At 64.3% G+C, this 57671-nt stretch carries 50 protein-coding genes, 1 tRNA gene and 1 pseudogene (2 of these 52 cut by a window edge); 24 read left to right on the top strand and 28 right to left on the bottom strand.

The features are described 5' to 3' along the window. Positions 1-351, top strand: the end of a protein-coding gene (locus ACQR10_RS28680) for an NAD/NADP-dependent octopine/nopaline dehydrogenase family protein (protein ID WP_316218449.1). 744 nt of this gene lie to the left of the window's left edge; the window shows 351 of its 1095 coding nt (coding positions 745-1095); its start codon lies beyond the left edge, outside the window; the stop codon is at positions 349-351. Beyond that, on the top strand, positions 348-1334 hold the full coding sequence (locus tag ACQR10_RS28675) for a 3-hydroxybutyryl-CoA dehydrogenase (protein WP_316218448.1): 987 nt from the start codon (positions 348-350) through the stop codon (positions 1332-1334). The genes ACQR10_RS28680 and ACQR10_RS28675 overlap by 4 nt, the downstream gene beginning before the upstream one ends. An 854-nt stretch (positions 1335-2188) precedes the next feature. Here the strand turns inward: ACQR10_RS28675 and ACQR10_RS28670 are convergent. From ACQR10_RS28670 to ACQR10_RS28645, 6 genes are all read right to left on the bottom strand, one after another. Next, positions 2189-3235, bottom strand: a complete 1047-nt coding sequence (locus tag ACQR10_RS28670; RefSeq protein WP_316218447.1) for a peptidase M29 — start codon at positions 3233-3235, stop codon at positions 2189-2191. A 32-nt stretch (positions 3236-3267) separates the two neighbouring features. Further along, a complete protein-coding gene (locus ACQR10_RS28665) occupies positions 3268-4029 on the bottom strand; it encodes an ABC transporter permease (RefSeq protein ID WP_315812699.1) in 762 nt (253 codons plus the stop codon). After that, on the bottom strand, positions 4026-4802 hold the full coding sequence (locus tag ACQR10_RS28660; RefSeq protein WP_315802409.1) for an ABC transporter permease: 777 nt from the start codon (positions 4800-4802) through the stop codon (positions 4026-4028). Before ACQR10_RS28660 ends, ACQR10_RS28665 begins: the two co-directional genes overlap by 4 nt. After that, positions 4799-5644, bottom strand: coding sequence for an ABC transporter ATP-binding protein (locus ACQR10_RS28655; protein ID WP_316218446.1), 846 nt, complete (start codon positions 5642-5644; stop codon positions 4799-4801). The genes ACQR10_RS28660 and ACQR10_RS28655 overlap by 4 nt, the downstream gene beginning before the upstream one ends. A 105-nt stretch (positions 5645-5749) precedes the next feature. Then, positions 5750-7456: a dihydroxy-acid dehydratase gene (ilvD, locus tag ACQR10_RS28650; RefSeq protein WP_316218445.1), complete on the bottom strand. Its 1707-nt coding sequence runs from the start codon at positions 7454-7456 to the stop codon at positions 5750-5752. Between the two features lie 22 nt (positions 7457-7478). After that, the gene (locus tag ACQR10_RS28645) at positions 7479-8456 is read right to left on the bottom strand and encodes an ABC transporter substrate-binding protein (RefSeq protein ID WP_316218444.1); all 978 of its coding nucleotides are present in this window, start codon (positions 8454-8456) and stop codon (positions 7479-7481) included. A 289-nt stretch (positions 8457-8745) separates the two neighbouring features. On the opposite strand from ACQR10_RS28645, the gene ACQR10_RS28640 reads away from it, so the two are divergent. Continuing rightward, positions 8746-9096, top strand: coding sequence for a RidA family protein (locus tag ACQR10_RS28640; protein WP_316218443.1), 351 nt, complete (start codon positions 8746-8748; stop codon positions 9094-9096). Between the two features lie 119 nt (positions 9097-9215). Here ACQR10_RS28640 and ACQR10_RS28635 read toward each other — a convergent pair whose 3' ends face one another. The 9 genes from ACQR10_RS28635 to ACQR10_RS28595 all read right to left on the bottom strand — a co-directional run bounded on the left by ACQR10_RS28635 (position 9216) and on the right by ACQR10_RS28595 (position 20514). Then, positions 9216-9452 (bottom strand): hypothetical protein, encoded by a 237-nt coding sequence (locus ACQR10_RS28635; RefSeq protein WP_316218442.1) that lies wholly within the window; start codon positions 9450-9452, stop codon positions 9216-9218. A 113-nt stretch (positions 9453-9565) separates the two neighbouring features. Next, the gene (locus tag ACQR10_RS28630; protein WP_316218441.1) at positions 9566-10942 is read right to left on the bottom strand and encodes a sigma-54-dependent transcriptional regulator; all 1377 of its coding nucleotides are present in this window, start codon (positions 10940-10942) and stop codon (positions 9566-9568) included. Positions 10943-10954: 12 nt separating this feature from the next. Further along, positions 10955-12757: a sensor histidine kinase gene (locus ACQR10_RS28625; protein ID WP_316218440.1), complete on the bottom strand. Its 1803-nt coding sequence runs from the start codon at positions 12755-12757 to the stop codon at positions 10955-10957. Between the two features lie 139 nt (positions 12758-12896). After that, positions 12897-14219 carry an NAD(P)/FAD-dependent oxidoreductase gene (locus tag ACQR10_RS28620; protein WP_316218462.1) on the bottom strand — a complete coding sequence of 441 codons (1323 nt, stop codon included), beginning with the start codon at positions 14217-14219 and terminating at the stop codon, positions 12897-12899. Between the two features lie 292 nt (positions 14220-14511). Next, positions 14512-15834 (bottom strand): dicarboxylate/amino acid:cation symporter, encoded by a 1323-nt coding sequence (locus ACQR10_RS28615; protein ID WP_316218439.1) that lies wholly within the window; start codon positions 15832-15834, stop codon positions 14512-14514. Positions 15835-16494: 660 nt separating this feature from the next. Further along, positions 16495-16746 (bottom strand): hypothetical protein, encoded by a 252-nt coding sequence (locus tag ACQR10_RS28610; RefSeq protein ID WP_316218438.1) that lies wholly within the window; start codon positions 16744-16746, stop codon positions 16495-16497. An 86-nt stretch (positions 16747-16832) separates the two neighbouring features. Beyond that, on the bottom strand, positions 16833-17192 hold the full coding sequence (locus tag ACQR10_RS28605; protein ID WP_316218437.1) for an STAS/SEC14 domain-containing protein: 360 nt from the start codon (positions 17190-17192) through the stop codon (positions 16833-16835). 689 nt (positions 17193-17881) lie between these two features. Next, positions 17882-19399: a Do family serine endopeptidase gene (locus tag ACQR10_RS28600; protein WP_434912153.1), complete on the bottom strand. Its 1518-nt coding sequence runs from the start codon at positions 19397-19399 to the stop codon at positions 17882-17884. A 620-nt stretch (positions 19400-20019) separates the two neighbouring features. Further along, complete coding sequence (locus tag ACQR10_RS28595) at positions 20020-20514, bottom strand: MarR family winged helix-turn-helix transcriptional regulator (protein ID WP_434886951.1); 495 nt, start codon at positions 20512-20514, stop codon at positions 20020-20022. Positions 20515-20863: 349 nt separating this feature from the next. Here ACQR10_RS28595 and ACQR10_RS28590 point away from each other — a divergent pair, with 349 nt between their 5' ends. Further along, complete coding sequence (locus ACQR10_RS28590) at positions 20864-21778, top strand: MBL fold metallo-hydrolase (protein ID WP_316218434.1); 915 nt, start codon at positions 20864-20866, stop codon at positions 21776-21778. A 794-nt stretch (positions 21779-22572) separates the two neighbouring features. On the opposite strand, the gene ACQR10_RS28585 is transcribed toward ACQR10_RS28590, so the two are convergent. From ACQR10_RS28585 to ACQR10_RS28555, 7 genes are all read right to left on the bottom strand, one after another. Further along, positions 22573-23289 carry an SDR family oxidoreductase gene (locus ACQR10_RS28585; RefSeq protein WP_315802397.1) on the bottom strand — a complete coding sequence of 239 codons (717 nt, stop codon included), beginning with the start codon at positions 23287-23289 and terminating at the stop codon, positions 22573-22575. Beyond that, positions 23286-24146 carry an ATP-binding cassette domain-containing protein gene (locus ACQR10_RS28580; protein ID WP_434839780.1) on the bottom strand — a complete coding sequence of 287 codons (861 nt, stop codon included), beginning with the start codon at positions 24144-24146 and terminating at the stop codon, positions 23286-23288. The genes ACQR10_RS28585 and ACQR10_RS28580 overlap by 4 nt, the downstream gene beginning before the upstream one ends. Next, positions 24143-25018, bottom strand: coding sequence for an ABC transporter ATP-binding protein (locus ACQR10_RS28575; protein WP_434912152.1), 876 nt, complete (start codon positions 25016-25018; stop codon positions 24143-24145). Before ACQR10_RS28575 ends, ACQR10_RS28580 begins: the two co-directional genes overlap by 4 nt. After that, positions 25015-25905: an ABC transporter permease gene (locus tag ACQR10_RS28570; RefSeq protein ID WP_434912151.1), complete on the bottom strand. Its 891-nt coding sequence runs from the start codon at positions 25903-25905 to the stop codon at positions 25015-25017. The genes ACQR10_RS28575 and ACQR10_RS28570 overlap by 4 nt, the downstream gene beginning before the upstream one ends. After that, complete coding sequence (locus ACQR10_RS28565; RefSeq protein WP_316178414.1) at positions 25898-26905, bottom strand: ABC transporter permease; 1008 nt, start codon at positions 26903-26905, stop codon at positions 25898-25900. Before ACQR10_RS28565 ends, ACQR10_RS28570 begins: the two co-directional genes overlap by 8 nt. A 14-nt stretch (positions 26906-26919) precedes the next feature. Next, positions 26920-28461 (bottom strand): ABC transporter substrate-binding protein, encoded by a 1542-nt coding sequence (locus tag ACQR10_RS28560; protein ID WP_434912150.1) that lies wholly within the window; start codon positions 28459-28461, stop codon positions 26920-26922. A gap of 78 nt (positions 28462-28539) precedes the next feature. Beyond that, positions 28540-29772 (bottom strand): dienelactone hydrolase family protein, encoded by a 1233-nt coding sequence (locus ACQR10_RS28555; protein ID WP_316218430.1) that lies wholly within the window; start codon positions 29770-29772, stop codon positions 28540-28542. 159 nt (positions 29773-29931) lie between these two features. Here ACQR10_RS28555 and ACQR10_RS28550 point away from each other — a divergent pair, with 159 nt between their 5' ends. The 7 genes and pseudogenes from ACQR10_RS28550 to ACQR10_RS28520 all read left to right on the top strand — a co-directional run bounded on the left by ACQR10_RS28550 (position 29932) and on the right by ACQR10_RS28520 (position 36582). Further along, positions 29932-30573 (top strand): helix-turn-helix domain-containing protein, encoded by a 642-nt coding sequence (locus ACQR10_RS28550; protein ID WP_316218429.1) that lies wholly within the window; start codon positions 29932-29934, stop codon positions 30571-30573. Between the two features lie 401 nt (positions 30574-30974). Beyond that, positions 30975-31223 (top strand): hypothetical protein, encoded by a 249-nt coding sequence (locus ACQR10_RS28545; RefSeq protein WP_315802389.1) that lies wholly within the window; start codon positions 30975-30977, stop codon positions 31221-31223. Between the two features lie 468 nt (positions 31224-31691). Next, complete coding sequence (locus ACQR10_RS28540) at positions 31692-32951, top strand: ABC transporter substrate-binding protein (protein ID WP_315802388.1); 1260 nt, start codon at positions 31692-31694, stop codon at positions 32949-32951. A 55-nt stretch (positions 32952-33006) separates the two neighbouring features. Further along, a complete protein-coding gene (locus tag ACQR10_RS28535) occupies positions 33007-33903 on the top strand; it encodes a carbohydrate ABC transporter permease (RefSeq protein WP_315802387.1) in 897 nt (298 codons plus the stop codon). Further along, positions 33900-34793 carry a carbohydrate ABC transporter permease gene (locus ACQR10_RS28530; protein WP_316218428.1) on the top strand — a complete coding sequence of 298 codons (894 nt, stop codon included), beginning with the start codon at positions 33900-33902 and terminating at the stop codon, positions 34791-34793. Before ACQR10_RS28535 ends, ACQR10_RS28530 begins: the two co-directional genes overlap by 4 nt. Before the next feature lie 2 nt (positions 34794-34795). Beyond that, positions 34796-35901: pseudogene (locus ACQR10_RS28525) on the top strand (ABC transporter ATP-binding protein). Positions 35902-36111: 210 nt separating this feature from the next. Then, the gene (locus ACQR10_RS28520) at positions 36112-36582 is read left to right on the top strand and encodes a universal stress protein (RefSeq protein ID WP_316218426.1); all 471 of its coding nucleotides are present in this window, start codon (positions 36112-36114) and stop codon (positions 36580-36582) included. A 291-nt stretch (positions 36583-36873) separates the two neighbouring features. Here the strand turns inward: ACQR10_RS28520 and ACQR10_RS28515 are convergent, their stop codons facing one another. Both ACQR10_RS28515 and ACQR10_RS28510 read right to left on the bottom strand, forming a co-directional pair. Next, on the bottom strand, positions 36874-37266 hold the full coding sequence (locus tag ACQR10_RS28515; RefSeq protein WP_315802383.1) for a flavodoxin family protein: 393 nt from the start codon (positions 37264-37266) through the stop codon (positions 36874-36876). A 37-nt stretch (positions 37267-37303) separates the two neighbouring features. Then, positions 37304-37672: a CapA family protein gene (locus ACQR10_RS28510; RefSeq protein ID WP_315802382.1), complete on the bottom strand. Its 369-nt coding sequence runs from the start codon at positions 37670-37672 to the stop codon at positions 37304-37306. A 212-nt stretch (positions 37673-37884) separates the two neighbouring features. Between ACQR10_RS28510 and ACQR10_RS28505 the strand changes: the two genes are divergently transcribed. The 11 genes from ACQR10_RS28505 (at position 37885) to ACQR10_RS28455 (ending at position 53064) form a co-directional block, all read left to right on the top strand. Then, positions 37885-39069 (top strand): hypothetical protein, encoded by a 1185-nt coding sequence (locus ACQR10_RS28505; RefSeq protein WP_316218425.1) that lies wholly within the window; start codon positions 37885-37887, stop codon positions 39067-39069. A 119-nt stretch (positions 39070-39188) separates the two neighbouring features. Further along, positions 39189-40358, top strand: a complete 1170-nt coding sequence (locus ACQR10_RS28500) for a hypothetical protein (RefSeq protein WP_316218424.1) — start codon at positions 39189-39191, stop codon at positions 40356-40358. Between the two features lie 275 nt (positions 40359-40633). Continuing rightward, positions 40634-42892: a hypothetical protein gene (locus ACQR10_RS28495; RefSeq protein ID WP_434864248.1), complete on the top strand. Its 2259-nt coding sequence runs from the start codon at positions 40634-40636 to the stop codon at positions 42890-42892. 93 nt (positions 42893-42985) lie between these two features. After that, entirely contained in the window at positions 42986-43810 is an 825-nt protein-coding gene (locus tag ACQR10_RS28490; protein WP_316218422.1) for a DsbA family protein, read from the top strand. A 222-nt stretch (positions 43811-44032) separates the two neighbouring features. Beyond that, on the top strand, positions 44033-46873 hold the full coding sequence (locus ACQR10_RS28485) for an AMP-binding protein (RefSeq protein WP_316218421.1): 2841 nt from the start codon (positions 44033-44035) through the stop codon (positions 46871-46873). Positions 46874-46884: 11 nt separating this feature from the next. Continuing rightward, a complete protein-coding gene (locus ACQR10_RS28480) occupies positions 46885-47331 on the top strand; it encodes a YbhB/YbcL family Raf kinase inhibitor-like protein (RefSeq protein ID WP_316178395.1) in 447 nt (148 codons plus the stop codon). A gap of 408 nt (positions 47332-47739) precedes the next feature. Beyond that, positions 47740-49551 carry an acetate--CoA ligase gene (gene acsA / locus ACQR10_RS28475; RefSeq protein ID WP_434912149.1) on the top strand — a complete coding sequence of 604 codons (1812 nt, stop codon included), beginning with the start codon at positions 47740-47742 and terminating at the stop codon, positions 49549-49551. Next, entirely contained in the window at positions 49548-50552 is a 1005-nt protein-coding gene (gene pdhA / locus ACQR10_RS28470) for a pyruvate dehydrogenase (acetyl-transferring) E1 component subunit alpha (protein ID WP_315802374.1), read from the top strand. Before acsA ends, pdhA begins: the two co-directional genes overlap by 4 nt. A 6-nt stretch (positions 50553-50558) precedes the next feature. Continuing rightward, complete coding sequence (locus ACQR10_RS28465) at positions 50559-51566, top strand: alpha-ketoacid dehydrogenase subunit beta (protein ID WP_315802373.1); 1008 nt, start codon at positions 50559-50561, stop codon at positions 51564-51566. An 8-nt stretch (positions 51567-51574) separates the two neighbouring features. Beyond that, complete coding sequence (locus ACQR10_RS28460) at positions 51575-52786, top strand: dihydrolipoamide acetyltransferase family protein (protein WP_316218418.1); 1212 nt, start codon at positions 51575-51577, stop codon at positions 52784-52786. Further along, positions 52783-53064 (top strand): acyl carrier protein, encoded by a 282-nt coding sequence (locus tag ACQR10_RS28455; RefSeq protein WP_316218417.1) that lies wholly within the window; start codon positions 52783-52785, stop codon positions 53062-53064. Before ACQR10_RS28460 ends, ACQR10_RS28455 begins: the two co-directional genes overlap by 4 nt. 151 nt (positions 53065-53215) lie before the next feature. Here the strand turns inward: ACQR10_RS28455 and ACQR10_RS28450 are convergent, their stop codons facing one another. From ACQR10_RS28450 to ACQR10_RS28440, 3 genes are all read right to left on the bottom strand, one after another. Beyond that, on the bottom strand, positions 53216-54187 hold the full coding sequence (locus ACQR10_RS28450; RefSeq protein WP_315802370.1) for a bifunctional enoyl-CoA hydratase/phosphate acetyltransferase: 972 nt from the start codon (positions 54185-54187) through the stop codon (positions 53216-53218). Positions 54188-54192: 5 nt separating this feature from the next. After that, positions 54193-54393, bottom strand: a complete 201-nt coding sequence (locus tag ACQR10_RS28445; protein ID WP_316238325.1) for a hypothetical protein — start codon at positions 54391-54393, stop codon at positions 54193-54195. Positions 54394-54601: 208 nt separating this feature from the next. Next, the gene (locus tag ACQR10_RS28440; protein WP_434912148.1) at positions 54602-55126 is read right to left on the bottom strand and encodes a dienelactone hydrolase family protein; all 525 of its coding nucleotides are present in this window, start codon (positions 55124-55126) and stop codon (positions 54602-54604) included. Between the two features lie 325 nt (positions 55127-55451). Between ACQR10_RS28440 and ACQR10_RS28435 the strand changes: the two genes are divergently transcribed. Beyond that, positions 55452-55889, top strand: coding sequence for a hypothetical protein (locus tag ACQR10_RS28435; RefSeq protein ID WP_434912147.1), 438 nt, complete (start codon positions 55452-55454; stop codon positions 55887-55889). 274 nt (positions 55890-56163) lie between these two features. Here the strand turns inward: ACQR10_RS28435 and ACQR10_RS28430 are convergent. Then, positions 56164-56238 (bottom strand) — tRNA-Gln (locus tag ACQR10_RS28430). A gap of 289 nt (positions 56239-56527) precedes the next feature. Between ACQR10_RS28430 and ACQR10_RS28425 the strand changes: the two genes are divergently transcribed. Continuing rightward, positions 56528-57671, top strand: partial view of an acyl-CoA dehydrogenase gene (locus ACQR10_RS28425; protein WP_434912146.1) — the 5' portion only. 635 nt of this gene lie beyond the right edge of the window; the window shows 1144 of its 1779 coding nt (coding positions 1-1144); its start codon is at positions 56528-56530; its stop codon lies beyond the right edge, outside the window.

Here is a 57671-nt window from a genome sequence, read left to right as displayed (position 1 = left end):
GGCGCGCCGCATTTTCCGCTGGCGCATCACTACGCCAAGGAGGGCGAGATCTGGATGTATGGCCGCGGCTCGCACGATCGGCTCACCGATTCCGGCGACTGGCGCGAGCAGCTGGTGCTGACGCAGCACCGCTACATGCGCGAGGATCTCCGGCTCGGCCTGTCGTTCCTGATCTCGGCGGCCGAGCTGAGCGGCACGCCTGTGCCGCTTGCCCGCGCTTTCCTTGCCATCGGCGGCGCGATCTGCGGCGAGGATTTCTGGGCGACGGGACGCACGCTCGCCAGCCTCGGCCTCAGCGGTCTCGATCGAACCGCCCTGCAGGCGCTGTTGCGCGACGGGTTCGCGGCATGAGCACGCGCGGTCATATTGCCTGCCTCGGCGCCGGCCGCATGGGGCGCGGCATCGCGGTGGCTTTCGCCTATGCCGGCCATCCCGTGACGATGATCGACATCAAGGCGCGCACGGCGGCCGAGTTCGACAGGCTGCAGCGCGAGGCCCTCGGCGAGATCAGCGCGACGTTCGCGACCTTGGCGCGGCTCGGGATGCTGCAGACCGCGGATGCCGACAGACTGATGGCGAAGATCAGCGTGGCTCCGGCCGACGCGAGCAGCGACGTGCTGGCGCAGACCACGCTCGTCTTCGAAGGCGTGCCGGAGATCGTCGACCTCAAGCGCGAGGTGTTGGCCGCGGCGTCGCGCGCGGTCGCGCCGGACGTCATCATCGCCTCGACGACGTCGACCATCCTGGTCGATGATCTCTCCGGTGCGATCGAGCGGCCCGAGCGATTTCTCAATGCCCATTGGCTCAACCCGGCCTATCTGATCCCGCTGGTCGAGATCTCGCCGGGCAAGGCCACAGATCCCGACGTCACGGCGCGGCTGAAGGCTCTGCTGGAAGACATCGGCAAGGTGCCGGTGGTCTGCGCGGCGACGCCGGGCTTCATCGTGCCGCGCATCCAGGCGCTCGCCATGAACGAGGCGGCGCGCATGGTCGGCGAAGGCGTCGCCAGCGCCGAGGAGATCGACAAGGCGATCCGCTACGGCTTCGGCTTCCGCTACGCCGTGCTCGGCCTGCTTGAATTCATCGACTGGGGCGGCGGCGACATCCTGTATTACGCCAGCCGCTATCTCGAAGGTGCGCTGGGCAGCGACCGCTACCGCGCGCCCGAGGTGATCGAGCGCAACATGGCGGAGGGCCGCATCGGCCTGCGTACCGGTTCGGGCTTCCTCGACTATTCCGGGATGGATGTCGCCGCCTATCGCGAGCACCGGCTGGGAGCGCTGGTCGACATGCTCAGGCATTTCAAACTGGCCCGGCCACCGGTGGTGGATTGAGCGCGGCGAGTGCACGTGAATGCGCCCTCTCCCTTTGCGGGAGAGGGCATGTAGGACAGTGCGGCGAGCTCGGTTGGGTGAGGGGTATGTTTCCACGAGCTTTGCTCGCTGAGAGATACCCCTCACCCAATCGAGTGCGAGGATGGGCCGGCGATGCCCTCTCCCGCAAGGGGAGAGGACGCTGTATCGCGCAGCGAGGCGATGGGTGCGGTCGGATTCACGGTTCAAACAGCGATCGGCATGAGGGCGCAGTCTCGCGGCACATCATGCCCGAGGTATGCGATGAGTTCGTCCCTCTGGGAATGCAGAGGGCGCAGGGAATGCCGGGTGAAGGCCTCACCCATGGCCCGCCTGCGAAAAAAATGCAGGCGGCAGGTACCACAGGCAAAGCCGAACACGCCGGCATTCCCTGCGCGATGGGTCTAACGCTTATACGCAGTCTCCCTGGTGCGCCGGGCTTGTTGGCCACCATCACCGCGCGGCACTGAGGCCGACGCGACTTGATACCAGCGTCGGGGTATCAGGACGCTGCGACTTCACGTCCGCGACAGATCGTTCGTCCGCGTCCTCGTAAGAAGACGCTGCGATCTCTCGCGGCCATCGCATCCCCACCTCGCGTGTCGTGACGATCGCGCGCAACGCCCCTCCGCAGTGAGGCGGGATGCAGAGAGAAAACCACGATTTCCGAAAAATAGCAAGTGATTTATTTTTTTCTGAATTCGCTCAGGTTCGGCATCGTCATCGATACGCCTCGTCGTGTTGGGCGACCTGCCGCCGCGACCAAGGTGCGCTCCCCCCTTGCGGGGAGGGGAGCACCCCGTTGTCGGGGCGATCGCTTGAATACGCCAAGGAGTTTACCCGAACACGTCCTGCAGCACGCCATCCTTGATCACGGCGACCCCGTCCAGCTCGATCGTGGTGCCCATCATCGGCAGGTCGAAATGACCCGCCGTGTAACGGCCGGCGAATTCGTTGGCGCCGGTGGAGAACAGGAAGTTGCCGGGGACGGCGCGCAGTTCGGTGCCGTTGGTGTCGCGCTGGTCGTACATGGTCAGCGCCTCGTAGCGCGCGCCGGGGTTCATGCCCCAGCCGACATGCGACACCGCATAGGCCTCGCGGTCGCCCCAGGAGGCGAGATAGGCGCGCATCATCGCGGCGTCGGCGCCCTCGCCTGCCAGGTCCGTGATGTAGTCGTCGCGCATGGTCATCGTGACGGGCGAGCTCAGATAGCGCTTGAAGGTGAGGTTGATGTCGCCGGGCGCCATGACGATGGTGCCGTTGACCGATTTGCTCCTGGGGAAGCTGACGACGATGCCGCCCGGCCAGTGCGCCAGCGTGCCGGGACGATCGGTCCAGCCCCAGACGCCGACGGTGGAGGCGCCCTCCATGACGACGTCGAGATCGGTGCCGGCCTTCGAGGTCACGCGCATGCGCTTCGTGCCGCGCAGCATCTTGGCGGCGGCCCGCACGCGCTTCTCCAGCGCCGCATCGGGCCGCATGCGCTCCAGCGCTTCCGGATGCTCGTTGGAGATCACCAGGATGCGCGCGCCGGCCTTGAGGATCTCGGGCGTTTCCACTGCATGCATCAGACCCTCGATGGTGCAGTCGACGACGAAGCCGGCCTGCTGCAAGGCCGTCACGACGGGCCCGAGCTTGCCGATCGCCTCCGACGCGCCGGTCGAGCGCACCGGGACCGGATGGGGGTTGCGCGGCGTCGGCACCACCACATGAAAGGGACGCGCGCCCATGCGCAACAGCGCCAGCTCCGCGATGTGCACGTTAAGCGCGCGCGACTGCGTCTCCGACAGGATGGCGGCGGTGTCCCCGGCCTTCACCGCGCAGCGCTCGAAGATCTCGCAGAATGCGTCGATCCATTTCGCCTCGATGCGATCCGCCAGCATGGTCGTTCTCCCGATTCTTGTCGTTGTTTGTATCAGACCGAGGGGAAGCCGCGCAGCAGGTACGCGCGCAGGCCCTGCAGCAGGGCATTGAGAATGAGGCCGAGGAGCGAAATCGTGATCAGCGGCACGAACATGTCGACGGCCTGGAAGGTGCGCGCGGCGGTCACCAGCACATGGCCGAGCCCGTCGGTCGAGGTGATCATCTCGGCCAGGAACACGACGATGCAGGAGATGACGAGGCCGATGCGGCAGCCGGTCAGGATCGACGGCATCGCCGCCGGCAGCACCACCTTCCACAGCACGTCGCGCGGCGGCGTCCCGGCGGCGAGTGCCGACCAGATCAGCTTCTGCTCGACCGTGGTGGCACCGTAGTAGGTCGACAGCAGGATCGGGAACAGCGCATCGGCCGCCACCAGCATGATCTTGGATTCGTGGCCGAAGCCGAGCAGCAGCAGGAAGGCCGGATAGAGCGCGACCTTCGGCAGCGGCGCCAGCACGCGCACGATCGGCTTGACGGCGGCGTTGACGGGCGGGCTCACCGCAGCGGCAATTCCCAGGGAAACACCGAGCACCACGGCGATCGCAAAGCCGGCGAACAGCCGGAACAGCGTCGCCACGATGTCCTGCTGGAAGGTGACGCTGGTGAGCTGCTGGCCCATGCGCAGGAACACCTGCCCCGGCGGCGGCAGCAGGGTCGGTGGCGCGTAGCCGAACGACACCAGCCCCTGCCACAGCAGCAGGACCAGCACGATCGGCGCGGCGCCCAGCAGGATGTCGTTGGAGGTGCGCGTCATGAGAAGCTCAGGGGCATGTCGAACTGCGGCTCGGACCAGCGCACCAGCCAGCGCCTGACGACCTCGAACGCCGCATCGAGGCAGATGCCCATGGCGCCGATGATGATGATCATCGCGAACACCGTGTCGTACTGGCCCATGTCGAGCGCGTTGAACAGGATGTTGCCGGCGCCGGACTGCCGCGCGATCATCTCGCTGGTGACCATCGTGATCAGCGCCAGCACCAGGCCGGTCCGACAGCCGGTCAGGATCTCCGGCAAGGCTGCCGGCAGGACAATGCGCAGCAGACGCTCGGCCGGCGACAGACCCATCGCCGCTCCCGACCACAGCATCTTCTCCTCGACCGCCTTGGCGCCCTCGAAGCTGTGGTAGATCACCGGAAGGCTGACGCCGAGGAAGATCACCAGCGTCTTGGAAATGTCGCCGACGCCGAGCCACAGCATGATGATCGGCATCAGCGCCGCCTTCGGCACCGGGTAGATCAGCATCAGCAGCGGATTGAAGAAGGCGGCGGTCGACCGGCTGCGCCCCATCAGCAACCCGAGCGGAATCGAGAAGGCGAGCGCCAGCGCGAAGCCGATCGCCATCCGCCGCAGCGAGGCCAGGATGTTGATCAGGGATTCCTTGTCGGTGAGGATCGGCGGGATCGCGCGCAGCGATTCCAGCGCGGTCGGGAAGCTGTCGTTCTTCAGCCCGAGCGAGGCGAGCTGCCAGGCCAGGAGCAGACCGCAGCAAGCCAGCACCGGCGCGAGCGGCTTCGACAGGCCATTCATGACGGCAGCTCGTTGTCACCGGAATCGTCGAACATGCGCTCGATGTCGACGATGTATTTCTGATAGCGCGGGTCCAGCAGCAGCTCCTCGCGGCGGCGCGGCCGGGGCAGATCGATGTCGATCACCTCGCGGATGCGGCCGGGCGAGCGCGACATCATCACGACCTTGTCGGACAGGAACACGGCTTCCTCGACCGAGTGGGTCACGAACAGCACCGTCTTGCGGTCGCGCTCCCAGATGTCGAGCAGGTCGTTCTGCAGCCGCGTGCGCGTGTGCGCGTCGAGTGCGCCGAACGGCTCGTCCATCAGCAGCACCTCCGGCCCGTAGGCCAGCGTGCGCGCCAGCGCGACGCGCTGCTTCATGCCGCCGGAGAGCTCCTTGGGATAGAATTTTTCGAAGCCGGTGAGGCCGACCATGGCGAGCAACGTCCGCGCGAGCGCCTCGGCCTTCGCCGGCTTCTTGCCCTGCTGCAGCGGGCCATACATGACGTTGCCGAGCACGCTCTTCCAGGGGAACAGCGCGAACTCCTGGAACACCGGGCCGCGATCGGGGCCGGGACCGGTGATCGGCTTGCCCTTCATCTTCGCGGTGCCGCCGGTCGGGCTGACGAAGCCACCGACGATGTAGAGCAAGGTCGACTTGCCGCAGCCGGAGGGCCCGAGGATCGAGACGAAGGCGCCCTCGCCCACCGTCAGCGAAATGTCCGACAGCGCGGTGTGGTCGCGGCGCGACGAGGTCTTGAACACCTGCGACACGTGATCGATCTCGATGATCGGCGTGGCCGCGCGGCGGCCGAGCGGCGTGCCCGCAAGCTGGCCGGGTCGGATCGGGGTCACGCCCATGTCGGCTTCTCTTTCCGATGCAGCACGCTCAAACGCTCCGTGAAATCAGGCAAGACGGACTGCCGCAGATTAGCAAGAAACCTGCCAATCGTCGCCACGCGCGGATCATTCCCGGTCCTGATCGAACCAGGGCCATTCGGCCGGCCCCTCGTGAGTCACGGCGCCGAGCGGTGCCTGCCCAACGAGTTTCGCGTATTTCGCCAGTGCTCCTGCCCTGTGCCGCGGCGGGCGCTGCGACCACGCGCTGCGACGCGCGGCGAGCTCGCGCTCATCGAGCAGCACGTCGAGCGTGCGCGCCTTCGCATCGATGCGGATCGGATCGCCATCCTGCACCAGCGCCAGCGGACCGCCGACGAAGGCTTCCGGGGAGACGTAGCCGATGCACAGGCCACGGGTGGCTCCGGAGAAGCGGCCATCGGTGATCAGCGCGACCTTCTCGCCCATGCCCTGACCATAGATCAGCGCGGTGACACCGAGCATCTCGCGCATGCCGGGACCGCCGACCGGTCCTTCGTTGCGGATGATCAGCACCTCGCCGGCTTGATAGTTGCGCGCGCGCACGGCCGCGACGCAGGTCTCTTCGTCTTCGAACACCCGTGCACGGCCCTCGAACACCAGGTTCTTGAGGCCGGCAACCTTGATGACGGCGCCATCGGGCGCGAGGTTGCCCTTGAGCACGGCGACGCCACCGTCGGCCATGATCGGCCTGGCCGGGCTGAACACGATCTCGCCGTCCGGCGCGTTGGCCGCGCCGTATTCCTCGGCCAGCGTGCGGCCCGTCACCGTGAGGCAGGAGCCGTCGATGTGGCCGCTCTCGATCAGCGCGCGGATCACCACGGCGGCGCCGCCGATGTCGTAGACGTCCTTGGCGGTGTACTTGCCGCCCGGCCTGAGATTGCCGATCAGCGGCGTGCGCGCGAACACCTCGCCGACATCGTCGAGCGTGAAGCGGATGCCGGCCTCATTGGCGATCGCCGGCAGATGCAGCGCCGCGTTGGTGGAGCCGCCGGTCGCCGCGACGATCGCCGCGCCGTTCTCCAGCGCCTTCCGGGTCACGAGGTCGCGCGGCAGCGGGCCGCCACGCGCGAGCATCTGCATGATCAGGCGTCCGGCCTGCCGCGCCACGTGGGCGCGCTCGGCATAGACGCCGGGGATCATCGAGACGTTGGGCATCGACAGGCCCATTGCCTCCGACAGCATGCCCATGGTGTTGGCGGTAAATTGCCCGGCGCAGGCGCCGATCGTCGGCAGGCAGGACCGCTCGATGCCTTCGAGCGTCTGTGCATCGATCTCGCCGGTCATGTAGCTGCCGACGGCTTCATACGAATCGAGCACCGTCAGCGTCCTGCCCTGGTACTTGCCGGGCAGCGCGCTGCCGCCATAGATGAAGATCGAGGGCACGTTGCAGCGGACCATGCCCATCATCACGCCGGGCAAGGTCTTGTCGCAGCCGCCGAAGCCGATCAGCGCATCATAGGCGAGGCCGTGGACCACGGCCTCGATCGAATCGGCGATCAGCTCGCGCGAGAACAGAGAGAACTTCATTCCCTCGTGGTTCATGCTGATGCCGTCGGAGACCGAGACGGTGGCGAACTCGCGCGGCGTGCCGCCGGCTTCGGAGATTCCCGTCTTCGCCGCGTCGACCTGGAAGTCGTGCGTCATGTTGCAGGGCGTCTGCTCGCCCTTCTGGCTGACGACACCGATCATCGGCTTGGCGATGTCGGCGTCATCCAGCCCCATCGCGCGCATGAAGGCGCGGTGCGGAGCGCGGTCGAGCCCCTCCACCGTGACGCGCGAGCGCAGCTTCCTCATCGAGACAGGCTCCGCAGGCGTCCTACTGGATCGGCGCGACGATGGTGGGATGCTTGAACTGGGCGACGTCGAGCTTCGGCAGCATGCCGGTCTCGGCGTAGATGTCGAGCATCTTCTGGATCGCCGGGAAGTTCGGCGCAGCCACGGGGTCGCGGCCGAAATCGTTGTCTTTGAGCAGATAGGTGTCGATGACCGGCACCGGCACCTTCATGACTTCGGACACGACCTTCAGCGTCTCCTCGCGATTGGCGAGCGCCTTCTTCATGCCGGCGGTGATGTCGCGGACATAGGCCTTCACCAGATCCGGGTTCTTGTCGACGAAGTCGGCGCGGCAGGCTTCGAGGATGTGGACGATGTTCGGCATCGCCTCGGAGAGCTGGAACAGCTTGCGGGTGCCGCCCTTGGCCTCGGCGCGCGCCGCGAACGGCTGGTTCATGTTGACGGCGTCGACGCGGCCCTGGCGCAGCGCGTCCTCGGCGACTGCGAAGCCGACCTCGACCAGCTTGATGTCCTTGGCGGGATCGAGCCCGGCCTGCTTGAGCAGCAGGTTGAACGGTCCCTGCGTGCCGCCGCCGATCACGGAGATGCCGACGGTCTTGCCCTTGAGATCGGCGATGGTCTTGATCGGCGAATCGTCCTTGACCGCCCAGTAGACCGAGAAGCCGCCCGGCTTCTCATAGACGTGCTGCGCGACGATGTAGGCCTTGAGGCCGCCGCCGACGACGCCGTTCGCGAGTGACAGCGGCGCCTGCGTGGCGCAGTCGAGCGCGCCGGCGGCAAGCGCCTGCGTCATCGGTGCCGTCCCCTGGAACTGGGTCCATTCGATGTTGTAGGTCTTGCCGATATCCGGAAATTCGGTCGGCCGCTTCATCATCCAGTATTTGGATTCTTCCGCCGGGATGGTCCAGCCGACGCGGATCGTCTGCTGTGCGAATGTCGGCCCCACGCTCGTCACCAAAGCCATCGCCGCGAGTGCCGCCAGCATCGATCGTTTCCGCATCACGCCCCTCCGCATTTCAAAAAAGGAACCTCGAGGAGAATGTTTCATGTCTCAAATATCTGTGCAAGCGCGGAAAACGCTCCGCCTTTGCCTGCCCCATGGGCAAGCCCGCTTTGCAGCGCGACGCGGCGGGATCATCGTGAATTGCCGCGGTCCGTGTGTCGCGGCGCCGTCGACAACGCAAGGTCGCACGCGCCAAGATGGCGAGAGTGGCCGGTCAGCCGACTGGCGTTGCCGCGCCGCACGCGCTAGGGAGAGGCCCCGAATTGACCTTTTGAGGAGTTCTTCGATGTCGATCCAGCGTTTCGAAATTGGCCCGCGCATGAGCCAGGTCGTCGTTCACGGCAATACCGTCTATCTCGCCGGAGTCGTCGCGCAAAAGACGGCCGGTGAAAGCGTGACCAAGCAGACCGAGGAGATTCTCTCGATCATCGACGGCCACCTCGCCAAGGCCGGCACCGACAAGTCGAAGCTGTTGTCGGCGACGATCTACCTCACCGACATCAAGACGTTCGGCGAAATGAACGCCGTGTGGGATGGCTGGGTCTCGGCCGGCAATACCCCGGCTCGCGCCACTGTCGAGGCCGGACTTGCCGCGCCGCAATACACCGTCGAGATCATGGTGGTCGCGGCGAAGTAGGCGCTGGGTCGCCGCGCCCTAGATCATGATGCGATTCCGCGGAATCGCATCATGATCTTATCCTTTTGTTTGAGCATGATCTTTTCGGAAAACCGGCTTCCGCTTTTCCGGATCATGCCCTAGCCGGTGTCGCGGCGACCGGTGTTGCGATTGAGCGGATCACGCCGCTCGCGCCTGAGCCCTTCGGGAAGCACCGGCTCGGTGCCGGGCAAGGGCTCGGCCCGCACGTCGGCGCCCCACTGCTCCTGCTGGCGGGGCGTCGTTTCATCCTTGACCTGTTGCGGCTGCGGCAGACCGTCCTTGCTGACGGGGTCGTAGGCGCCGGAGCGCAGGTCGCGGGTGTCTCTGCCTGTCATGATGTTTCAACAAGCGTGCTGCGGCATTCGTTCCTGATCGCCGGCATGGAACGAGGCCTTCCTGCCTCAGGTGAGCGCAGTGGTCGGCGTCGACGGTGGCGATGCAGCCGCGGTCAGGACTGAGGCCGCGCCGGCGCGCCCTCGCGGATGCCGTCGACCTTGACGGCGAGCCGCTTGATCTTGTCGTAAAGCGTCTGCTTCGGAATGCTCAGCAGCGCCGCGGTCGCCGGCACGTCGCCGAGCTTGCGGCGCAACGCATCCTCGATGATCGAGCGCTCGATGTTCTCCAACTGCCGTGGCAGCGACAGCTCGGAGCCTGCGGCGCCCGAGCGGTCGAGGACCTTGCGGTCGAGCACACCGAGCACGAAGCGGTCGGCGACGTTGCGCAGCTCACGCACATTGCCCGGCCATGAGTAGCCGAGCAGCAGCGACATGGTCTGCTCGTTCACGATCGGCGCGTCGCGCTCGAACCGCTTGGCGGCCTCGAGAGTGAAGTGCTCGAACAGGATCGGGATGTCCTCGCGGCGTTCGCGCAACGGAGGCAGCTCGATGAAGGCGACGCCGAGACGATAATACAGGTCGGCGCGGAACAGCTTCTGCTCGCTGAGCTCGAACAGATTGGCCTTGCTGGCCGCCACCACGCGGCAATCCACCGCCACAGGCTTGTTGGAGCCGACGCGCTCGACCGAGCGGTCCTGCAACGCCCGCAGCAGCTTCACCTGCACGCTGAGCGGCATGCTCTCGATTTCGTCGAGGAACAGCGTGCCGCCATGGGCGTATTCGATCTTGCCGATCCGCTGCTTGGTCGCGCCGGTGAAGGCGCCGGCCTCGTGGCCGAACAATTCGCTCTCGACCAGCGACTCCGGCAGGCCGCCGCAATTCACCGCGACATAGTTGCCGCCGCGCCGGGCGCTGTGAGCGTGCAGGCAACGGGCGACGACGTCCTTGCCGGTGCCGGTCTCGCCATAGATCGTCACGTCGACATTGGTCGAGGCCAGATTGGCGACGAGGCGGCGCACCTCCTGGATCTGCGGCGAGCGCCCGAGCAGGCTCGCTTCGATGCCCTGGCGGTCGGCGAGCGCCGAGCGCAAGGTGCGGACTTCGAGCGTCAGGCGACGCTTGTCGAGCGCGCGGCGCACGACGGAGACGAGCTGCTCCGACGAACACGGCTTCTCGATGAAGTCGTAGGCGCCGTTGCGCATCGCGTCCACGGCCATCGAGATGTCGCCGTGGCCGGTGACCAGGATGACCGGCAGGTCGGGATCGAGCCGGTGCAGCTCGGACAGCCACTCGGTGCCGCTCTTGCCGCGCAGCCGCACGTCGGACACCACCACGAACGGCATGTCGGCGCGGACGATTGCGCCGGCGGCTTCGGCGGAGGCGAACGGCGTCACCGGGAGGCCGGCGAGCTGCAGCGCCTGGACGGCGCCGATGCGGACATCCTCGTCGTCCTCGACATAAATCACGCCGACCGGTTGCTCAGGAGTCATGCGGGGACCTCTTCAATCGGCGAGCGGCAGCAGCACGATGAATTCGGCGCCGGCCGGCTCGAGATTCCGCGCCCGCAGCTCGCCGCCGAATGACCGTGCGATGTGGTTGGCGATGACGAGCCCAAGCCCGAGGCCCTTGCCGGCCGGCTTAGTCGTGACGAAGGGCTCGAACAGGTGCGGCAGGACATCGGCGGCGATCACCGGGCCGCTGTTGGCGATGGCGATACGGCACTGCCCCTCCTCACGCACGGCGTGGATGTGGATGGACTTCCGCGCGGCGCCCTCGACGGCATCGAGCGCGTTGGCGACGATGTTGCAGAGCAGTTGCTCGAGCCGGATCTGATCGGCCCTGACATGAAGCTCGGGCGCGAGATCGATGGTCACGTCGACATGGCCGTCTTTCACCCGCGCGCCGAGGATCTTGAACGTCTCGGACAGCGCCTGCTCGACCGCGACCGCATCGAGCGGCGCGTTCGATTTGTAGGCGAACACGCGCAACTGGCCGGTCAGGCGCGCGAGACGGCGGACCAGCTCGCCGATGCGGATGAGATTGCCGCGCGCCTCGCCGATCATGCCGCGATCGACGAATTGCACGGCATTGTCGGAGGCGGTCTGCAGCGCCGCGAGCGGCTGGTTGATCTCGTGCACCATGCCCGCCGACATCTGGCCGAGCACGGCGAGCTTGCCGGCATGGACGAGTTCGTCCTGCGCGGCGCGCAATTCGGCGGTGCGCTCCTGCACCCGCATTTCCAGCCTGTCATTGGCGGCCTGCAGCGCGGCCTGGCTCGCCAGCCGCTGCCGGATCTCGCGGCGTCGCTGCGCCAGCAGGCCGAACGCCAGCAGCGCCACGATGCTGGCGAGACCCGAGAGCGTGCCGATGATCAAGGCCGTCCGCCGGATCGGCGCCTCGTCGTCGAGCAGCAGCAGCTGCCATTGCCGCCCGTTGAGCGGACGCTCGTCGACGCTGTAGACCGCGCCACGCTCGGTCGCGACCTGACCGCCGCGATCGGTCCTCTCCATGAAGGTCCAGCCGAGCGGCGCGAGGCTGGAACTGCCATAGGGCTTCGACGTCGCGATTTCCTCGAGCGCATCCACCGAGAGCGGCGTCAACGGGCGGAAGCGCCATTCGTCGCGCGAGGCGAGAATGGTGACGCCGCGGGCGTCGACCAGAAGCATGTCGGCACCGCGGTTGCGCCATTCGCGCTCGAAGGCATCGAGATTGACCTTGACGACGGCGACGCCGATCGTCCGTCCCTGTTGCTTGACGGCATAGGACAGGTAATAGCCGGCGCGCGCGCTGGTGATGCCGATGCCGAAGAACGCGCCGCGGCCGGTCGCCAGCGCCTGGCGCATATAAGGCCGGTAGGACAGGTTGCTGCCGACCGGCGTGCCCGGCTGGTCGAAATCGGCGGCGGCGATCGCATCACCGGCGACGGTGAGGACATAGAGGTTGTCGGCGCCGGCCAGCAGATTGATCGACTTCAGATGCAGGCTGACGCTCTGCTGCAGCGCGCGATCGTCCGGCGTGCCGAGCAGCCGGAAGACATCGGGCGAGGTCTCCAGCAGCGACGGCAGATATTCGAAGCGCGAGAGGTAGCCGTCGAGCTGCGCGGCCTCGACCGCCAGCCGCTGCTGGGCCGTGGCGTGCCGCTGATCGAGCCCGTGGGAAAAGGCAATGGCATAGCCGAACCAGGCCGCAACGCCGACCAGCGCAGCCGCCATCACTCCGCGAACGACCAAGCCCGCGCGCCTGCGGACCACCGCAGTGACGTCGGGATGTCGCTCGAGGCCGATCCGGAATGGAAGGTCCGTCATTCCCTTTTCCAGGCCCATCGCTCCCAGGCCCATGCACCGGGCCGCGCCTGCCGTATCCGCAATTGTTCTGCAAGTCTAAGGCCTTGCCGGGCCATAGGCGACAACAAAATCGGCCACGCCGGCGCCCTGGGCACCCTCGTCAGTGCAGCTTGACGTGCGGCTCGGTGCGGCGGGTGATCAGCCGCGCCAGCGTGTCCAGGGTCACCTTGGCGAAGCCGTGCAGCGCGTATTCGTGCATCTTGTAAAGCGACAGATACATCATCCGCGCGAACAGGCCTTCGAACACCAGATTGCCGCCGACCAGCGCGCCCATCATCGAGCCGACCGTGCTGAACTCGCCGAGCGACACCAGGGAGCCGAAATCGTGATAGCGGTAGTCCGCCAGCGGCTCGCCCCTGACGAAGCGCGGGATCTGCTTGTAGAGGTGCGAGGCCTGCTGATGCGCCGCCTGCGCCCGCGGCGGCACGTTGCCGCGCTCGCCCCAGGAGCAGGCCGAGCAGTCGCCGATCGCGAAGACGCGCTCGTCGCGCGTGGTCTGCAGGGTCTGCCTCACCACGAGCTGGTTGATGCGGTTGGTCTCCAGCCCCGCGATGTCCTTCAGGAAGTCGGGCGCCTTGACGCCCGCGGCCCAGACGATCAGCTCGGCCGGAATGACGCGGCCGTCGGCGAGGCTCACCTTGTCGGGCCCGACCTCGGCGACCTTGGCGCCGACCAGCACCTCGACGCCGAGCTTTGCGAGCAGCTTCTCGGTCTCGCGCGACACCCGCTCGGGCAAGGCCGGCAACACCCGGCCCGCGGCTTCGATCAGCGTGATCCGGATGTCCTTCTCGGCATCGACCTGGTCGAGGCCATAGGCCACCACCTCGCGGGTCGTTCGATGCAGCTCGGCGGCCAGCTCGACGCCGGTCGCGCCGGCGCCGATGATCGCCACCTTGAGCTGGTGCGGGGCGATCGGCGACGACTGCGAGTGCGCGCGGATGCAGGCGTTGACCATGCGCTCGTGGAAACGCCGGGCGTCGTGCTGCGATTCCAGCTTGATCGCGTGGTCGACGACGCCGGGCGTGCCGAAATCATTGTTCTGGCTGCCGATGGCCATGACGAGCACGTCATAGGGGATGGTCCGCCGCGGCGTGACCTCGCGCCCCTCCGCATCGAGATAGGGCGCCACCAGCACCTCGCGCTTGTCGCGGTCGAGGCCGATCATGTCGCCGATGCGGTAGTGGAAGCCGTGCCAATAGGCCTGGGCGAGATAGTCAACCTCATGCGCCGAGAGGTCCATGCTGCCCGCGGCGATCTCGTGCAGCTTCGGCTTCCAGACATGGGTGCGGTTGCGCTCGACCAGGGTGACGTCGAGCTTCCCCTTGCGGCCGTATCCGTCTCCGAGCCGGGTCGCGAGCTCCAGGCCGCCGGCACCGCCGCCGACGATCACGATGCGAGGAACACCAGACTGCGCGACGGCCATCATCCAACCTCCCCAAGGGTGACCGCGCCGCGACGGAGGGACTGCGATGTCACTCCGGTTGCGTCATCACGTCGGAATGCGCGGCCTTGCGGCGCCAGGCAGGATGCCTCCACGGTGAGCCCCTGCCCGCTGCCACCCTAGCAGATTATCCGAGATGTTGGCGGCATCGCGATTGGGCTTGACCGACTGATGCGCCGGGCCCCTGACGATGACGAAGCGGGCATGCCACATTTTGGCACGACGGCGCCACTGACGCTGGAATGCGACAGCAGCGCCACCCGCGACCGCAGGCCTATCCCGTCGTGACGGCGACCTCGACATCGGCCGGATCGATATCGCGATCGAGCGCGATGCGCAGCTTGTCGCGATCGAGCTCGCCTTCCCACCACGCCACGATCACGCAGGCGACGCCGTTGCCGCACAGGTTGGTCAGGGCGCGGCATTCGCTCATGAACTTGTCGATGCCGAGGACGATCGCCATGCCCGGAACGAGCTCCGGGCGCACGGCCGCCAGCGTTCCGGCCAGGGTGATGAAGCCTGCGCCGGTGATGCCCGAGGCGCCCTTCGAGGTCAGCATCGCGACCAGCAGGATCGTGATCTGCTCGCCGAAGGACAGGTGGACGTTCATCGCCTGCGCAATGAACAGCGTCGCCAGCGTCATGTAGATGTTGGTGCCGTCGAGATTGAACGAGTAGCCGGTCGGAACCACCAGGCCGACGACCGGCTTGGAGCAGCCGAGCCGCTCCAGCTTCTCCATCATCTGCGGCAGCGCGCTCTCGGACGACGAGGTGCCGAGCACGATCAGCAGCTCGTCCTTGATGTATTTGAGGAACTTGAAGATCGAGAAGCCGGCGATGCGGGCGATGATGCCGAGCACGATCACGACGAAAGCGATCGCCGTGAGATAGAAGGTCGCGATCAGGCCGGCGAGGTTGCCGAGCGCCTGCGGCCCATAGCGGCCGATGGTGAAGGCCATGGCGCCGAAGGCGCCGATCGGAGCGGCCTTCACCACGAGGGCGATGACGCCGAAGATCGCATGCGCGGCGTCGTCGACGAAGGCGCGCATCGTATGGCCGCGCTCACCGAGCGTCATCAGCGCGATGCCGAACAAAATCGAGAACAGCAGCACCTGCAGGATCTCGCCTTGCGCGAACGCTCCGACCACCGTGTCCGGGATGATGTGGAGCACGAAGTCGACCGACTTCATCTCGCTCGCCTGCTTGGCGTAGCTGGCGACGGCGGCGGCGTTGCTGCTCTGGCCCTGGAACCCCGCTCCCGGCTGAATGAAATTGCCGACGATGAGCCCGAGCGCGAGCGCGAAGGTCGAGACGATCTCGAAATAGATCAGCGCCTTGACGGCGACGCGCCCGACCTTCTTGACCTCGGAGACATGCGCGATGCCCGACACGACGGTGCAGAAGATGACCGGCGCGATCACCATCTTGATCAGCTTGACGAAGCCGTCGCCCAACGCCTTGATCCATTCGTTCTTGCCGAGCTCGGGCCAGAGCCAGCCGACGACGACACCGAGCACGATCGCGAACAGGACCTGCACATAGAGGATCCGGTAGAACGGCTTCTGCGGCGCCGCGGCCGCTGTGATGGTTGCAGACATCGTATCTTCTCTCCCTGATCTTACTCGGTCTATCTCTCTGGCCTGCCTAGGACCCGCTTCCGCGCCGGCTCCATTGCGTGCCGGGGCAACGTCGCGCGTCTGGACGCGGGCCGCGCGAGGCGGACCCGCTAAGCTGCGCAGTCGGGTTCGCCCGTCACCGGGTCTCAGGTGAGGAATGAGCTGTGGGCTGGCATCCGGACGTCCCCTCGCATCTGTTGTTCTGGAGCTGGCGCTCGTTTGGCGGCTCAGTAAGCAGCAATCGTGCCAGCCGAACGGTGCGGCGTGAGGCATCTGCATGTCCTTCAGTTTGCTGCGATTTGTGAACCATCACTCCCGCCGGGCCAGGGCCCTCGCGGCGCCGCGTCTGGACTTTCGGAAAATGGCCCCGGCCGGCGCCCGAAGAACCGGACGGGCCGGCACGCCGTGGCCCGACCGGCCCCGCCGGTGATCACGAGCAGGTATCGCCCGTCCGCGATGAGGTTCGGTCCGCGTGGTCGTGCTCGACGAAGCCACAACAAGATCGATCAGCCCGGGCCGCCAGACTCCTTGGGCCAAAGCGGCGCGATCCAGCCCAGCGATTATTCCTTTGTCAGATCGGTCTCGGGTTGGGAACGCACATTTCCTGCGGATATCTTTCCGCATGGAGGTGAACTGATCGTTCTAAGTCGGTGCGGGCGTCGAAGCGCAGGTCGATGGCAAGGCGATGGATGCTGTCGAGAAGTCGTGCGACGAGTGCGTTTCCCATGACCAGGCGTGTTTCCGTGTGTCGCCGATCCGGTCCATCGCATAGCGGGTGAGAAGACCGCGGACATGCCTCAATGGTCCAGCGAGGTGGACCGGATGCGCCGCGAACAGGACGCCCGTCTTCCGCTCGAGAAAGTCGAGAACGATCGGGCCGGCCTTGAGGAACATGTCCACGCGTCGGTAGGTCGCGTGCTGGCCGAACATCGCGGTGAGATAGGTGCGCGCAGCGGCGTCCCCTCACCCTGCTCCTCTGGTCATGCGGCGATCCAGGCGTGGGCCTCGGCCGCCTCGGACAGTGAAAACACCCTGGTCGTTGCCGGCATCATGAACGCGAAGAGACGTACCGCCGTCCGGATCCATTCGATGTCGGTCACGACCGCGATCCTGTCCCAGCGCATCAGATGCTCGATGCCGATCTTGAAGTCTTCCCACATTGCGCCGGCATCGAGCGTGAAATCCTTGCCGGTCTCGTAGTATAATCGAAGAGTCCGGTTGGCTTGAAGTCCGGCGAGCACGGCGGGCGCCAGCACCTTGTCATAGTCCTCCTTCGTCACCCGGCCGCTGCAGCGGAACCCGACGACCTGGTCTGGAAAGTTCGTGAGCTGCTCGATCATGGCGTCCTCCTGTCGTTTTGTTGTGAAACCGAGGGGTTCGATCACGACGCACTCGATCTTGACCCTGCGATCTCGACCTTGCAGAGACTGGTTTGGCGGACCTGGCACCGGCTCGGTAGCTTTAGCGTCAGTCTCTCTGCGCGCTTGTCCGAGCGACCGTCAGATCCAAGGCCCGCGCTGGATCTTGATCCTGCCGGCCAGTATCCCGGCTGCTGTCCCTCGATCGCGAAACGGCTCCATCTCGCCACCGACTTGCAGCCAGTCGACGGCACCCGCGACATCATCTCGCTGTCCTCCGCCTGCGCCCTACAGACCGAGACGTCCAGCCAGGCCGGAAGTCCGGCCGGGATCCGGTAACGTGCGGATGCAGTCGATCCGTCTTCGCGCGGGCCGGAAGGCGCTCGGTTGGTGTTTCCTTGTTGACCATGCCCATGGCGCTGACTCCCCACCGTTGGTCGCCCCCTGACGTGAAACGCACTTCGCGACATCCGGTTGCCGTTTCAGTACCGGATGCGTCAGATGTGGCCACAGGACGCGCTGGCCGCCGCAACGATTCTGCGGAGTCGCCCCTCGCCGAGACGTCGGGTCGGCACGGGGCTCGCCGCATGTCCGTCGTTCATCCCGCACACAACGCGTGGCCTGCCGCCGGCGATGGGGAGAGCACCGGCAGCAGGCTCCGTATCGGCGCGTCAGCCGATCGGGACCGCAACAAAATGGGTATTGGCGGCGGACTTGACCCGCATCAGCACGTCGCGCTTGCCGGCGGACCTTGCCTCCGACAATGCATTGCGCAGTTCGGCGACGGTGCCGACGGTCCTGCCGCCGACATCGAGAATCACATCACCGGACTGCATACCGTGCTCCGCCGCCGGGCCGTCGGGATCCACGGCGGTGACCACGACACCCTTGCTTCCGGCGCCCGCCACGTCCTCTGCGGGCGCGACTGACAGACCGAGATGTGGCACGCCGCGAGCCGAGCCGTTGTCGTGATCGTCGGAACTGGCCTGCTTCTCCTGCTGGTTCGGCATGTTCGCAAGCGTCACAGCGATGGTCCGGGACTCACCCTTGCGAAGGATGTCGAGCTTTGCGGAGCTTCCGGGGGCCATCGCCGAAATCCGGCCCGCCAGGGCGCGCGAGTCCTTGATGGCTTCACCGTTGACGGCCGTAATGACGTCGCCAGGTTCAATCCCGGCTTTCGCCGCCGGCGTATCCGGCTTTGCTTCGTCGACCAGCGCGCCCGCGGCGTTCTTCATGCCGAGGCCTTCTGTGATGCCTGCGGTCACCGGCTGGACCTGCACGCCGAGCCAGCCCCGGGTCACCACGCCCTTGTCCTTAAGCTGGGCAACGATCATCTTGACCGTCGGCGCAGGTATATCGAAGCCGATGCCGACCGAGCCGCCTGTGGGCGAATAGATCGCGGTGTTGACGCCGATAACATTGCCGTTGGTATCGAAGGTGGGACCGCCCGAATTGCCCTTGTTGATCGGCGCGTCGATCTGGATGTAGTTGTCATAGGGGCTTGAGCTGAGCTCGCGGCCTTCCGCCGAGACGATGCCCGCCGTGACGGTGCCCCCGAGGCCATAGGGATTGCCGACCGCCACGACCCAGTCACCGACGCGCGGCGTTTTGCTGTCCAGGTTGACATAGGTGAAGTCCGACTTGCCTTCGACCTTGATCAGCGCGACGTCGGTCTTCGGGTCGGTCCCAATGACTTTGGCGGTGTAGGTCTTGCCGTCGTCGGTGGTGACCTGCACCGACTTCGCGTGGTCCACGACATGGTTGTTGGTCACCGCGTAGCCGTCGGCCGAGATGAAGAATCCGGAGCCAACTCCCGTAATCAACTGGTGGCGACGCATCTTGCCTTGCGGGCCGTCGGCGAATCCGTATTGGCGGAAGAACTTCTCGAACGGGGTTCCCTGCATGAACGGCTCCCCGTTCGGCCCAAGCATGTCGGTCTCGTCACCTTCGTCGACACTGACGCGGACGGAGATCACCGCGGGCCTGACCTTGGCGACCAGATCGGCGAAGCCGGTGGGGCCCTGCTCGCCCTGGGAAGGCGCCGCCGCCCATGCTTGATTGATCAGGCGGCCATAGCCGAGCGGTCCCGACAGCGCGATCGCCGAACCGATCACGGCAGCCGATCCGAGCAGAGTCAGGCGCCGCGCGGGCATGATCCTGCGGCGAGGTCGTTGATTGCTGTCCGACATGGATTGTCTCCTTCGAGATGTTGCGCCTTACGGCGTTGCACGAAGGAGTAACGCTGGTCAGATTACTACGTCCTGTCCGACGAATTAATTCATCCTGTCGGCGAGATGAATTCGTAGTAAGGCGGCATGCGCTGCCGAAGCACAGAAAGATGAACTGTTCGGCAGCGATCGCCCGGCGGACTGCGGCGTTCGGCATAGAAGGGCTCTTAGGTGAAGTGGAGCGATCGATGGCCAAAGATGCAACATCGCCAACGGCCGCCGCAGCTTGGCGCGATTCAAACGGAAGACTGCGAGAGGTGGGCGCCGATCATTCAGGCCGCCGGGCTCGCAGGCAAATAGCCGATGCCATTTGGAGTGACTTGGGCCTGCGAGTTTGGCGACGTCGTTCCAGTTGCTCGCTCAAGCGTGCTGCGGCCAATGCTGCTGAAACCTCTTTCGGACAAACCCAATGACTATACCGGCGGAATGACGATGATCATCGATGCGATCGCCGCAATTTCCCCGAGCTCATGACGTTTTCGGGCGCGCCCCCCGCATTGTCCACATGCGCTGAACTCGCCTCCAGCTGGCGTCGGTTCGACTAATGGCAGCAGCCGGGGGGCATGACGGCATCGAATACCCTATTCGACGATATCTTCTTCGCCGCCAGCGGCTGCCTGCAGATCAGTGAGCTCCGTAGCTCGTTCCGAGAGTCTCCTCAGCAGCATGTCCAATATATGTGCGTCTTCATCGCTCAGACACGCTGCCAAATCTCTATTGTACGCCTTGGTTATCCGTTGCGCCTGCTCGTACAGGGCCTGTCCAGTGTCCGTCAGCGAAAGTGCCAAACGTCGCTTATTTTTGGGGAGCCTTGTCTTCGCAATGATTCCGCTGCCCACGAGCCTACCAACCCCTCTACTTGCAGGCTCCAGCTCGATGTCGGCGACTTCGGCGAGTTCGCTCAGGCTCATGCCAGGACGTTGCGCGACGTAAGCAAGAATGCGCCAGTCGCGCCGACCGATCCCCAACTCCCGCCGTAGCATGATGCCCGCGCCCCGCGCGGCGAGCTTTCCAAGATTATAGATACGAAACGCGAGATACTCGTCAATGTTTGACGGATCCTTCAAATTGCTCATGACGTTCCGGCTGAGGGTGGAGGATGGCGGATGAGGTGACGTTTTCGAAACATACCGTCGTTTGACAATCTCCAACAGCAGCATTGTGCATCGCAGAACACATTTGATTTGGTCAAACGTTTGTCGACCATTGACGCTGAGCCGAAAGACACACATCAACGATCGAGCCGCGTCCCTAAATGAACCAAGCTGATCAAGGTGGCGACGGCCACAGGCCCCCCTGCTATCAGCAACCTCGAAAATGTTCGGTGTTCAGATGCAAGCAATCGAAACTGGCATAGTGAGACTAGTTGCCTCTACAATTGCGGCCTGTGTTCTGCTGTGGGGAAATCCCTCCGCGGCAGATGAGATGAAGGTGACTTTGCTCGGAACCGGCACACCGACCCCACGGATCGGAAGCTTCAGTGCGTCAACACTCGTCGAGGCCGGACCCGAGAAATTGCTGTTTGATATGGGGCGGGGCTCGACCATTCGCCTCTTCCAGAAGCGAATTCCGCTCGGCGCCATCACCGCTCATTTCATCACGCATCTCCACTCCGACCATATTGTCGGCTTGCCTGATATGTGGCTCAGCGGCTGGATCGGAACGCCCTGGGCCTCACGAAAATCACCGATGGTGATCTTCGGGCCGGCCGGAACCGTCGCAATGACGCAAAACCTGACCAAGGCGTTCTCGGAGGATATTCGCATTCGCGAGGATGACGAACATCTGCCGCCGGAAGGCGTGGCATTTAATGCGCACGACATTCAGCCCGGACTCGTCTATGAGAAGGGCGGCGTGAAGGTCACGGCGATTGAGGTCAACCACGGTGAGAAGATCAAGCCAGCCTTCGGCTACGTGATCGAGTACGGCGGCAAGAAAGTCGTTCTATCGGGTGACACCAAATATGACGAGCGAATCGTGAACGCCGCGAAGGGCGCCGATCTGCTGGTTCACGAGGTCGCAATCATCGAACCTGATCTCGTGAAGGATTATCCCTCTTATCGTGCTATCGAAGCCCATCACACTTCACCGGAGGAAGCCGGGCGGATCTTCTCGCTCGCAAAGCCGAAGCTGGCGGTCTATTCGCATGTCGTATTCGCGACGGTGAAGCCGGTGCAGGATGTGCCCGAGGAGGCGCTGCTTCGGCGCACCCGCGCGACGTACCAGGGTCCATTAGTCATCGGACACGACCTGATGTCCTTTTCCGTCGGAGACGGCGTGTCGTCCTATAGTCCAGATGGGGAGCCCATGAAGCCGTTGATGGGCGATGGCCAGCGCTGATAACCACACTTGGTGACGATCTGACTGTGAAACTGCTTGGGGAACTATCCTCCCTCTGAAACTCAGATGCGAGCGCTGCGCTCATGTCCCGTGGGCAAAGGCGCGTGTTATCGCCCGCTGCGCGTATTCTCATTGAACGGTGATCCCCGCCGAAAAAGGCTCTGAATGTTGGCGTTCGGGACAAGCGCGAGCTGCACGAACTCGTTACGGGCCTCACTAGGCGTATTTGACTTCCGGGGCATGCCGCACCTCCATTTAGGGGTGACAAGCTCGGCGGGTGAGCCAGGGGCTTCAATCAATCTGACCTTAGGCGGGCAACGCCTTGTCTATACCGGGCCTCAAGCAGCCGCCCTCGTTCACGACGCCTTGGTTCGATCTGCTCCCATAGGGCAGCGTTCCTTCCGCGCTGCGCTACGATGACCTTTTCGAGCTTGGCAAAAGGCGCGTTCCCCAACAAATGGCGGACGTCACCCAGTTCCTGCAACCTGCCTAGGGGCCGGCCGTCTTCGGAGAAGCGAGTAAGGCAGACTGTCGCACTTCGGCCACGCTCTCGGGCCGCTCCCTGGCCTTTACGTACGCCTGGCAGGCTTCAAAGGAAACCGGTGCCTCGGGAAGCCAATGCCAGTCGTCTCAGTCTCCTGGGCCCGCGCTGGGGCCTGTCACCTATAGTTTTCGGGATCGGAAGAACTGACGCCTCGTCGCGGCAGAAATCTCGGTTCCAGGCCTCGCGCGCTCTGCCGCGTCGACCTTCTCGCGTCGCTGCTCCGGGTGCGACTTTTATCAGGGCGTTCGTGCTAGCCCGACGCCAATTGCTTTTCCACCGCCTTGTGATCCTGCGCGAGGCCGGCGGCGATGCCCTTGGCCATGTCGCCGACATAGATGTCCTCCTCGCCGGTCTCGTAGCCGTCGAGAATTTCCTTGGCGGCCTCGGCCGGCGTCATCTTCGGGATCGGCAGGCCGGCCGTCATGCGCGTGTCGACGGCACCGGGCAGCGCGCCGGCGACGTGGACGCCCTTCGGCGTCAGTTCGCCGCGCAGTCCTTGCGTGAGGCTCAGCGCCGCGGCCTTCGAGGCGCAATAGGAGCCCATCAGCGGCAGGTTCACCCGCGCCAGGATGGTCAGGATGTTGAGCACGGCCCCCTGGTTCTTGATCAGCACCGGCGCGAAGGCGCGCGTCAGCCGCAGCGGCGCGAGGTAGTTGATCTCGATCTCCTCCGTGGCGATGGCGAGATCGGGCGCGAGCATGAACGCAGTGTTGTGATTGACGCCGGCATTGTTGATCAGCAGCGTCGCGTCGGAAGCCTGTGCGGCGGCGGCTGCCGCGTCCCCATCGCTGGTGACGTCGAGCTTCAACGGCACGACCCTGTCGGACGCCGTGAGCGCGGAGACGTCGCGGGCGGCGGCATAGATCTTCGCAGCGCCGCGGGCGAGCAGCTCGGCGATGAGCGCCTTCGCGATGGCGCCGGTGGCGCCGGTGATGACGACGACGGAGTCCTTGATCGAAGCACTCATGCGGCTGATCCCTGCTGCTGGGGTTGCTCACGGGGCGAGGTGTCGTCGAGCCAGCCCGGCTCGACATCGGGGAGCGGAATGGCGGCCAGGAGCTGGCGCGTATAGGCGTGTTGCGGATGGGAGAAGATGCGGCCGACCGGGCCGTGCTCGACCACCTCGCCGCCCTTGAGAATGGCGACCTCGTCGCAGAGCACGCGGATCACTGAGAGATCATGGCTGATGAAGACCACGGTCAGCCCGAGCCTGGCGCGCAGCTCCTTCAACAGCATCAGGATGTGCGCCTGGGTCGAGACGTCGAGCCCGGAGACGATCTCGTCGGCGACGATGAAGTCCGGCTGCAGCGCCAGCGCGCGTGCGATGCCGGCGCGCTGGCGCTGGCCGCCGGAGAGCTCGTGCGGATAACGGTCGACGAAGGCTGTCGGCAGGCCGACGAGATCGAGCAGCGCGGCGGCGCGGTCGCGGCGATCGCGCCGGCCTTTCAACTGTCCATAGACCTCGAGCTGGCGCGTCAAGGTGACCGCGAGCGGCAGGCGCGGATTGAGCGAGGATTGCGGATCCTGGAAGATCATCTGGATGCGCGCGCGCAAGGGGCGCAGCGCGGCTTCCGACAGATGGCTGATCTCGATGCCGTCGAACTGGATGCCGCCCGACGTCGGCTCCAAGAGCCGCACCAGCAGCCGGCCCAGTGTGGTCTTGCCCGAACCGGATTCGCCGACGAGGCCGAGCACCGCGCCGCGCGAAACGGCGAGATCGACCGACTTGATGACGTCGCGCATGACCGGCTTGCCGAACAGCGATTTCGATCGCGCCGGATAGGCGAAGCCGAGCTGGCCGGCGCGCAGCAGGATCTCGCTCATGCCGGCCTCCCCGCCGCGAGCTGATCGAGCCTGTGCGCCTCGGCCCACAAGCTTTCGATCAGCGCCGGAGGCACCGGCTTTAAACTATCCGCGGGACGGTCGGCGCGCGGCGTTGCCGCCAGCAGCGCGCGCGTATAGGCGTGGTGCGGCTTCACCAGCACGTCCGAGGTCAATCCATCCTCGAGCACGCGGCCGGCATGCAGAACGGTCATGCTGCGGCAGACCTTGGCGACGACGCCGAGATCATGGGTGACGAACAGGATCGCGGCGCCGTGGCGCTGACGCATCCGCTCGACCAGCTGCAGCACCTGGCGCTGCACGGTGACGTCGAGCGCGGTGGTCGGCTCGTCGGCGATGACCAGCGACGGGTCACAGGCGAAGGCCATCGCGATCAGCACGCGCTGGCGCATGCCGCCGGAGAGCTCGTGCGGATAGAGTGCGAGGACGCCAGCGGGATCGCGGATCGCGACCTCGCTCAGCAGCTCGGCGGCGCGATCGCGCGCGGCACGCTTCGACAGCTTCAGATGCAGCTGCAACACCGCGCATATCTGCGCGCCGATACGCCGGACCGGGTTGAGCGACGTCATCGGATCCTGCGGGATCAGCGCGATGCGCCGTCCCAGCAGGTCGCGGCGCTGCTTGTCCGGCATCGCCAGGAGGTCGCGCCCCTCGAAGCTCACGCGGCCGGCCGTGATGGCGGCCTTCGCCGGCAGCAGGCCGAAGATGGTGCGGCCGACCATCGACTTGCCGGCACCGGATTCGCCGACGAGCCCGCGGACCTCGCCGGCCGCGACGCGCAAGGAGACGCCGCGCAGCACATTGGCGGCGCCGATCGCGACGTGGAGATTGTCGATGTCGAGCACGGCACTCATCGGCGCTGCACCGGATCGAGCGCGGCGCGCAGGCCGTCGCCGAGCAGGTTGAAGCCGATCACGCTGACGATGACGGCGCCGATCGGCAGCGCCATGATCCAGGGCGCCTGGTAGACGATCTGCCGTCCCTCGGTGATCATGCCGCCCCAGCTCGCGGTGTCGCCGGTGACGGAGATGCCGACGAAGGACAGGATGACCTCGACCAGGATAGCTATGCCCATCTCGACCGCCAGCAATGTGACGATCAGCGGCACGAGGTTGGGCAGGATCTCGAGCCGCAGCGCCTGCGCGCGGGTGAGGCCGAGCACCCGGGCCGCGGCGGCGTAGTCGCGCGCGAGCTGCGCCTGCGTTTCGGCTCTGGTGATGCGGGCGAAGCGGGTCCAGTCGACGACCACGATCGCAGCAACGACCGAGGTGAGGCCGGCGCCGATGACGGCGGCGAGCACGATCGACAGCAGCACCGGCGGGAACGCCATCCAGACGTCGATCAGCCGCGACACCAGCTGATCGATCCAGCCGCCGAAGGCGCCGGCAATCAGGCCGAGTGCGATGCCGATGACCGCAGCGAGCAGCGAGGCGATCAGCGCGACGGAGACCGCAGTACGCGCGGAATATATCAGGCGCGACAGCACGCAGCGGCCGAGGCTGTCGGTGCCCAACGGAAACGCCGCCTCGCCGCCGCGCATGAAGGCCGGCGGCAGCTGCGCCGACATCAGATCCTGCTCGGCCGGATCATGCGGCGCGATGACCGGGGCGAACAGCGCGATGAGCAGCAGCAGCGCGACAAGGCCGCCGCCGATCCACAGCCGCGCGCCGCCGCGTGAGAGAGCGCTGCGCCAGCGCGACGGCTGGGCCGTGATCGGGCCAGAAAGAACCAGGTCAACCATGGCGCAGCCTCGGATCGAGCAGCGCCACCAGCAGGTCGACGGCGAGATTGAGAGCGATGAACAGGACGGCGAAGGTCAGGATCAGCCCCTGGATCAGCGGGAAGTCGCGGTTGATGACGGCATCGATCGCCATGTTGCCGATGCCCTCGTAGGAGAAGATGCGCTCGACCAGCACGGTGCCGCCGAGCAGCAGGGTGACCTGCACGCCTGAGAGCGCGACCGTCGGGATCAGCGCGTTGGGGAACACCTCGCGCTGCAGGATCGTGGTGCGCGAAAATCCGCGGGTGCGGGCGATCTGGGCGTAGTCCTGGTCCTCGGCCTCTGCGAGCTGCGCCTTGAGGAGACGCGCGACCAGCGCGGCGAAGGGCAGCGCGAGCGCCAGCGACGGCAGCAACATATGGCGCAAGAGATCGGCGGCGACGTCGAGGCGCAGGGTGAGCAGGCTCTCGATCAGATAGAAGTGGGTGCGGAAGGCCACGGCAAGCTGCGGATCGAGCCGGCCGGAAATCGGCAGCAGCGGCAGCAGCACGCCGAAGCCGAGCAGCAGGATCAGGGCCCACAGGAAATCAGGAATGGCGAGAAAGAAGCCGTTGGCGGTGTCGAGCAGCCATTCGGCGCGGGTGCCGCGCGTGAGGCTGCCGACCAGCGCCACGGCTCCGCCCATCACGAGCGCCATGATCACCGAGAGCGCTGCGAGCTCAAGGGTCGCCGGCAGCCGCGCGCTGACCAATTCGAACACCTGCTGGCGCAGGCTGATCGAGCGGCCGAAATCGCCCGACGCGACTTGGCCAAGCCAGGTGATGAACTGCGACAGCAGCGGCTGATCGAGGCCGTAGAGCGCGCGCAGCCGCGCAATGTCGGCCGGCGAGGCGCCGGGCGGGATCATCATCGCGATGGGATCGCCGGGCACCACGCGCAGCAGCACGAACACGATGGCGCCGACGCCGAGCAGGGTCGGCGGGATCAGAGCGAGGCGCTTGAGAATGGCGCTCCAGCGCATCGCCCGACTCCGTCTCAGCCCTGGTTCACGAGCTGCGGCAGGATCATGCCGTTGGCCTGCGGCACCACCTTGAGGCCCTTCTTGTGCACGATCGGCTGGACGTATTGCAGCAGCGGGATCACCTCACCCTCCTCGGCGATGTATTTGTCGACCGCTTTCCAGCCGGCGATGCGCTTGGCCTCGTCCTTCTCGCCCCACAAGGGCCCGATGCGCTCGATCAGGTCCTTGCCCTTCCAGGCTGAATGTGGCGACGGGCCGAACATCGCAAAGCCGGTCGAGGTCGTGGGATCGCCGATCGCGTTGCCCCAATTGTAGAACGCCGCCGGCGCCAGCGCGTGGCGGGCGCGCAGCTCGAAATGCTGCGCGATCTCGTAGACCTCGATGTTGGCCTCGATGCCGACCTTGCGCCACATGCCGGCGATCGCCTGGACCATTTCGTAGTCCTTCGGCTTGAAGCCGCGCGTGGTCTGGATGGTGAACTTGACCGGCTTAGCGGCCGAGTAGCCGCTCTGGGCGAGCAGGCTCTTGGCGAGCTCCGGATCATAGGCGACCTTGATCGAGGGATCGAAGGCGGCGTAGCCCGGAGCTTCCAAGGTGTCGATCGGCACGCCATAGCCGCGCAGCAGCTTGTCGACGATCGCCTTCTTGTCGATGGCGTGGTTGGCGGCGAGCCTGATGTTGCGGTCGAGCATCGGATCGATGTCGGTAAGGAAGATCATTCCGATGTCGGAGATCGGCTGCGTCAGGCCTGCCAAATTCGGCTTGGCCTTGAGGCGGTCGAACTCTTCATAGGGAATCTCGAAGGTGATGTCGGAGCCACCGGACTCGATCTCGGCGACGCGGCTGGTCGGATCGGTGACGAACTTGAAGACGACGGTCTCGAACGCCGGCTTCGGCCCCCAATAGCCGGGATGCGCCTTCAGCCGCAGGAACGCGTTGCGCTCGAAGGCATCGACCTTGTACGGGCCGGAGCCGATCGGCGCCTTCTCAAAGCCCTCCGCGCCGACCTTCTCGTAATAGGCCTTGGGCAGCACGTAGCCGGTGAGGAACGCCATCCATTTGAATAGCACCGGCTCGAACTCTACCACGTCGGCCGTGATGGTCTGGCCGTCGATCTTGAAGTTGTTGATCTTCGACCAGACGAACTGGATCGGGTTGCCGCCCTTCGGATCGGCGGCGCGGGTCAGCGACCACACCACGTCCTCCGGCGTCACCTTGGAGCCGTCATGCCAGGTCGCGTCGGAGCGCAGCTCCATCGTGACCTTGGTGCGGTCCTCGTTCCAGCCCCACTTCGTCAAGAGGCCCGGCTTGAACGAGAGATCGGCGGCCTGGCCGATATAGGGATCGAAGATGGCCTGGTAGATCGACTGGATGGTCGGATTGACCGCCGAGACGCCGACGGTCGGATCGAACGACGGCAGGTTGACGTTGTAGGCGATGGTCAGCGTGCCCGGCGCGGCACTGGCGGGGCGCAGCGGCAGGCCGGTGGCGAGTGGCAACGCAGCTGCGCCTGCGAGCTGCAACATCGTACGACGAGAGATCTGATGGTCACGCATGGTGATGCAACTCCGCATGGACGAAGGACGATGAGCGAAGAGAAGCGACGTCCCTGCCGACGCCGCCGGACGAATTGATCAGTTCGGCGCGCTCTCGGCCCAGCGCTTCATCAGCGTGTTCGAGGGCAAGGATTCGTCGACCAGCTTCTTCGCCGTCTCGATGCCGGCGACCGGGAGCTTCGCCGGATCGAGCAGGCCGATCTGCACCAGCACCGAGGCCTGATCCCAGTAGATGTGCTCGTTGTAGAGCTTGTCGCCGCGGAAGCGGACGATCGCAACCAGCGGAATCTCGACATATTTGCCGGTCGGCGGGATGCCGGGCAGCATCCAGTCGATCTCGATGTCGTGGGTGAAGCAGAACAGCATCTCGTCGACGACGCGGTCGGCGCCGATGGTGCGCGAGATCGGCACCAGCTTGGTGTCCGCCGGCGTCTTCGGAATGAAATGGTTGGCGTAGAACCTCAAGAGATCCTTGTAGCCGACGCCGCCGGTCATGGTCGGGATGTGGTTGACGTAGGGCTCGGCGACCATCGTGCCCATCGTCGCCTCCGCCGAGCGGGTGGCGAATTCGAGCTCGGTGTGACGGTCCCACAGCGACGACAGATCGTAGTGCGGGCCGAGCACTTTCCGGAACAGCGCGATCGAGCGCGAATGCGCCATCAGGGTCGCCGGCTTGTCGAAGCTGGAGCGCTCCGGCGCGGCGAAGGCGTGGTCGCAGCCTGGATAGAGATAGAACTCGGCATCGTCGCGGCCGGCAAAGCCGGCCTTGACCGCCTCGCGCGCCTCGGCGGGCGCGAACTTGTCGAGCTCGGCGAAGTGGAAGACGATCGGGCCCTTGATGTTCTTGGCCTCGGCGATATCGGCCTCGATGCCAACGCCATAATAGGAGACGGCGCAATCGACGTCGGTGCGGGCGGCGGTGAGATAAGCGAGCTTGCCGCCGAGGCAGAAGCCGAGCGCGCCGACCTTGCCCTTGCACTCGGGACGGGCGCGCAGCACCTTCAGCGCGTCGGCCGTGTCCTTGATCGCGAGATTGACGTCGAAGCGCTGGTAGTAGCCGAAGGCTTTACCGAAATCCGCCTCACCATAGCCGAGCTCGATGCCCGGCTCGAAGCGCCAGAACAGGTCCGGCGCCAGCACCACATACCCTTCCTCAGCATAATAGTCGGCGACCGCGCGCATCGAGGCGTTGACGCCGAAGATCTCCTGCAGGAGCACGATGCCGGGACCGGAGCCTGACGCGGGCACCGCGAGATAGCCCTTGAACGTGCCGCCATCGGCGGCGGCGATGTCGATCCACTGACCAGCCACTGTCGTGCTCCCCGGTTCTGCCGGCCGACGTCCACGGTGACGCCGCGCCTGATGTGTTTTCTTCATTGAATTTTTAATGTAAAAACGTTGGATGTAAACAGCAGAGATTGAGCATGCGCTGCACACGCATTGTGCGGAGCGGCATCGGGAGACGGGCTATTGAAGAGGACGACGAGCGCTGGGGCGAGGCGCAAGACCGTGGCGGTGAAGGCGAGAGTGGCGGGCCGCAAGGCGCGGTCACGGTCAGAGGCGGCTCGCGATGAGGCCGAGAGCGGCAGCAAAGGCGACGCGAAGGGAGCGTGGCATCTTGCGCGCAGTGACACCGAGCGACGGCTGTCCGACTTCGAATTCGCGCTGGAGCGGCTGGCCCAGTCCTATTATCGCTGGAAGGCGTCCTGCCTCGCCGCCGTTTGCGAGGTGCCGCTGACCGGCGACGATGTCGCCGTCCTCAATGTCGTACGCATGGGCGACGAGCCGAAGCGGCTCGCCGAGGTTGGCCAACTGCTCAACCGCGTCGACGTGCCCAATCTGCAATATGCGACGCGCAAGCTGGTCCGCGCCGGGCTGATCGAGACCGAAGGCCGTTCCTCACGCAAGGAGACACGCTACCGCGCCACGACACGCGGCCGCGCCGTCACCGAGGATTATGCGGCCTTGCGCGCGGCAACCCTGCCGCCGATGTTCGACGGCCTACCCGGCTGGATCGACGGCTGCGCCGCGACAGCGGCTCAGCTTGACCAGATGGCGGGGCTGTACGGCCAGGCGACGCGCATCGCGATCACGAGGCGGCACCAGTCCTGACCCGCCTCAGCGCAATATTTCGACCTTGGACCGCTATGTCGCGACTGTGGACGCGCTGAGGCCGTTCATTTGAGCGCCCCATCTCTGGAGGCTAGATGGACGGAGAGAGAACAGGCCTTTGCCCGCAGCCTCCGGTCGTGTGGGGCACGACAGGGGCGAAAGACCAGAAATGAGATCAATGGCTTGCGCACCCCTCCTTCTATTGAGGCGCCTTGATCTCAAATGGGAAATTTTAGCGGCGCCCGCACCGTCCAATGGTTGGGCTGGGCTAGGACGACCCGCCAAAGCCACGGCCTCAGGATCACAACCGCGCCCAAGGGGGAGGCGCGGAACCATCTCCAATTCCGCGCCATTGATGCCAACAGGCAAACAAGCGCATCCCGCAAAACGAGAAAACGACCATGAGAGACGATCCATCGCTCCCGCCGTTCATCTATGAAGGGCTCTATCCTGCCGAGGACAAGAAGACCGCCTTTGGCTCCTTCGCTGGTCTCGTAAAGCAGGCTGCGAAGCAGGTGCGCAGCGCCGTGGAGTCCGGGCGCAAGCCAGGCATGCCGCTCAGCGTCCTAAGCAACGCCGCCCGCCGGGCCCCGCTTGCTTCTCTGCTGTTCGCGTTCCTTCTGGGCGCTTCGATAGCCCGCCGAAGGTGAATGCCACCAGCATGGGACGTAGCCCCTGCCCGTCCGCGCACGACTCTCCAACTGCCGGCAAGCGAAGCGCAACCAGACGACGATCTTGGCCCCGAGATCGTCCGGCTCTTCTGAGTTTCGCCTTGAACGCTATGCTTCCGCGCTGACGGACGCCCGAACGCCGAGGTGCAACGTGCCGGTGATCCGATATTGCAGGATCGCTGTTGCTGACCGTGCCGGTTCACCAGCTATCTTTCCAAACGTCCTCTTTTAGAGAGTCGGCTTCAGCAGATCGGAAGGCTCAACACCCAGCGCGACAGCCAGGGCTTGGACGTTGTCGAGTTGCTGCCGATCTACCAGCTCTCAAGCGACCGTCGACATTGTTGACGCAGGTCAACGCTCTTGGCGATGGACATGTCAGCTTTCCACAACTTCAGGTCAATCGAGACCAAACTTTAACGAGAAGCGAGAAGGATGAGGAGACTTCCCATGCGGCTCGGCGGTCATACTGCAGCACTAGGCATGTTGCTTGGCGTCCTCGCCTTCCCCAGCGTCTGCCAGGCCGGCGGCACCGTCGAGGTGCTGCACTGGTGGACATCCGGTGGCGAAGCCAAGGCGATCGCCACGCTGAAGAGCGCCTTCGAAGCCCAAGGCGGCAAATGGATCGATTCTCCAGTCGCTGGCGGGGGTGGCGACGCCGCCATGACCGCCTTGCGAGCGCGCGTTGTTGCCGGCAATCCGCCGAGCGCGGTCCAACTCAAAGGACCGAATATCCAGGAATGGGCGCGCCAGGGCGTACTCACCGATATCGATGCGGTCGCTCGGGCGGAAAAGTGGGACGAGCTGCTGCCGCCGGTGCTTGCGTCGATCATGAAGTTCGACGGCAAATACGTGGCCGCCCCCGTCAACATCCATCGGGTCAACTGGATCTGGGCCAACCCGGCGGTGCTTGCCAAAGCGGGCGTCTTGCCGCCGACAACCTGGGACGAGTTCAACGCCGCAGCGGACAAGCTCAAAGCCGCGGGGATCACGCCGCTGGCGCATGGTGGCCAGCCATGGCAGGACGCGACCTTGTTCGAGACGGTCGTGCTCGGGTTGGGTGGCGCGGATTTCTATCGCAAAGCGCTGGTCGAACTCGACGAAAAAGCGATCACCAGCAGCACGATGATCAAGGTGTTCGACCAGATGCGCAAGCTGCGTTCCTATGTCAGCCCGGATTTCTCCGGCCGCGACTGGAACCTCGCCACGGCCACCATCATGAACGGCCAGGCTGGCTTCCAGCTGATGGGAGATTGGGCGAAAGGCGAGTTCGTGGCGGCCGGAAAAGTGGCTGGCCAGGATTTCTTGTGCATTCCGGCGCCGGGCCTGCCGGGCTTCATCTTGAATTCGGACAGCATCGCGATGTTCAAGGTGAACGGTGTCGACAAGCTGGAGGGTCAGAAGGTGCTTGCCAGCCTGATCATGTCGGAGGGTTTCCAAGAGACGTTCAGCCTCAACAAGGGGTCGATCCCCGCACGGCTCGGCGTGCCGCGCGACAAGTTCGATTCCTGCGCGCGGAAATCGATGGACGATCTGGCTGCGGACACCAAGGCGAATACCCTGGTTCCAAGCATGGCGCATGAAATGGCGGTGTCGCGTTCGGTACGCGGCGAGATCCTGGACGTCGTGACCAACCATTTCAATTCGGACATGAGCTCGCAGGACGCTGTCAAACGATTGATGGAGGCGATCAGGCGCGCGAGGTCATAAGACGAACGGCGCTGCCGTCTGCAGCGCCTCATGTCCGTCGAGCAGTACCATCGCCATGCCCCACGCAGCGCTCCATCGATTCCTGCGACGTGTCGACACTTGGCTGCCGCGCCTGGTCATAAGTCCGTCCGGCGCGGCCGTGTTCGTGTTCGTGTATCTGTTCATTGCCTGGACGATCTACATCTCGTTCACCCGGTCCAGCGTCCTGCCCGATTACAGCTTTGCCGGGCTCGTCCAATACGCGCGGCTGTGGGCGACGCCGCGCTGGTATGTGGCGATCGCCAACCTGTTCATCTTCACCACCCTGTTCATGGGCGGCTGCACCGTTATCGGCATCATGCTGGCGATCCTGCTCGACCAGCGCATCCGCGTCGAAGGCGTGATCCGCACCATCTATCTCTACCCGATGGCATTGTCGTTCATTGTCACCGGCACCGCCTGGAAATGGATCCTCAACCCTGGTCTCGGACTGGAAAAGATGGTGCAGTCGCTCGGCGTTACGAGCTTTCGCTTCGACTGGCTGGTCAATCCGGACATGGCAATCTACACCGTCGTGATTGCCGGCATCTGGCAATCTTCCGGCTATGCCATGGCGCTATTTCTCGCGGGCCTGCGCTCGATCGACGACGATGTTCTCAAGGCCGCGGCGGTCGATGGTGCCGGTCCGTTCCGCCTCTATATCCAGCTCGTGCTGCCGATGCTGCGGCCGATCTTTCTGTCAGTATTTGTCGTGCTGAGCCATCTCGCGATCAAGAGCTTCGACCTCGTCATTGCATTGACGAACGGCGGGCCAGGCTATGCGACCGATATGCCTGCGACCTTCATGTACTCGTTCGCATTCCAGCGCAGCGAGCTCGGGACCGCGGCGGCGAGCGCAACCATGATGCTGGCGACCGTGGTGGCGATCATGGTGCCATATCTATGGTCCGAGCTGCGGACGGAGCGCCAATGATCCGCTCGCGCGCGCCCGGCATCGTCCGCCCGACCGGTATCCGAACCACGGTGCTGCGCGGCGTCCTGTTCGCGATCCTCGGCCTGTTCGTTCTCTACTACCTGCTGCCGTTGCTGGTGATGGTGGCGACATCATTGAAGTCGCTCGCGGAGATTCGTACCGGCTCGCTGATCAGCCTTCCACGCGCCGTCACCTTCGAGGCGTGGCCGAAAGCCTGGGAATCCGCCTGTGTCGGGGTACGCTGCGCCGGGCTCAAGCCCTATCTCTGGAATTCGGTTCTGATGGTCGTTCCGTCGGTATGCCTCTCCACCATGCTTGGCGCCGTCAACGGCTATACCCTGGCGAAGTGGCGGTTTCCCGGCTCAGAGACGTTGTTCGGGTTGATCCTGTTCGGCGCCTTCATTCCCTTTCAGGTCGTTCTGTTGCCGATGGCGCGTACCCTCGGCATCCTCGATCTGGCCGGCACCATTCCCGGACTGGTGCTGGTCCACGTGATCTATGGAATTCCGTTCACGACGCTGTTCTTCCGCAACTTCTTCGTCACCGTCTCGGACGGCATCATGAATGCGGCCAAGATCGACGGCGCGGGCTTCTTCCGGATCTTCTTCCAGGTCGTGCTCCCGCTCGCGCCGTCGACCATCGTGGTGACCGTGATCTGGCAGTTCACCCAGATCTGGAACGACTATCTGTTTGGAGTGGCCTTCACGGCCGGCGACAGCAACCCGGTCACGGTTGCGCTGAACAATCTGGTCGCGACCTCGACGGGCGTCAAGGAATACAATGTCGACATGGCGGCGGCCATCATCGCTGCTCTGCCCACGCTGGCCGTCTATATCATCGCCGGAAACTATTTCTTGCGCGGGCTCTCCGCTGGTGCCGTGAAAGGTTGACCGTGGCTTCTATATGTCTCGACAAGGTCTACAAGCAATTCGGCGCAACTGCGGTGCTCGACGGCATCGACCTCGAAATCGCCGATGGCGAATTCGTCGTGCTGGTCGGGCCTTCGGGCTGCGGCAAGTCGACCCTGCTCAACGTTGTGGCCGGGCTCGAGACATTGTCGGAAGGCCGGGTCCGGATCGGCGACCGGATCGTCGATGATGTACCGCCAAAGGATCGAAACATCGCAATGGTGTTTCAGTCCTATTCGCTCTATCCGACCAAGACCGTCCGCGACAACATCCTGTTCGGGATGGTGACGCGGCGAATCCCGGAGGTGCAGCAGCAGCAGGCTCTCGCGCGCGTGACCGAACTGCTGCATATTGAGCAGCTACTGCAGCGCAAGCCCGGCCAGCTATCCGGCGGACAGCGCCAGCGCGTCGCCATGGGACGGGCGCTGGTGCGCGAGCCCGATGTTTTTCTGTTCGACGAGCCTTTGTCCAATCTCGATGCCAAGCTGCGGGTGGAGATGCGCACCGAGATCAAGAAGCTGCACGCCCGGCTCGGGCAGACCATCATCTATGTCACTCATGATCAGGTGGAGGCGATGACGCTGGCTTCACGCATCGCCGTGATGGACAATGGGCGGATCCGTCAGTTCGCCGCGCCGGAAACCGTCTATGAGCAGCCGGCGGACCTGTTCGTTGCAGGTTTCATGGGCTCGCCGGCGATGAACCTGGTGCCGGCACGCGTCGTTCAGGGTGATGGAATCTGGCTCGAAGTGGAAGACGCGCGCGGCAATGTGCGACTTGCCGTTCCGCGGGGAGCGTCAGCCTCGATTGGCGCTCATGTCGGGCGCCATCTGAAACTGGGACTCCGGCCGGAAATCATCACCCGTCAGGCACCCAGAAGCCGAGCGGGTTGCTCTGCACGTTCCAACGTCCAGTCGATGTGGTCGAACCGACCGGACCCGATACCATGATCGTGTTCGATCTGGGCGGTGTAGAGATGATCGCGCGCGTCCACCCCGAGGACAAGGCGCCTGTCGGCAGCCTCTATTCTTTCGAGGTCAACATGGACAAGGCGAAGCTGTTCGATCCCGACTCCGGCAAGCGGGTCTGACACCCCTCCGGCTGGATGCAGGACCAGCCTTGGTGTTGGAGCTTGATGGAAATCAACCTCCCCGCCTGCAAGATCGAAACAATAGCAGCCTGTCATCACGGTTGCTGCAAGTGCCTACGCTTTCTTTAGCGGCTCCGCTTTGCGGCACGCGGAACCGTGGTCGAGAACTGCATCGGTCGGGCCGCAATGGTTTCACAGTCAGGATGCCGCATGCATAAACATATTCTAATCCCGACGGACGGCTCGACGTTGTCGCAGGCTGCGGTTGAGTACGGCATCGCCCTCGCCAAGTCGGCTAGCGCCAAGGTCACGATATTGACCGTATCCACCCCCTTCCACACCTTTGCCGTCGAGCCGGCAATGGTCACGGACACGCCGGCGCAGTACGCGAAGCAGGTCGCGGCCCTTGCCACGAAGTACCTCGATGCGGCCAAGGAGGTCGCGTTGGCCGCTGGCGTCGGCTGCGAGGCCGTGCATGTCGAACATGATCATCCTTATCTGGCCATAGTCGACATGGCGAAAGCGAGGTCATGCGACCTGATCGTCATGGCATCGCACGGCAGGCGCGGGATCACCGCCATCATGCTCGGAAGCGAAACGAACAAAGTACTGACACACAGCAACGTGCCAGTGCTTGTCGTTCGCCCGCCGGACCGGCCGTTCGTCTCTGTCGAATCCTGAACTCGACCGCTTCTGCGGCCGAGGTATGACTGCTCGCGTCTCATGGATGCTGCGCCGGGCAATGCCGAAGCACCCCAGGATCTCGCCGAGACGGTCACCGTCTCAAGCTGACACCCGCCAAGGCAGACGGCCGGCGCTCACACCCTTGCCGAGCGCACTTTCGATGCCCACCGGCGTCCAATATCTTGCACGCCGGTTGACACACCTCGCCGCAGCCCAACCGTATCGCGGAGCGATCTGCTCGGCGCGCTTCGCTGAAATGTCGCAGGCTGCCTATCAGCACGCAGCCATTCAGGCCGCAGTTGGCGCCGCTCTTTCACGCTGCTCGGCCAGACTGCGCTGCAGGGCCTCCGCAAACATTACGACCTTCGCTTGGTACGTAGCCGATGCGACCTCACGTGCCGTGATTGCGAGACATCCGACTGGAGGCTTGCCCGCGAGTTCCTGCATCTGGCCGAAGGCTCTGTCGCTGCCTGCCCCGCCCAGCGTGCAAAAGAACGCCACCGCAGGAAGTCTTGACCTGCTTGCCAGCAGGAAGGCGCGGACGGGCGACGAAAGCGACCAGGCCCACACCGGCGTGCCGACAACAACGAGATCATAGCTCGATGGATCCTTGGCTATCGTAGCAATGCGCGATGGGACCTGCCGTCGCGCTTCGATCACCGATCGTACATAATCACGCATCCCTCTCCGGCTTACGGCCTCGACGATCTCTTCGCTGTCACAGCTCAGCGCTGTCCAGGCCGGCGTAGCCCCAGTCGAGCACGTGGTTATTGGCCAGGACACAGCGGTCGATTCCTGCTGCGATGAGGCAGTCCGCGTTCTCTGGGCTCATGCGGTAGTTGATACCCTTGTGAGCCCCGTCGTTACTGTGGGTCACGGCCGTTTCGAGATTGACGATCCGTGCATCCGGCTGCATGCGCGCGAGTTCGTCCAGGGCGGCGCCCCAGATGTAGGATGGTGCATTGCGCCGCGAAATGGGGCCGCTCGCCTGCTCGGCAAGGACCACATAATCCTCGGCCGACCGCGAGGCCTGCTGCTCAATGAGCTTCCGAGATGCGTCAGATGAAGCTGGACGGGTCGCAGTCATCGTCAGCGCGAAGGCGAAGGATCTTGGAGGGTCGAATTCGGGTCCGCTGCGACGGGCGGTTTCGCCCCGCTGTCTTCGGGGCCACGCGTACAAGGAAAGCTGAAGGCGCCGTCGTCGATGACGTGACGAGCATGCCGCGTCGATTGAGGCATCTCAATTTCAATAGATTGGACTTTGCCTAAGCTGGAGGTATCCGGGCTGGGACGACGACGATGACATTTCCCACGGGCTGGTGGATCCAAGGTGTCGCCGTCATGGCGGCAGTCGCGCTGCTCGGCTCCTCTGCGAGCGCAGGATGCAGCTTCGAGGACGTTGCCAACGCGTTCTGCGGAACGCTCAAGGCAACATCGGACTGCAAGTCTGTTTGCGAGGATGACGCATCCTGCGCTGCCGCGGTCGCACTTGAAATAGCTCTTGCGGGGGTCGCCCTCGAAGGATCGGACACCGGAAAAGGACAAGGGCTGGTCGATCAATTCTGCGCGGAAGCCAAAGTGAAGGGAAAGGATATCGTCGGTGCGCTGAACACGATATTCGGCAATGCAATCGCGAAGGAAGTGCTCGGCGATTTGTCAACTGAGCTCGCAGCCGTGGGCTCAGCTGCCAAGGTTGTGCAGTGCGCCTGTGAAACGGAGCAGAGCACGAATTCGATCGGCGCCGATATCGGCGCGTGCATTCAAGATGCGTTGTGCGGGGGGCTGGGGATCGGCTGCAATTGCTCGCGGCCACCGCCTCAGATGGCTTATTGCGGATCGGTCGACGTCAAGCATTGCCAGACGGAAGGTCACTTCGATCAGATGAAGGACCCCGCCTGCGTTCCCTACAGCTCGATTGCGAACTGCAATGACAAGTGGCAGAAGTGCGGCTACGGCGACAATATCCCAACGGTGGAGAGGATTGAGTCGGCGGAGGGAACGCTGGCCGTTCAACTACCTCCCACGCAAGAGGATACGGGTTGTGACCCGGTCATATCTTGCTTTTGTCCCAAGCCGATGGTGCCGGCCTGGCACGAGATCTCCAATCCGAACAGCGACGTGCATCGCTGGCTATTCGCCTGCGATTGTCCATATGAGGCCAACAATCCGGATCATCAAACACACCCAGGCCCGATCCTACCGAGCGGCTTGTCTCAGTGCCTCTGCGACAACACGGGTAAGCCGGCGAACCTGGGTTTTGCGCCGTTCGGCATGTGTCCGCCGCCGGCGTGCCCCGCGGGACAGACGCGTATGGGCCTGACCGGTGCGTGTGTGACACCGTGCTCCGATCCAACCCAGGGCATGGCGTTTGATGGCAGTTGCTGTAATCCCGCGCAGATGACGTCCTGCGGGCAATGTTGTCCGGTGGGCACGATACCTGACCCGAACAGCGGCACCTGTGTGCCGAAGCAGGCGGTGAAATGAGATTGGCGTCGTGACGCCACGGCCGGCACGATCGGCCGTCTATCGATTGACGCATCTCAAATTCAATGGACGCGGGTTCGGTTATCTCTATCGGGCCAAGTCAGTGGCGGGCGATGGTCATGCAACTTCGAGGAAGTTGGTGGTTCCACGGCGCAGCGATCGCCGCCGCAATGCTGCTGTTAGCGTCGCCGGCGCGAGCAGGCTGCAACCCAAGCGACATATTCAATGCTGCCAAACAGACGGTGGGCGGACTGTCGAGTTGCGCGGATGCCTGTGCGGACGGAGCTGGGTGCGCTGCGGCGGCTGCAGCCACCGGGGTCCTCACCGAGGTCGCCGGCGCTGCGGGGCAAGGCGCGGTCAACTCGTTCTGCAGCAAAGTACAGGGAAACCTCACCCAGATCCTCGCCCAACTGCAGTCGGCGGGCGGCTCGAAGATTGGACAGGGCCTGCTCGGGGAGCTCGCCAATGTGCTGTCCGCCGTCGGTTCGCCCGCGAAGGTCATGCAATGCGCCTGCTCAACCGAGCAGGGGGCGGGTTCCCTTGGCTCGGACATCGGGCAATGCATGGAGGACGCGCTGTGCTGGCTTCAGGAAGAGATTGGTCTCGGCGCTTGCGATTGCACGCGACCACCGCCCCGTTTCGCCAATTGCGCTGCCATCGACCTGAAGAAGTGTGAAGGCAAGGACTTCCTCACCAGAATGCATGACCCTGCATGTGTTGCGCCCGGCTCGATCGGCCACTCCATCCCGAGCTGCCAAAGCACGGGGAGCTACATGGAGCCGTGGCAGCCGACATTGGCATGCACGACGACTGCCGAGGGAACACTCATCGAGCAGTTGCCCCCTTCCGCTGAGGGTACAGGTTGCGAAGGAGTGCAGTATTGCTTCTGCCCGTCGCCGATGAAGGCTGACTGGCAGGAAGTCCCCAATCCTGATTCAGGCGATCATCGATACGCCTTCGCGTGCGAGTGCCCGGACGGCACGCATCCCGGCGCCATGATGCCGAGCGGGATCTCGTCATGTCTGTGTGACAACACGAACCAGCCCGCCAACCTGGGCTTTGCGCCGTTCGGCATGTGTCCGCCGCCGGCGTGCCCCACCGGACAGGTTCGCATCGGCGGCATCGGCGACTGCATCACGCCGTGCGCCGATCCGAGCCAAGGCATGGCGTTCGATGGGAGCTGCTGCAATCCGGCCCAGATGACCTCCTGCGGGCAATGCTGCCCGCTGGACACCATCCCCGACCCGAAGAGCGGCACCTGCGTTCCGCGACCTGAGCCCCCGAAATGAGGCGACAGAGCATCATGGAATATTGTCGTCATACCTCGTTGGCTATCGCCGCCCGTGCGATGCTGCGCATCGTCATCGTGTCGAGCTTGGCACTCGCGCTCGTCAGCACGGCATCGGCTCAGGCCCCCCGGAGCATCTACGCGCCGGGCCAGGCGGTCGTCACCGGCTTCTCCGGCGGTCTGCGTCCGTTCGAGATCGAGCCTGGCCAGGACCCCGATCTGAACTCCTTCATTAATCCAGACGGACCGTCGCTGCGCGTCGTTGATCTCAGCCGCATGGGCGGGCCGCCGGAAGCACAGGTGGTCGGCGCTCCGAAACCGTTCACGGTGAGCGCGAAGTGGATCGGACAGGTGTTCGGTGTTGCGCTGGACGACCAGTCGCCCCCCAACATCTATGTCGCGGCGACATCGGCCTATGGGCTGCCCATCGTCGCACCCGGATCGGATGGCAAGCCGCAGCACATCAGATCCGGGAGGACCGGTGCAGTCTTCATGCCGGCACAATGGGGCCCCGGAGGAGGCCCTGGGTCGATCTGGAAGATCAACGGCCTTACCGGCGAGGTGAAGCTATTTGCGAACGTCCTCACTGAGGGAAAGGCGAACTCGGGCGCAGCGCTCGGCGCGCTCGCGTATGATTCTGCCACGAAGTCGCTGTTCGTCGCCGACCGCGAGACCGGCCTGATCCATCGCCTCGACCCGAACGGCGCGGATCTCGGCGTCTACGATCACGGCACCGCCGGCACGGCCGCCGTCGGGCTTGCGCCGATGCCCGCTGCTGGCGGGGCCGGCATTAATCTCGCGAGCCCACAGTTTGATAGCGCCCGCCCCGAGACCTGGGGCTATGCCGCGACGGCACGGCGCGTGTTCGGTCTCGCGATACGCGATCGTCGTCTCTATTATGCTGTCGCCGACGGACTGCGCATCTGGTCGGTCGGCCTCAAGCCGGATGGTTCGTTCGGCTCGGACATCAGGATCGAGGTCGCAGTGCCACCCGCGGCCGGCCCGACCGAAATCTCGCGCATCACCTTCGATGATGCAGGGCGGATGTATCTTGCCGAGCGGCCGGCGCCGACTGGCGCGCAGGATTTCGAGGCGCTGTCGGCGCCATCGGTCGGTCGCGCGCTGCGCTATACCATGATCGGCGTCACCGAGGCCCAACAGCCGATCTGGCAGGCCGTGCCGGACGAATATGCGGTGGGCTTCCCCGAGACCTTCCGCAACGACAATGGCGGCGTCGCCATCGGCTACAGCTACGATGAGCGCGGCAACATCAATCCCCGCTCCTGCGGCGGCTTCGTCTGGATCACCGGAGAACAGTTGCGCTACACGACCGACCCCAAGCTCTCCGCAGAGCTTGGTCACACGGACATGCTCGCAATCGACGGCCTGCAGGGAAATCCAGCTTGGCGCATCCGTCGTGGCGATGCGCCGCCGCGGATGAGCTATTTCATCGATTATGCCGATGCGCCGCCCGATCTGTCGGCCCGGGGGCATCTGGGAGACATTGGTATCCTGCGGATCTGCGCGGAGCAGCCGGCGGAGCTGCTCCCGGGCCCGCTCCCGGCCGGCGTGCCGCTGCCACCGCCGAGTTTCCGCGCCTGTCAGACGCATGTGTGCGGTCCCCCGGGTTTCCCGGTCTGTCCGATCAATCAGGTGTGGAGCAAGGGCGCTTGCGCGTCGAACTGCGCGCCGCCTGAAATCCTCCTGGGCGGCAGGTGCTGTTCACCTGCCGACCTCGGACCCGGCGGTGCCTGTTCGAGCGGCTCGATTCCATCGACTGACATTGCCAAACCGATGTGCGGGGTCACCCAGACGGCGATCGGCCCCAAGCAGGAGTGCTGCAACAACGATCACATCTATTCCGGTCCGGGTGGCGTTCAGGCTTGCTGCCTGAGCGCTCTCGTGAATGGCGTTTGCGAGCCCTCCATTCCGAAAATCCCAAACGGAAAGTGCCCGGATTGCTGTTCGCCCGGCTATGTGAAGATCGCGGGCAAATGCTGCCTGAAAAGCCAGGCGACTTCGAAAGGGGTTTGCTGTCCGATCGGACAGACGCCGAGCGCCGACGGGACACAGTGCCAGCCAACGTTCAAGATTCCCAAGATCTCGCTTTGCTGTGCCGCAGGCTATGTCCCGACCGCGGCGGGCAAGTGCTGCGCGACCGCAAACCTGACGACGAGCGGCGAGTGCTGTCCGGCCGCCGTCAATCCGAAGGATCGCTCGCGATGTGTTGCGCCTGCCCAGAAGAAGTCCGTTCCGCAAGAGCCCTGCGCCGCGGGCAAGGTTCGCGACGACGAGGGCGTTTGCGTGGCGCGAAAACCCTCGCCTGTGCCTGTCGTGCCCGGGCCGTCACCGCGACGTCCCTCGATACCCAAGGTTCCAGACAAGCGCGCGCCGTCTAACACAGGCCCGATCACCTGCCCGCCCGGCATGGTTCCCGGGCCACTCGGCAAGCGCTGCTGGCCGGCCGCACGTGGTCGCATTGCGCCGCTTGCGCCTCGCTGGACTGCACCACCGCCGCTCGAGAGAGGTCGCTAGGAGCTTTGTGTGGTGCCGATGATGATGCAGTGCTCGCTTGTCGTGGTGAAGAACACGAGTGGAAGGAACTGAGGGATGATTGGAGTAACTGACATGCCGAAGCTCTCGCGCATTCGTATTCGTGCCATCACAGCAGTCACGCTCGCTGCCGCGGCGATCGCCGTACCCAGGACAGCCCAGGCTGAGTGGCAGCGCGCGGACATCGACCAGGCGATCCAGCAATACCTCGCCGCGCACCCGGAAGCCCTGGGGCCGGCAATCGAGAAATACCTGGCTGATCACCCGGAGGCGGTGCGCACTGCCCTGATGGCGCTGATTGCCAAGCGCAACGCTGTCGCCCAGACCGCGCCCGCGGCTGCGGCGGCCAGCGTCAAGCAGGCGATCAGTGACAACGCCAAGGCGCTGTACAACGCGCCGTTGCAGACGACACTCGGCGCCGCTGACGGCACCAGGACGGTGGTCGAATTTTACGACTTCAACTGCGGCTATTGCCGCAAGGCGCTCGGCGACACCCTTGCGCTGATCGCCGACGAACCGAACGTGCGCATCGTGCTCAAAGAGCTTCCGATTCTCGGGCCGGACTCCGTCGAAGCCGCGAAGGTCGCGATCGCGCTGCAGATGCATCATCCCAGTGCCGGGGAATCCCTGGAGTTTCATCGCCGCCTGCTGGCGAAGAAGGGAAGGGTCGATCGTGCCGCGGCGCTTGAGGTGGCCGCAGATCTCGGCTTCAACGCAGGCGAGATCGAGAAGGATGCGGCGAGCGTCGAGGTGAACGAGGCCCTGCAGCAGAACACGCGCCTTGCCTCGGCGCTCGGCATCAATGGCACGCCGGGTTATGTCGTCGGCGACAGCATAGTCCCCGGGGCGGTCGGGGCCGCAGGGCTGAAGGCACACCTCTCGGCTGTGAAGGAACCATAGCGCGCGAGCGGCCGAGGCTTGGCACCAGCTCCGCCAAGTGCGTTCCGGTGACGTCCCCGCACAGGAACAGACGCACCTGACGCAATGCGTCGGTCATGGTGGCGACGCTGGTTGCGACATGGATGCGGCGGGCAACTGCTGGCGGTTGCCAGTGCCGCATCTGCGCATGGCCAAATTGACATTGCTCAATAGTCGCGTGAGCTATTCGAGCTACCTGATGTCATGGATGATTTTGCGCCAGGCACTCTCGAGCGTCGTCGCGCCTTGATCGCGCTCGTGAAGGATCTCGTCCACGAGCTTCATCCTCAGCGCGGCCGGTTCATGGAGGTCGAGCCTTCGAGTCGCATCGAGCGAGACCTCGGGATCGACAGCCTCGCGCGCACTGAATTGATCCTGCGCATCGAGCGGGCTTTCCACGTTCGCCTTCCGGCGCAGGCGGTCGGCGAGGCAGAAACCGTCGAGGATCTGGTCCGCGCGCTCGAACGGGCCGGCCCGACGCTGGACCGCCCGGTCTCAGTCGGGCGCCCGGTTTCGGCGCTTCCGGCCGTACCGGCCGCAAGCGAGGCGCGCACCTTGATCGAGGTGCTGGACTGGCACGCCACGCGACACGCCGACCGGCTGCATTTGACAGTATTGCAGGACGAGGCGACGACGCTCGGGACGCTCACCTATGGAGAACTTGCGGCGAAAGCCCGGCAGGTGGCCCGCGGTCTGATCGCGCGAGACATCACGGCAGGAGACCGGATTGGATTGATGCTCCCCACCAGCATCGATTTTTTCGTCGCCTTCTTCGGCATTCTCTACGCCGGCGCGATACCGGTCCCGATCTACCCGCCGATGCGCCTGTCGCAGCTTGAGGACCATCTACGGCGCCAGACCATGATTTTGCGCAATGCCGGCACCCGGATGCTGATCACCATGCCGGAAGGACGGCGATTAGCCGGCCTGCTTCGCAGTCTGGTGCAAAGCCTGGTCAGCGTCGCCAGTGTCGCCGACATCGAAGCCTCCGCGGCGCCGGCGCCGCTACCCCGTTTGAAGGATGCGAGTGCAACGGCCCTGATCCAGTATACGTCAGGCAGCACCGGTGACCCGAAAGGCGTGGTGCTCAGCCATGCGAAGCTGCTCGGCAACATCAGAGCGATGGGCACGGTGATGGAAGCCGGTTCCGCCGACGTCTTCGTCAGCTGGCTGCCGCTGTATCACGACATGGGGCTGATCGGCGCGTGGCTCGGCTGCATGCATTATGCAGCACCGCTCTACGTGATGTCGCCGTTGAGTTTTCTGATCCGACCGCAGAGCTGGCTGTGGGCGATGCATCGGTATCACGCAACGTTTTCAGCATCGCCCAATTTCGGTTTCGAGCTATGCCTTGCCAAGATCAGCGATTATGATCTCGAGGGACTCGATCTGGGCTCGCTGCGCATGGTCGCCAACGGCGCCGAACCGGTCAGCGTCCAGACTCTGCGCCAGTTTGCCGAGCGGTTCGGCCGTCACGGCTTTCCCGCAAAGGCGATGGCGCCGGTCTATGGCCTGGCCGAAAACTCCGTCGGCCTGGCTTTTCCGCCGCTCGGCCGCGGGCCGGTCATCGATCGCATCAATCGCGACGAACTGAGTATTCACGGCATCGCGAAGCCGGCACCGCCTGGCGATACAGCGGTCCTGGAGATTCCGGCGTGCGGCCAGCCGCTTCCCGGCCATGAAATCCGCGTGGTTGACGCGACCGGCCGCGAGCTGGGCGAACGGCGGGAAGGACGGATCGAGTTTCGCGGCCCATCAGCGACAAGCGGCTATTTCCGCAACGAGACGAAGACGCGCGAACTGTTCCATGGAGATTGGCTCGACACCGGCGACCGAGGCTACATGGTTGGGGGCGACATCTTCGTGACGGGACGCGTCAAGGACATCATCATACGAGCCGGCAGGCATCTCTATCCCCAAGAGATCGAGCAAGCAGTTGCCAATATCCCGGGCGTGCACAAAGGCGGCGTCGCGGTGTTCGGCGTACCCGATCGCGTCTCGGGGACGGAGCGCGTTGTCGTGCTGGTCGAAACCCGTGAGTCCGACCAACCTCGCCGCCTCGAGTTGCAGGCGCGCGCCCAGGAGGTTGTGACGGACGTCGCAGGCACGCCACCCGACGAGATCGTGTTGGCGCCGCCTCGCACAGTGCCGAAGACATCGAGCGGAAAGATTCGCCGCAGTGCGGCCCGGGAGCTATACCAAAGAGGCGATATCGATACGCACCAGGGCACACTTGGTTTGCAGTTGTTGCGTCTTGCCCTTGCCAGCGCGGCGACTCAGGCCGGTCGGCTTGGCCGACTGCTCTACGAGGACATCTATGCAGCATGGTGGTGGATCATGCTCGGCGGCGCCTTCGCTGCGGGATATCTTGCCGTGCTCATCCTTCCGACGCCGAGATCGCGCTGGTCGGCGCTCAGGCAGATCGGTCGCATTGCGCTCGCAGGGATGGGCGTTCCGCTTGCGATCAAGGGCCTGGAGAAAATTCCTGCGCAAGGGGCGGTACTCGTATTCAACCATTCCAGCTATATGGACGCCTTTGCTCTGGCTGCGACACTCCCCAGGGAGCCAGCGATCGTCGCAAAGCGTGAATTGGCCGAGCAGCTTGTCGCAGGACCAATCCTGCGCCGGCTCGATATTCCCTTCGTCGAACGTTACGACGTCTCGGGCAGCCTGACGGATGCCGCGCGACTGGGTGCGCTAGCCCGCGACCGGCGGCTTCTCGTCTTCTTTCCAGAAGGAACGTTCACGCGCAGGGCCGGGTTGTCCGGCTTCTATCTCGGCGCCTTCAAGACCGCGGCAGAAGCCGATCTTCCCGTCCTGCCGGGCATCATCGCCGGCACACGGACAATGTTGCGCAGCGATCAGTGGTTCCCGCGCTACAGCGCAGTCAGCATCGAGATCGGCGATCCGATCCAACCCGGCGGCACCGATTTTCAATCCATCATTCGGCTGCGCGACCAAGTGCGACAATGGATGCTCGCTCGTTGCGGCGAGCCGGATCTGGAAGAACTCGTCAAGCCCGAGCCGATGTCCCCCGCAGCCTGAAGGAGAGAGCCATGAAGCTCGTTTCCAGCGCCTTTGCCGACGGAGCGGTCATTCCGCGGCACTTTACCTGTGACGGAGACAACGTTTCGCCTCCTCTACAGTGGTCCGGTGCGCCAGCGGGAACGCGGAGCTTTGTGCTGCTCTGCGACGATCCCGACGCGCCCGCCGGCACTTGGCATCACTGGGCGGCCTACGACATTCCGCTCACGAAGACGGAGCTTGCCGAGAATGCCACGAATGTGATCATCAAGGAAGCGGTGAACGACTTCCACAAGACCGGCTATGGCGGGCCCTGCCCTCCACATGACCACGGGCCGCATCGTTATCATTTTCGGCTGCTCGCGCTTTCGACCGACCATGTCAGGGCCAAGGCAAACGCGTCCTGCCGGGATGTCGAGCGCGAGGCACGCAAATTTGCGCTCGCGGAAGCGGTTCTTGTCGGCCGCTATGAGAGATAGCGCTGCCAACCTGAGCGCATAGAAACATGACCCATTGTCAATCTGCGGCAAAGCGCGCGTGTCGGGCATCGGCAAGAAGCTCGCGAGACGCGCCCCCATTGATATGACTAGGGTGGCGTGATCGCGGCCCTCGAACTGGATCTCCGGCTCGCTCGCCTGGTGTCATCGACAATGACCGTCAGCTCATATGCGCCTCCAAACGCGGGCACCGCACCTGCGTCGTCACTGCAAACCCAACAGGACTCCAATTGCGGCTGGATGAAACTTCGGGGACAGGTCACACGGTGCCAAACTGGCAGACCGCGGGGCTCATTGTTGACGCAGATCAACGAGCGTCCGCGCGCTCGGACCAAATTTTAGCTGGTACAGCGACGCGTCGGGCGCGTTCGCAATGAACCGGAGCCAATCATGACCACCACGGACGCGGCGAACTCCCGCGGCGGGAGTGAAGCTCAGACCGAGCAGCAATGCGAACGAATCCGCAAGCGCCCGCAAGACTACGTCGGCGCAAACCTGATCGATTATGATGAGGCCAGGCGGACCTTCTCATGGGCCGATGCGCGAGCCTTGCTCGACGGGCTTCCCGGCGGCGGTCTCAACATCGCCCATGAGGCCATCGACCGCCATATGAAGGCCGGTCGCGGCGACAAGCTTGCGCTGCGCTGGATCGGCCGCGACGACAGCACTCGCGATTTCACCTATGCCGCGCTCGGCGCCCAGGTGAACCGCTTCGCCAACACCCTGGCCCGGCACGAGATAAGGAAGGGCGACCGGGTCTTCTCGCTGCTCGGGCGGGTGCCGGAACTCTACATCGCAGCCCTCGGCACGCTGAAGAATGGCGGCGTGTTTTCACCCTTGTTCTCGGCGTTCGGACCCGAGCCCATCAAGGCGCGCATGACGATCGGCGGAGCCAAGGCGCTCATCACCACCGAAGCCTTCTATCGCCGCAAGATCGAGCCCTGGCGCAGGGAGCTCGCCAGCCTGGAAAGAGTGTTCCTGACTGAATGCTCGGCCACTTTGCCGCCCGATACGATCGACCTTGCTGCGGCGCTTGCGGAGGCCTCTGAAGTCTTCGAGACGGTGCGGACCCTCCCTGAGGATATGGCGCTGCTCCATTTCACCAGCGGCACGACCGGCACGCCCAAGGGAGCGGTGCATGTGCACGAGGCGGTCATCGCCCACAATGTGACCGGCAAGCTCGTGCTCGACTTTCATCCCGACGATATTTTCTGGTGCACCGCAGACCCGGGATGGGTCACCGGGACTTCTTACGGAATCATTTCGCCACTGACCAATGGCGTGACCATGGTCATCGACCAGGCCGAGTTCGACACCGAGCGCTGGTACCGCATTCTGCAGGATCAGAAAATCACGGTCTGGTACACCGCGCCGACCGCAATCCGCATGTTGATGAAGGCCGGCGCCGAATTTGCCAAGAAGTTCGACCTGTCGACGCTGCGCCTGCTCGCCAGCGTCGGCGAGCCGCTCAATCCGGAAGCCGTGATGTGGGGCATGGAGGCTTTCGGCAAGCCGTTCCACGACAATTGGTGGCAGACCGAGACCGGCGGCATCATGATCACGAATTTTCTGTCGATGGACGTGAAGCCGGGGTCGATGGGCCGACCACTACCCGGCATCGAGGCCGGCATCGTCGAACGATTGGAAGGCGGCGGGCTGCGCGAGATTGCCAAGCCGATGGCCATGGGCGAATTGGCCTTGCATCCGGGCTGGCCGTCGATGATGCGGGGCTACCTGAACGAGGAGGCGCGCTACAAGAAGTGCTTTGCAGGCGGCTGGTATCTCACCGGTGACCTCGCGATGCGCGACAGCGATGGCTATTACTGGTTCGTCGGCCGCGCCGACGACGTCATCAAGAGCTCCGGCCATCTGATCGGACCTTTCGAGGTGGAGAGCACCCTGATGGAGCACAAGGCCGTTGCGGAAGCCGGCGTGATTGGCATCCCGGAGCCCACTGCCGGCGAGGTGGTCAAGGCCTACGTGGCGCTCAACCCGGGCTTTGCGCCGAGCGACGCGCTGCGAAAGGAGCTCCTCGGCCACGCGCGGCAGCGGCTCGGACCGGCGGTCGCGCCAAAGGACATCGCGTTCCGCCAGAACCTGCCGAAGACTCGCAGCGGCAAGATCATGCGGCGCCTCCTCAAGGCCCGCGAACTCGGTCTGCCCGAAGGCGACCTCTCCACTCTCGAAAGCGAGGAACGATGACGGTTGCAGCCACAAAGCCGCATTTGTCGCGCGAGCACATGCTGGGTCTGCTCAAGCACATGATCCGCATCCGCCGCTTCGAGGAGAAATGTGCCGAATTGTACACTCAGGAGAAGATCCGCGGCTTCATGCATCTCTACGACGGCGAGGAAGCGGTCGCTGTCGGAGTGATAACCGCGCTGGAAAAACGCGATCGGATCGTGGCGACATATCGCGAGCACGGGCAGGCCCTGGTGCGCGGCGTGCCGATGACAACCGTGATGGCCGAGATGTACGGCAAGCAGGAAGGCTGCAGCCGCGGACGTGGCGGCTCGATGCACTTGTTCAACGCCGCGACCAATTTCTATGGCGGCAATGCCATTGTCGGTGGCGGCCTGCCGTTGGCGATCGGCCTTGCGCTCGCCTCCCATATGCAGGGCGATGATCTCGTCACGGCATGCTTCTTCGGAGACGGCGCGGTGGCCGAAGGCGAATTCCACGAAAGCCTGAATCTGGCGGAGCTTTGGCAGTTGCCGGTGTTGTTCGTGTGCGAAAACAATCTCTACGCCATGGGAACCGCGCTCGCCCTTTCGGAATCCGAAACTGACATCCAGCGCAAGGCGGCATGCTACCGCATCACTTCGGAAGCCGTCGATGGCATGGATGTGGTGGCGGTCGAGGCGGCGGCCCGCCGCGCGGTCCAGGCGGTGCGCAAAACGCGCATGCCCTATTTTCTTGAATGCCGCACCTATCGGCTGCGCGCGCATTCAATGTTCGATCCCCAGCTCTACCGCGACAAGGCCGAGGTCGAGTCGTGGCGTCCACGGGAGCCGATTGTGCGTTTCCAGGGATGGCTCGAGGCCAATCACATGGTCCATCCGGACGAGGTGTCCCGCATGACGGCCGAGATCGATGCCGAAATCGCTGAAGCAGTCGTTTTTGCTGAGGCCGGGACATGGGAGCCGACCGAGCAACTGAGCCGCTTTGTTTATGCAGACAGAGCGGTCCCCACCGGGATGTGAGGTTTCATGCAGCAGGTGGCACCCAGGACCAATGCAATCGAGATGACCTATCGCGAGGCGGTGCGTGCAGCGCTTCGGGACGCGCTCAGCCGCGACAACCGCGTCTTTCTGATGGGTGAGGACGTCGGTCGCTATGGCGGCTGCTACGCGGTGAGTCACGGACTGCTCGCCGAATTCGGGCCGCAGCGGATTCGCGATACGCCGCTCTCGGAGTCAGGCTTTACCGGCGCCGGCATTGGCGCAGCAATGGCTGGCATGCGGCCGATCGTCGAGCTGATGACGGTCAATTTCAGCCTGCTCGCGCTCGATCAGATCCTCAACAATGCAGCGACGGTGCGCCACATGTCGGGCAATCAGTTCGGCGTGCCGCTTGTGATCCGCATGGCCACCGGTGCCGGCCGCCAGCTGGCAGCCCAACATTCCCACAGCCTTGAAGGCTGGTACGCACATATTCCCGGCATCAAGGTGCTCGCGCCGGCAACCTTGGAAGATGCCCGCGGCATGCTGTGGACCGCCCTACAGGAACCCGACCCGGTGCTGATCTTCGAGAACGTCATGCTCTACAACATGTCGGGCAAGCTCGCGTCCGGTGCCGGAGCCGTCAATATCGACAAGGCTGCCGTGCGCCGCCAGGGCCGCGATATTTCTCTCATCACCTATGGCGGGTCGCTCTGGAAGACGCTCGAGGCTGCGACCGCGCTCGCAACCGATGGCATCGATGCCGAGGTGATCGATCTGCGCAGTCTGCGGCCGCTCGACGACGCCACGATCATGACTTCGGTGGCCAAGACCCGACGTGCCGTCATCGTCGACGAAGGCTGGCGCTCCGGGAGCCTGGCGGCAGAGATCGGCATGCGCATCGTCGAACAAGCCTTCTGGTCGCTCGACGCGCCGATCGGGCGGGTTTGCAGCGAGGAGGTGCCGATCCCCTACCCTCACCACCTCGAAAACGCGGCACTGCCACAGACAGCGAAGATCGTGACCGCTGCGAAAACGGCGCTCGGCCGGACGTGAGGCGGGCCGTGGCCGAATTCCTCATGCCCTCTCTCGGCGCCGATATGGAAGCCGGCACGCTGGTGGAATGGCTGGTGAAGCCGGGAGACCGGGTCAAACGCGGCGATATTGTTGCGGTGGTCGAGACACAGAAGGGTGCGATCGAGATCGAAACCTTCCTGGCCGGCGAAATCGAAAAATTCCTCGTCAATCTTCACAGCAAGGTGCCAGTCGGAACGCCGCTAGCACTGATCCGTACCGACGGTGAAGAAAGAGCCGCCGTCACAGCGCCGGTGCCACCGCCGTTACCTCTGCCAACCGCGCATCCCCCGATTGCGGTGCCCTCCCAACCACCGCCCACGCCGATCGGCGCGCCAATGCCGCCACCGCTTGCGGCTGCTGTCGTGGGACGGCTTCCCGCTTCGCCTGCCGCACGACAGCTCGCCGCAGAACGCGGCGTCGATCTCTCCACCATCACCGGCAGCGGACCGGGCGGAGCAATCGTCTACGTCGACGTGGAGCGACAGTCCGGCGCAACCCCGCCACCAACCGAAAAGAGGCGCGCGGGCGGGCTTGATCTCGCGGCGATGCGGACAGCCATCGCGGCCGCAATGGCCCGGTCGAAGCGGGAGATCCCACACTATTATCTTGAACATCAGATCGACGTCACGCCATGCGAACACTGGCTGGCCGAACAAAACGCGGCGCTTCCGCCCGACAGCCGCCTTTTGATCGGCGCGCTTGCGCTGAAGGCGGTCGCGCTGGCGATTCGTCGCTTTCCAGCCTTCAACGGCTTCTACCGCGACAACAAATTCGAGCCGTCAAAGGCGGTGCATGTCGGGGTTGCCATTGCGATCCGCGGCGGCGGCTTGGCGGCGCCGGCTCTGCATGACGCGGACCGACTGCCGCTCCACGACTTGATGAGCAGCTTACGCGACCTGGTGCAACGAACGCGCTCGGGGCGGATTCGCAGTTCGGAACTGTCAGATCCGACGATCACAGTATCCAGCCTCGGCGAGCGCGGAGTCGAAGCTCTCTATGCCATCATCTATCCACCCCAGGTCGCGATCGTTGGCTTTGGTAAGGTCGTTACGCGTCCCTGGATCATCGATGGCGTGATCGGCCCCCGTTCCGTGGTGACCATGACGCTGGCAGGTGATCATCGCGTGACCGATGGACACGCCGGCGCCTTGTTTCTGGCCGAGATCGGCAGACTTTTGCAGGAGCCTGAAAAGCTATGACCGAGATCGAGATTCGCAAAATCACGCAGGGTGAGCTCAGCGAAATCGTCAAACAGGAGCTTAACAACATCGCGCCAGAAGTCGATCTGGCAAACATTGATCCAGCAGCTGATTTGCGCGAGAACGTCGATATTGACTCGATAGACTTCCTGAACCTCGTGACCGCCCTGCATCACCGGACGGGCATCGATATTCCGGAGATCGACTATCCCAAACTCGTTACTCTCTCCGGAATGATCGCCTATCTCAGAGCCAAACTGGAATCGGCCAAGGAGTAAGTTGGTTGCACCCGCGGGAATTGCGAGTTCTGAGCCTTGCCCGGCAACTTCAATCGCCGGCCGCTTGAATCAGGATGCAACGGGCGGCGGCGCGCGCCCCCCGGTCGGAGCGATGCTGGGCTCTGTCTAAGGACGAGAAGTCCTGTTTCTGCTAGGCAGTCGGCACGCGATAGCGTGCCCACAGCAACGCGATTGCACAAGATCCGAGTCTCGCCAGTGATTTGTCGGCCCGGCTCGTCAGAATGATGGGAACGCGAGCACCGATCACAACGCCCGCAACGTCCGCGCCGGCGAGATATTCGAGTTGCTTTGCCAGCATGTTACCCGCCTCGATGTCGGGCACAACAAAGATATCGGCCCGTCCGGCAACCGGAGAGACGATGCCTTTGCTCGTCGCCGCCTCCCTGGAAACGGCATTATCGAAGGCGAGTGGCCCGTCGATGACGGCTCCAGTGATCTGACCGCGATCCGCCATCTTGCAGAGTGCCGCCGCATCGATCGTGGAGCGAATCTTCTCGGTAACAGTTTCGATCGCCGAGAGAATTGCGACGTGAGGCGACGGATTGCCAAGCGCATGCGCAAGGTCAACTGCGTTTTGCACAATATCCCTTTTGTCGGAGAGATTTGGATAGATGTTGATGGCTGCGTCGGTCACGAAAAGCGGCCGCGGATAGAGCGGGGTGTCGATGACAAATATGTGGCTCATCCTGCGCTCGGTCCGCAGCTTCTCCTCAGCCAGGATCGGCATCATGAATTCATCTGTATGCAGGCTGCCCTTCATCAGCGCTTCCACCCTGCGGTCGCGGGCGAGGGCGGCCGCCTGTACAGCGGCCGCATGGCTGTGCTCAGCCGGAACGAGTTCGTAAGGGGTCAAATCGAGCTTGGCCTGCTCGGCCGCCGCCCGTATCTTCGCCTCGGGCCCGACCATCACGGGCAGAATCAAGCCCGCTCGCGCTGCTTCGATGGCACCGCTGAGAGACAGGGCATCAACTGGATGGACGACGGCTGTGCGGAGGGGCTGCAGGCCTTCCGCTTGCTCAATGATCCTCTGATAGTGACGGCCCTTCGCTTCGGGGCGGACAGACGCGCCTCCTTGCTGGACTGTGATGGTTCCGCTGTCCATAGGATTCATCCGACATGACTCCGCTCGGAGATGCTTGTCATATCCAGCCCCATGGACAGACGGGTGCCATGAGGTAAATCAAAGGTCTGACGACCAAGCAGGCGGCTTGAGAGAAACGTCAATCCAGCCACGGAGGCTGCGAGGCTGGAGCGGATCGGCGATATCCAGCATTGCTTCAAACTGCCTTTCTGCGCAGGGCTGGTCATGACACGTCCTGCGCAGGGGTGGTCATGACACGTCGCGTGCCTGCATCGTTGTTACTTGGCAGCGAATTGCAGAAGCTCGTCAGCCTTGCGCCCAGCGTCGTGATCGTTGTGCCGTCACGGACTGGCTGTTCACGTTCGGCTGAGGCAGGTCGCATGTGGCCGGAGACGAAAACGATCCATCTCGTCTCCAATCGGCTCTCGAACGGCGCTACGATCCCTTGCGCTCGTTTTCGGTCCCGATACCGGGCGCCGACTTCTCCGAGCCAGCCCCGAGATAATGTTCGAACCAGCGAGCAGCATGCTCAATAACCGCCTCCAGCGCTCCCGGCTCGGGAAACAGGTGGCTGGCACCCGGAATGATTTCCAAGGCCTTCAAACCCTGCAGCCGTGCCAACGCCTCCTCGTTGAGTTCGATCACGCCGACATCCGCTCCTCCCACAACAAGGAGGGTGGGGGCCTGAACTTCATCAAGGAAGTCACCAGCAAGGTCCGGCCGGCCGCCCCGCGATACGACAGCCCTCACGTGGCGGGGAAATTTCGCGGCCGCAACGAGTGCAGCCGCAGCTCCAGTGCTGGCCCCAAACAGGCCCAGGGGAAGTCTTGCGAGAGACGGCTGTGCATCCAGCCAGCTGACAACGCCAGCGAGCCGGTCCGCTAGCAGCGAGATATCGAAGACGTTGGCCCGATCATCCTCTTCATCGTCGGTGAGAAGATCGAATAGAAGCGTCGCCATACCCCGGGTGTTCAATGCGTCTGCGACCGCCCGGTTTCGCGGACTCAACCGACTTGAACCACTCCCATGTACGAAGGCGACAATTGCATAGGCATCTCCCGGGACATGCAACACTCCTGCAAGACCAATCGGCGGGATCCGGATGTCGTGGGTGTCACTTCTTACCTGTGCCATCGATAAAGCGGCTCCTCGGTAGAGGCCGCAACCTTGTCCTCTCGATAGGCTTCGTTTCTTGACACAGATCAATGAGTGTCCGGTTCTCCGGTGACGATCTTACAATCACCAATTGTCACGGAGAGCGGAAAATGGCGCTCTTCGAGCGAGATTGGGTGTGATCTACGCGAAAGCTTCTATAGCGCGCGTCGGGTCGCTTGACTGGCTTTTCCGCGAATATAAGCAGACGAAGGCGTATCTTGAGAAGGTCTCGAAGCGGTCGTGGCCAAGCTATGAGCACAGCATGCAAGCCGTCTGCGATCTGCGAAACAAAAAAGGTGAGCGCATCGGATCGCTGCCGATCAAGAGTATCACCCCGCGCGCCGCCGATAAGGTCTACGAGATGTTCATCAAGAATAGCGCGGGCGAAAGTGTCCTCTTTCGGCGCGGCGAAAAACTCGTCGGCCTATGCCGCAAGGCATCGCGCGTAGTTCACCGACTATACCCGGCCGAATTCGCCGTCGAGTGTGAACGTGACGGGCAGACCAAATTTCCTTCCGCATCCGTTGAACGAGCTTCTGCATGCCGGAGAACGAGTAGGGTTTGCTGACAGTCTCGACGCCTGCCGACACGGCGGGATGACCGAGCTTGAGGAAGCCGAACTTACGGAGGGACAGGGCCGCGCCCTGTCGGCACACTGCACAAAGGAAAGTTACGCCGGCTATGCCAAGCGCACAGCTCCGCGCATCCTTGCGGCCACACGCAAACGACGAGCTCACGTCTTGGCGAACACAACGCAAACGGAGTTTCAGAATGCGGTCTCTGGCGAGTTTCAGAACAACAAAATCGTGAAAATGTAAGATACTGACCGGGCAGCAGAAATCTGGCTGGGGCGGGAGGGATCGAACCTCCGAATGGCGGAATCAAAATCCGCTGCCTTACCGCTTGGCTACGCCCCATCAGGCTCGGCGGATCGGCGTAGCGTGGAGACGCCCGGCGATTCCGGATCGGCGTCCGTGGTCTACAGAGCGCGCCCGCCCATTTCAACCGCCGGGCGGCAGGAATTTTACGGCGCGCCCAAGTGATCCGGGGCTGCCGCCAATTCGTCAATTTGGACAAGCTCTTATCCCGCCCGTCCCGAGCCGCCGCGGCGGCCTGCCGCAACGACTTGCGAAAAAGTTGAGACCCGGCCGGTTTCATGGGATGACGGCGGCCAAACCGGCAAATTTCGACCCCCGAGGACACGCCATGACCTATCGCGCCCCGCTCAACGACATGCTGCTCGCCCTCAACCACGGCGCCGGGCTGAAGGCGGCGGTCGAGGCCGGCCATTACGGCGATTTCGACCCCGACATCACCGCCGCCGTGCTCGAGGAGGCCGGCAAGTTCGCCACCGACGTGCTCGCCCCGCTCAACACGATCGGCGACAGGAACGGCGTCAAGCTCGCCGACAAGAAGGTGACGACCGCGCCGGGCTGGCCCGATGCCTACAAGCGCTGGACCGAGGCCGGCTGGAACGCGGTGTCCGGCCCCGAGGCGCATGGCGGCCAGGGCCTGCCGCTCGCCATCAACGCCGCCTGCACCGAGATCTGGAGCGCCTCGAACGTCGCCTTCGGCCTGTGTCCGCTGCTGACACTCTCCGCCATCGAGGCGCTCGACGCGCACGGCAGCGACGAGCTGAAGGACATCTATCTCGGCAAGCTGATCTCCGGTGAGTGGACCGGCACCATGCAGCTGACCGAGCCGCAGGCCGGCTCCGATGTCGGCGCCTTGCGCACCCGCGCCGAGCGCGCCGCCGACGGCACCTACCGCATCACCGGCTCGAAGATCTTCATCACCTATGGCGATCACGACATGACCGACAACATCGTGCATTTCGTGCTCGCGCGGCTGCCGGATGCGCCGGCCGGCACCAAGGGCATCTCGCTCTTCCTCATCCCCAAATTCCTCGTCAACGCCGACGGCTCGCTCGGCACCCGCAACGACATCTATGCCAGCGGCATCGAGCACAAGCTCGGCATGCACGCCTCGCCGACCTGCACCATGACGATGGGCGACCATGGCGGCGCCATCGGCTATCTCGTCGGCGAAGAGAATGCCGGCATGCGCTGCATGTTCACGATGATGAACCAGGCGCGGCTCGGCGTCGGCCTCGAAGGCGTCGGCGTCGCCGATCGCGCCTATCAGCAGGCGCTGGCCTATGCGCAGGAGCGCAAACAGGGCCGCGCCGTCGGCAGCAAAGGCCCCGGCTCCGATGCGATCATCGCCCATCCCGACGTCAAGCGCATGCTGATGCAGATGCGCTCGCTGACCGCCGCCTCGCGCTCGATCTGCTACGCCACCGCCGTCGCGCTCGATGTCGCCGTGCGCGCCAAGGATCCGGCCGTCCGTG

This window comes from Bradyrhizobium sp. HKCCYLRH2060 (genome assembly GCF_051168135.1).
GTDB lineage: Bacteria > Pseudomonadota > Alphaproteobacteria > Rhizobiales > Xanthobacteraceae > Bradyrhizobium.
The sequence above is the reverse complement of the archived record's forward strand: the minus strand, read 5'-3'. Positions and strand labels throughout refer to the sequence as shown.

Excerpts from the sequence above, each read along its gene's own strand:
- ilvD (WP_316218445.1), bottom strand. The coding sequence starts at position 7,456 with ATGAGGAAGCTGCGCTCGCGCGTCACGGTGGAGGGGCTCGACCGCGCT.
- ACQR10_RS28450 (WP_315802370.1), bottom strand. The coding sequence starts at position 54,187 with ATGGACAGCGGAACCATCACAGTCCAGCAAGGAGGCGCGTCTGTCCGC.
- ACQR10_RS28630 (WP_316218441.1), bottom strand. The coding sequence starts at position 10,942 with ATGACTCCTGAGCAACCGGTCGGCGTGATTTATGTCGAGGACGACGAG.
- ACQR10_RS28670 (WP_316218447.1), bottom strand. The coding sequence starts at position 3,235 with ATGCTGGCGGATCGCATCGAGGCGAAATGGATCGACGCATTCTGCGAG.
- ACQR10_RS28640 (WP_316218443.1), top strand. The coding sequence starts at position 8,746 with ATGTCGATCCAGCGTTTCGAAATTGGCCCGCGCATGAGCCAGGTCGTC.
- ACQR10_RS28605 (WP_316218437.1), bottom strand. The coding sequence starts at position 17,192 with ATGATCGAGCAGCTCACGAACTTTCCAGACCAGGTCGTCGGGTTCCGC.
- ACQR10_RS28480 (WP_316178395.1), top strand. The coding sequence starts at position 46,885 with ATGAAGCTCGTTTCCAGCGCCTTTGCCGACGGAGCGGTCATTCCGCGG.
- ACQR10_RS28590 (WP_316218434.1), top strand. The coding sequence starts at position 20,864 with ATGAAGGTGACTTTGCTCGGAACCGGCACACCGACCCCACGGATCGGA.
- ACQR10_RS28510 (WP_315802382.1), bottom strand. The coding sequence starts at position 37,672 with ATGACTGCGACCCGTCCAGCTTCATCTGACGCATCTCGGAAGCTCATT.
- ACQR10_RS28485 (WP_316218421.1), top strand. The coding sequence starts at position 44,033 with ATGGATGATTTTGCGCCAGGCACTCTCGAGCGTCGTCGCGCCTTGATC.
- ACQR10_RS28600 (WP_434912153.1), bottom strand. The coding sequence starts at position 19,399 with ATGTCGGACAGCAATCAACGACCTCGCCGCAGGATCATGCCCGCGCGG.
- ACQR10_RS28520 (WP_316218426.1), top strand. The coding sequence starts at position 36,112 with ATGCATAAACATATTCTAATCCCGACGGACGGCTCGACGTTGTCGCAG.
- ACQR10_RS28665 (WP_315812699.1), bottom strand. The coding sequence starts at position 4,029 with ATGACGCGCACCTCCAACGACATCCTGCTGGGCGCCGCGCCGATCGTG.
- ACQR10_RS28675 (WP_316218448.1), top strand. The coding sequence starts at position 348 with ATGAGCACGCGCGGTCATATTGCCTGCCTCGGCGCCGGCCGCATGGGG.
- ACQR10_RS28635 (WP_316218442.1), bottom strand. The coding sequence starts at position 9,452 with ATGACAGGCAGAGACACCCGCGACCTGCGCTCCGGCGCCTACGACCCC.
- ACQR10_RS28655 (WP_316218446.1), bottom strand. The coding sequence starts at position 5,644 with ATGGGCGTGACCCCGATCCGACCCGGCCAGCTTGCGGGCACGCCGCTC.
- ACQR10_RS28575 (WP_434912152.1), bottom strand. The coding sequence starts at position 25,018 with ATGAGTGCCGTGCTCGACATCGACAATCTCCACGTCGCGATCGGCGCC.
- acsA (WP_434912149.1), top strand. The coding sequence starts at position 47,740 with ATGACCACCACGGACGCGGCGAACTCCCGCGGCGGGAGTGAAGCTCAG.
- ACQR10_RS28495 (WP_434864248.1), top strand. The coding sequence starts at position 40,634 with ATGGGCGGGCCGCCGGAAGCACAGGTGGTCGGCGCTCCGAAACCGTTC.
- pdhA (WP_315802374.1), top strand. The coding sequence starts at position 49,548 with ATGACGGTTGCAGCCACAAAGCCGCATTTGTCGCGCGAGCACATGCTG.
- ACQR10_RS28445 (WP_316238325.1), bottom strand. The coding sequence starts at position 54,393 with ATGACCAGCCCTGCGCAGAAAGGCAGTTTGAAGCAATGCTGGATATCG.
- ACQR10_RS28585 (WP_315802397.1), bottom strand. The coding sequence starts at position 23,289 with ATGAGTGCTTCGATCAAGGACTCCGTCGTCGTCATCACCGGCGCCACC.
- ACQR10_RS28580 (WP_434839780.1), bottom strand. The coding sequence starts at position 24,146 with ATGAGCGAGATCCTGCTGCGCGCCGGCCAGCTCGGCTTCGCCTATCCG.
- ACQR10_RS28565 (WP_316178414.1), bottom strand. The coding sequence starts at position 26,905 with ATGCGCTGGAGCGCCATTCTCAAGCGCCTCGCTCTGATCCCGCCGACC.
- ACQR10_RS28535 (WP_315802387.1), top strand. The coding sequence starts at position 33,007 with ATGCCCCACGCAGCGCTCCATCGATTCCTGCGACGTGTCGACACTTGG.
- ACQR10_RS28660 (WP_315802409.1), bottom strand. The coding sequence starts at position 4,802 with ATGAATGGCCTGTCGAAGCCGCTCGCGCCGGTGCTGGCTTGCTGCGGT.
- ACQR10_RS28530 (WP_316218428.1), top strand. The coding sequence starts at position 33,900 with ATGATCCGCTCGCGCGCGCCCGGCATCGTCCGCCCGACCGGTATCCGA.
- ACQR10_RS28440 (WP_434912148.1), bottom strand. The coding sequence starts at position 55,126 with ATGGCGACGCTTCTATTCGATCTTCTCACCGACGATGAAGAGGATGAT.
- ACQR10_RS28560 (WP_434912150.1), bottom strand. The coding sequence starts at position 28,461 with ATGCGTGACCATCAGATCTCTCGTCGTACGATGTTGCAGCTCGCAGGC.
- ACQR10_RS28500 (WP_316218424.1), top strand. The coding sequence starts at position 39,189 with ATGCAACTTCGAGGAAGTTGGTGGTTCCACGGCGCAGCGATCGCCGCC.
- ACQR10_RS28620 (WP_316218462.1), bottom strand. The coding sequence starts at position 14,219 with ATGGCCGTCGCGCAGTCTGGTGTTCCTCGCATCGTGATCGTCGGCGGC.
- ACQR10_RS28490 (WP_316218422.1), top strand. The coding sequence starts at position 42,986 with ATGCCGAAGCTCTCGCGCATTCGTATTCGTGCCATCACAGCAGTCACG.
- ACQR10_RS28625 (WP_316218440.1), bottom strand. The coding sequence starts at position 12,757 with ATGACGGACCTTCCATTCCGGATCGGCCTCGAGCGACATCCCGACGTC.
- ACQR10_RS28505 (WP_316218425.1), top strand. The coding sequence starts at position 37,885 with ATGACATTTCCCACGGGCTGGTGGATCCAAGGTGTCGCCGTCATGGCG.
- ACQR10_RS28645 (WP_316218444.1), bottom strand. The coding sequence starts at position 8,456 with ATGCGGAAACGATCGATGCTGGCGGCACTCGCGGCGATGGCTTTGGTG.
- ACQR10_RS28615 (WP_316218439.1), bottom strand. The coding sequence starts at position 15,834 with ATGTCTGCAACCATCACAGCGGCCGCGGCGCCGCAGAAGCCGTTCTAC.
- ACQR10_RS28465 (WP_315802373.1), top strand. The coding sequence starts at position 50,559 with ATGCAGCAGGTGGCACCCAGGACCAATGCAATCGAGATGACCTATCGC.
- ACQR10_RS28455 (WP_316218417.1), top strand. The coding sequence starts at position 52,783 with ATGACCGAGATCGAGATTCGCAAAATCACGCAGGGTGAGCTCAGCGAA.
- ACQR10_RS28540 (WP_315802388.1), top strand. The coding sequence starts at position 31,692 with ATGCGGCTCGGCGGTCATACTGCAGCACTAGGCATGTTGCTTGGCGTC.
- ACQR10_RS28570 (WP_434912151.1), bottom strand. The coding sequence starts at position 25,905 with ATGGTTGACCTGGTTCTTTCTGGCCCGATCACGGCCCAGCCGTCGCGC.
- ACQR10_RS28545 (WP_315802389.1), top strand. The coding sequence starts at position 30,975 with ATGAGAGACGATCCATCGCTCCCGCCGTTCATCTATGAAGGGCTCTAT.
- ACQR10_RS28595 (WP_434886951.1), bottom strand. The coding sequence starts at position 20,514 with ATGAGCAATTTGAAGGATCCGTCAAACATTGACGAGTATCTCGCGTTT.
- ACQR10_RS28515 (WP_315802383.1), bottom strand. The coding sequence starts at position 37,266 with ATGCGTGATTATGTACGATCGGTGATCGAAGCGCGACGGCAGGTCCCA.
- ACQR10_RS28610 (WP_316218438.1), bottom strand. The coding sequence starts at position 16,746 with ATGTTCCTCAAGGCCGGCCCGATCGTTCTCGACTTTCTCGAGCGGAAG.